Consider the following 57,671-nt stretch of genomic DNA (forward strand, 5'->3'; position numbering starts at 1 on the left):
CGTTTATTTGCTCCCGCGCCACGTGCTCCGACCCTGCTAAACCGGAGGGCTTGACAAAAACGTTCATAGCAACGAATCTGCAACACGCTATTCACCCGTTTGAACGCATTTCGGCGCCCATTCGGACAAATAGCGTGGCTACGGTTCGTTAGATTTGAAGAAGGCCCTAATTCAGCCTAATAGCAATGCAAAGGTTCGTTAGAGTTTGCCGCGCAGGAGGTCTGCAGCCTCCTGCTAGCCCCTAATGGACGGATCCCGCCACAGCTTCCTCGTCCGCCACCATGGTCCGGTTCCGGCCGCAGCTTTTGGCCCGGTAGAGGGCCGCGTCGGCTTTATCCAGCAGGGATTCCCGGTCGGTGGCATTCATGGGATAGTTAGCGATCCCTGCAGACACCGTTACTTTGCCGGGAATAGGCGGGCTGCTCTCCTCCAGAGCATGGCGGACTCTTTCGGCTATGGCATAGGCATCTCCCGGCTCCGTACCGGCTAACAGGATGACAAATTCCTCACCGCCGTAGCGGTGGCAGACATCCCCCGGACGCAGGGAGGACGAAATAACATGGGCCACATGCTTCAGCACCTCATCTCCAGTGCCGTGGCCGTAGGTGTCATTCACCAGCTTGAACTTGTCCACATCCAGGATGATCAAGGAAAATGGCAGGTAGGCCTCAATCCATTGGTTCATGGTATATTCCAGTGATCTGCGGTTCAACAGCCCGGTTAATGCATCCGTCGCCGCCTCCTGGGTCAGCTGCTCCGTTTGTTTCCGGATATTGCGCGCGGCCAGAAAAACCGCCTTCGTCAGCAGATCGGCCTCGCGGCTCAGGTGGTGTTTGACCTCCGGAAGCTTTACCGGCTCCCGGCCCATTTGGCTGACGAGATCTGCCAGTTGGGTGAAGGGCTGCGCCAGCCGCCGGGCAATCAGCACAACACCGGCCAGCAGGATCAGGAAAGGAATCAGCGAATAAGTGATCAATGTCCGGAAATGCCCGTACAACTGATGCCGGATTACCTCCACAGGTGAAACCATAACCACGCCCCATCCATTGGCTGGAATCGCGGAATACCCCGCCAGCATATCAATCCCATAGAGATTGGTGGCCTGCAGCATGCCGCTTTCTTCCCTCTTCAGCTGCTGCACCACCTTGTTGGCGCTAAGATCCACACCAATCCTCGCTTTGTCCGGATGATACAGCACATGCCCCGAGGCATCCACAATATAATAGTAGGAGCCGTAATCATCCGCCTTATTATTCCCGAATACCTCCGAAATCACGTTCTTCTCCTGAAGATACATCGAGCCGCTCAGCATGCCCAGGTACGAGCCGTCCCGGCCCCAGATAGGCTGATTCACCAGCACGATCAGCCGTTTGCTGTTGGGAGTGGTATAAGGCGCCGAAATACTGGGCTTCTGCAAAGAGAGCGCTTCCTGCACCGCTGCGGAGCTTGCCCGCTCCCCGACTTTGGTGACTCCGGCCGGATAGGCGTTCAGGATGATGCCGTTTGCTCCCACGACGATAAGAGAATTGAAGAAATTGCTGCTGTTGTACATATGCCCCAAATCATCATCTATAACCTCAGTCTTCATATTATTCAGATCTGTAAAAGCGGCGGCATTATACCGCAGACTGCTGGAAATGGACAGGAACAGAGAATCCATGGTTTTGGACATCCGTTCGGCACTGGAGAGATTGAGCCTAAGGGTAGTTTCAATAAGGGATTTCTTTTTGGAATCATATGTGCCCATCAGCAGAATCGTTGAGGTAAGGAACACCACTACAATCACCAGCCCTGAAAGAAGGGATGTCAGGCTGGGCTTTTGGCTGAGGCGGGTTCTGGTTTTTTTCCATCTAAGCAAGCTGCCAACCTCCTGGTACAAAGAACTTCTTTCGTATATAATACTACAAAATTCGGGTTAATTCGAGCATAATAGGGCCGGAAGTATCAAGAGATTGGTTGTAACGGAAGCCTCTAGATGAGATTAGGGGAAGTAAATGCTGCCAATAGATTTCTCAATCATAAATTGGACACATAGTAGGAAAGATAAGTTTATGTCATAAAATATAACATAAAGCCGAGTTGAGGGATTTGTTTTGGGAGATTAATCACATATTTCGGCTAATTCAGTAAATAAAAGTTGAATAATCAATCCAATATATGTAATTAAATAACTTTATATCCCTATAAAAGATTTTTTAGATGACAAAAATAATTGACTGATGTAATATTGTGTGAATATACCTTACATACATATAATAAAAGTTCCTTAATTATCCAAGGAATAGGCGAAGGTGATTCTCGATGTCCGAAGTGGCATTGGAAGTTAAGGCTTTAAGGACGGTGTTAAAGGATAAGGACCGGGAGCTGGCCGTTGTGGACGGAATTGATTTTCACATCGGCAAGAATGAAGTGGTTGCTCTTGTCGGAGAATCCGGTTGCGGCAAAAGCATGACCTCCTTATCCATCATGGGGCTTCTTCCTCGTATCGGTGAGGTGGAGAACGGGGAGATCCGTTTCCAGGGAAGGAATCTGCTGGAGCTTAACCGCAAGGAGATGGCCAAGATAAGGGGGCATCATCTGGCGATGATTTTTCAAGAGCCCATGACCTCCCTTAACCCGGTTCTGACCATCGGCAAGCAGCTTACAGAAGGAATCCGTCTTCATCTGAAGACTGACCGTAAGGAAGCGGAGGACAGGGCAAATCTGTGGCTGAAGAGAGTAGGCTTTCCCGAGCCGGAGAGAATCCGCAGGGAATATGCACATCGGCTGTCAGGCGGCATGCGCCAGAGAGTTATGCTGGCTATGGCCATGGCCTGTGAGCCCCAACTGCTGATTGCCGATGAGCCTACCACGGCGCTTGATGTAACGATCCAGGCCCAGGTTCTGGACCTGATGCGCAAGCTCCAGGCCGACACAGACATGTCCATGCTTTTTATTACCCATGACCTGGGGGTGGTAGCCGAGATGGCGAACCGGGTTATGGTGATGTATGCGGGTCAGATCGTAGAGGAAAGTGATGTAAGAACGCTGTTCAAGGCTCCACTTCATCCTTATACAGTCGGCTTGCTTCAATCCACGCCCAAGCTGAAGGGCACGTCCGGGCCTCTCGTTCCCATTCCCGGCACGGTTCCCCCCGCAGGACGGTTTGGGGAGGGCTGCAGGTTTGCTGACCGCTGCCGGATGTCCGCTCCCGAATGCAGTGCTGCTGTGCCTGAGTTAAGGGAAGTGGACAAGGGTCATTTTGTCCGCTGTATCCGTATATGAGAGGGAAGGAGGGCGGAATCAGATGAGCGCACCGCTGCTTCAGGTAGAAGGAGCCAAGAAGGTTTTTAAAACAGGCAGCAGGCTGAACAAAACCTACATACATGCTGTTAATGGAGTCAGCTTTACGGTTCATGCAGGTGAGACATTGGGCATCGTCGGGGAATCCGGCTGCGGCAAGTCGACAGTGGGAAGGCTTATTTTGCGTCTGACAGAATTAACCGAAGGTGAAATTCGTTATGAGGGAATGTCCTTAAGCAAGATGAAACCCAAGGAGCTCCGCAAATTCCGGCGGCAGCTTCAATGCGTATTCCAGGACCCGTATGCTTCCTTGAATCCACGGATGTCCGTGGGGAAGGCGATTGCTGAGCCTATGGTTGTCCACGACAAGATTAGCTGGAAGGAAGCCCTCAAGAAGGCGGAGGAGCTGCTGGTTACCGTCGGTCTGGGGCGGGAGGCCGCAGCATTGTACCCTCATGAATTCTCTGGGGGCCAACGCCAGCGGATTGCCATAGCAAGAGCTCTGGCCTTGAATCCGAAGCTTATTGTAGCGGATGAGGCAGTTTCGGCGCTGGATGTTTCCATTCAGGCCCAAATTGTGAATCTGCTATCGGATTTGCAGCACAGAACCAATGTGTCCTATCTGTTCATCTCCCACAACCTGAGTATCGTCCGCCATATATCAGACCGGGTGGCCGTTATGTATCTGGGCAGGATCGTGGAGCTGGCAGATAAGGATTCCTTGTATGACACGCCGCAGCATCCTTACACCCAGGCGCTTCTATCCTCTGTCCCTGAGCCGGAGGTGGATTCCGCCAGGGAACGCATTCTCTTGACGGGCGAGGTGCCCAACGCGGCCCATCCCCCCTCCGGCTGCGCATTCCACCCCCGTTGTCCCTATGTGCAGGACAGGTGCAGAGCAGAAGAACCCGTTTTGAAAGAAGTGGGCAAGGGGCATTATGCTTCCTGTCATTTCATAGAAAACCATTTATCCAATTGAAAGGGGCAATCCCATGTTTCCATTATCCGCAAGCAAAATATCCAAAGCTGCATTATCCGTCCTGTTGGCGGGGGTACTGGTTTTAAGCGCCTGCTCCTCCGACAGCAAAGAGAACAGCGACCCAAGCACATCTCCGGCAGCAAGTCCTGCCGCATCGGCTGCGGCAACGAAAGCCCCTGCTAAGGAAAAGGTGGACGGGGGAGAAATTGTCACCGCCTATTTGTCCGATCCGCAAGGCTTTATCCGCTTGTGGGCTACAACCACAACCTCCAGCGAAGTAACGGAATTGGTATTCAGCTATCTGTACAAGGTGAATGAGAATCAGGATATCGTGCCGGATCTGGCTACTGGGCTGCCTGTATTCTCAGATGACAAGCTGACTATGACGGTCAAAATCCGCAAGGACGCCAAATTCACCGACGGCACTCCGCTTACGGCGGATGATGTGGTATTCACGTACAATGTAGCCTTGAGCCCGGATTATACCGGTCCCCGGAAGGGCACCTTCTCCGAGCTGAGCAAGGTGGAAAAAACCGATGACGCAACCATTGTGTTTACCTTCAAGACCCCTTTTGCAGGCTATATTGATATTTTCCCGTACAATATTCTGCCTAAGCATCTTCTGAAGGATGTTCCGGTCAAGGAGATGGACAAGTCCGAGTTTTACAAAAAGCCTGTCGGCTCCGGTCCGTATAAGCTGGTGGAATGGAAAACCGGCCAGTACCTGACCTTTACCCGCAATGATTCCTATTATGCCGGCAAACCTGCCATAGAGAAGATTACCTCCAAGATTGTGCCGGACGCCAACGCGATGATGGCCCAGCTGCAAACCGGTGAGATTAATGTCATCGGCGTACCGGCTGACCAATTGTCCGTCATCGAGCAATATGTCAAAACCTCAGGCAAGCTTAAGCTGCAAAAAGGGATTGTGACCACCTCTTATTCCTTTATAGGCTGGAATATGACCAATCCTTTGTTCACCGATAAGAAGGTGCGCCAGGCGCTTACCATGTCCATTGACAGACAGGGCATTATCGACGGCGTAGCGGAAGGACAGGGCAAGATCATGCACGGCCAAACCGTTCCTTCCTATTGGAGCTACTCGGATAACCTGCCTAAATTCGCGTTTGATGTGGAAAAGGCCAAAAAAACCTTCGAGGAAGCCGGCTGGAAGGATACCAACGGCGATGGTGTCCTGGATAAGGACGGCAAGAAATTTGAATTCGAAATGCAGGTAAACCAAGGCAACAAGATCCGTGAAAAGGCGGTTACCGTTATCCAGCAGCAGCTGAAGAAGGTCGGGATTACCGTCAACATCCGGGTGGTAGAGGGCTCTGCTTTCACGAAGAACTTCCAGGAGAAGAAATTCGAATCCATCTACTATGCATGGAATATCACCGGCGACCCGAACCCGAAGGGACTCTGGCACTCAACTGAAATAGAACATGGCTTGAACACCGTTTCCTATAAAAATCCGGAGGTCGACAAGCTCATCGATGAGGATCTGAAGAGCTTCGACAAGAATAAGCGCAAGGAGCTGCTCGGCAAGGTGGATGCTATTCTCGCCGAGGATCAGCCGTATACCTTCCTGTACACCCCGACTACCATTATGGCTTATCCGAGCAATCTGGAAGGCTACAATCCGCTTCGCGACAGCTTGAAGGAAGTGGAGAAATGGTACTTTACCAAATAGGGAAAGAAGTGACCAGCCTTGGCCCTCTATCTATTAAAACGGGTACTTAACGCCATTCCGATCCTGATCGGAATTACGATCATCTCCTTTGTCATTATTCATCTGGCTCCGGGAGGGCCGTTGTCCCAGTATTCGGAGGATCCCACGATTAAAGCGGCCGACATCGAGAATATGACCAAGGCCTACGGCTTGGATAAACCGCTGCATACGCAGTATCTGGACTGGGTGGGAGGGATGCTGAAGGGCGACTTCGGCACCTCCTTCCAGAAATCCGAACCGGTCTCCAAGCTGGTCATGGAGCGTATTCCAACCACCCTTTTGTTTACGGTGACGAGTTTTCTCTTGTCCATTCTGATCGCTGTCCCCTTGGGCATTCTATGTGCCATCAGGGCGAACTCAAGACTGGATCAGATTATCTCCGGTTTTACCTTCGCAGGAATCGCGGTGCCCGGCTTCTGGCTGGCTCTGCTCTTGATGATGCTCTTCGCCGTTAAGCTGGGCTGGCTGCCCTCCGGCGGGCTGAAAACCATCAATGCGGATTTTAGTCTGGCGGACCGGCTGAAGCATATGATCCTGCCGGTCATTACCATGACGCTTGGAGAGGTAGCCTTATGGATTCGCCATATCCGCTCCAGCATGCTGGAGGTGATTCACCAGGATTATATGCGGACGGCCCATGCCAAGGGTCTCCCGGCCTTTATCGTTTTGTTCCGGCACGGGCTCCGCAATGCCCTGATTCCGGTGGCCACCTTGTTTGGTCTGACACTGGCCGGATTCTTTACGGGCTCGCTGATCCTGGAGAACATCTTCAGTATTCCGGGTATGGGGCGTCTGTTTATTGAGTCGGCCTTCCAGCGGGATTACCCGGTGCTGTTTGCGGTCACCACCATGGCCTCCATCCTGACAGTGGCCGGAAGCATTGTTGCGGATGTGCTGATTGCCCTTCTGGATCCAAGAATCAACCTAAGCCGGATGCAGGAAGCGGGGACATAAACGATGAATGCATCAGTAACTGAACCGCTGCCGAAGCTGGCCGCTCCCAACCGTACGGGCAGCAGAGCGTGGGGACGGTTTAAGAAGAACAGGATGGCTGTTATCAGTTTGGTGATCCTGGCGACACTGATTGTACTCGCCCTGCTGGCTCCTGTAATCGCGCCTTATGACCCGGCCGAGCAGGATCTGCTGTACCGCCTCAAGGCGCCAAGCTCGGACCATTGGTTCGGTACGGATGATCTGGGGAGGGATGTATTTACGCGGGTGCTGTACGGGGCGCGGGTATCTCTTTCAGTCGGTATTTTCTCTGTGGTCTTCAATGTGATTATCGGGGTGACAGTAGGAGCAATTGCAGGCTATTACGGGGGCAAGGTGGACAGCATTCTGATGCGGTTTGTGGATATCATGCTGGCCTTCCCGCAATTTTTCCTGCTGATTACTGTGGTTACCCTCTTGAAGCCCAGCTTATTCAATATCATTGCGGTGCTGACGGCCTTTGGCTGGATGGGGAAGGCCCGGCTTCTGCGGGGGCAGATCCTGTCTGTGAAGAACCGGGAGTATATCGATGCGGCCCGTTCCATGGGTCTGCCTGACCGTCGCATCATATTTTTCCATGTTTTTCCAAATTCGATTGCTCCTGTGATTGTTGCCGCGGCGATGAATATGGGCAGTATGATTCTAACCGAGTCCGGTCTAAGCTTCCTTGGACTGGGTATTCAGCCGCCGACGGCCAGTTGGGGGAATCTGCTGCAATCCGCACAAAGTCTGAAGATCATGGTGGAGGCGCCGTGGTACCCGGTCTTTCCCGGGATGATGATCTTCATCACCATTATGTGCTTTAATTTCCTGGGCGACGGCCTGCGCAATGCGTTTGATTCCAAGTAAGTATGATGAGGGGCGTCCGGAAGGTCAGTGAAAACTGGCTTTCTGGACAGCCCCGTTTTTGTAGAATGGTAAAAACTCAGAGGGAATAAACAAAGGGGAAACGGTGCGAAGAAATCATTTTGCGCACAATTGCTCGATTGATTTGGATTAGTTGAATCTGCCGGCAGCCTGGCCTGACAGTACAGATTCCACTTGGTTTGCTGTGTCTTCCTCGGCTAGCACCACCAGGGAGTCGCCCGATGCAATTCGGGTAGCCCCTGTGGGAATCACTTCACTGCTGCCCTTTTGGATGCCTACCACCAGGCAGCGTTCCGGCCAATGGATATCCCGGATGCGTTTGCGGTCCAAAGGGGAACCAGGATGAATGGGAATCTCCAAGAGTACCTTATGCTTTTCTTCAGCCGCGTAAGCGGGAACGCCCTTGTTGGCAAGGTACCGGTGAAGAAGCAGCTCATACACCGGTTTGGAACCCAAAGCGTCAGCCGTCACATAAGCAACCAGACAAACCACACCCATGGATAACAGGTTAGAAAATGAGCCGGTCATTTCGGTCAGCAGGATAATTCCTGTCATGGGGGCTTTCACCACTGCTGAAAAGAAGCCTGCCATAGCCAGAATGATGAAGTTGGCAGCATAGAACGATTCTGCTCCTACCGCAAATCCCCATGCTCTGGAGTAAACAAGACCCATCAAAGCTCCCAGTGCCAGCATGGGCAGGAATATCCCCCCAGGTGCTGAGGAGCCGTAGCTGATCATGGTAAACACATATTTCGCCGCCAGTATAACTGCCAAAATCAAAAGGGGCCGGTTATCCGTGAGCAGGCTGTTGACCATTTGATTGCCGCCTCCCAGTACCTGTGGAAGAACAAGACCGAAACCGCCTGCACAGAGAAACGGCAGGATCATACGTACCTGTAAGGGAAGGTTCAGGCGTTTATAGAGGTCTTGGGTTTTGCACAGGCTGGCATTAAACAGGAGGCCGGCGAGGCCCAGTATGATGCCCAATACGATTAGATGTCCATATTGATGTAAAGGAATAGCCGATATTCCACGAAAATCAAAAATGGGCTGTAAGCCGAAAAATTCCTTGGAGACCATATCCGCTACGATGGATGATGCCAAGGCGGTAATCATAACCACAGGAGAGAAGCTGTTATGCAGTTCCTCCAGCGCGAAGACGGCACCAGCAATCGGAGCATTAAAGGCAGCGGCCAAACCGGCGCTGGCCCCGCAGGTGGTCAGAAATTGTGTGGTCATCTTGGGCTTGCGAAGCAGCTTGCTAAATCCCATACCAATGGCTGAGCCAATCTGGATGGATGGGCCTTCACGTCCCAAGGAGAGACCTGCACCGATGCTTAAGGCTCCGCCTGCAAATTTGGCCAGCACGGTTTTCCACCAATTCATTGCCAGCCTTCGCTGTAATACTCCTTTGACCTGAGGAATACCGCTTCCCGATACAATGGGGTTCTGCTTAACGATCCAGCCTGTCAGCCAGCCACATAATGCCAGGACAGCAAACCAAAGGGGAATGTACAAAGGTCGTTCTCTCAGATATTCATAGACCTCCAGAGAGAACTCCAAGCTTAATTCAATGACGTAGCGGTAAAGCACTACTACAATGCCTGCTGCCAAACCGACAGCGAGTCCAAGACCAATCAGTTGGAACTTCGTTCCGTGCCAGAAGTGCAGGATAGCCTGCGAATTATTTTTTTCACTCATGGCGATCGCTCCTCATCCGGTAAGATATAAACAAAACGTTAACCAGTATACCATAATTATGAGATGAAGGAGCTTATTCCGGGTAAAGTTCGCGGTGTTGTCAAGTTTGGTAACTCTTATTCGGCAGAAGCAGCACAAAAAAAAGACCCGCCCATGGGGGCCGGTCTCCGGTCACTTCAGAATATGGGCGAAATACTGCAAATTCCGGTTAAGCAAATCCCGGTTTCCTGAAACGGAGCTTTGGATGAGGTCCTTCATTCCCTTGGTGAATGCAGCCAAATCCGAGGTATCCGCGCTTTCAAAACGGTTGTCATGCTTGGTGTTTTTCAGACTGGCCGCCAAATCTTTCTCTTCCTTCAGGTAGGTTTCCGTCCAATCCGTATGCTGCGGCACACGCTTGGCAAACCCGATCAGGATGCTGCCCCAATCCCCGCCGCCCGTTATCGCTTCTTGCAGCTTGGTATAGGTGTCCGGCTCAAACCGCTTCAGCAGGTCACCGGCGCTGACATAATCCTCCGGTGCGCCGGCAGGCCTGTCGGCAGGTGTGGTGTAGGAAGCTTGGCCTGTCGCAGGGTCAACAGTTCTGGTTTTGGCAATGGCGGCAATTTGGTTCATGGTGTCCATAAATTGGCTGCTTTCCTCACCGTTCATATAATGGTCGGCAATATATTGCGCCTGGGCCAAACCCGCCTCCAGCAGAGCCGCCCGGTCCTCCTCTTTCGAAACTGTACCATCGGGCATAAAATTGGATTCGATGATGGTATATACGGCCTTGCCCACCTTCGGGTCCTTATCTGCCAACAACCCGGTCAGGCTGCCGTTGATCTCCGCCGTACCGTAATACTTGGCCGGCTCATGGGTTATGGCATCCGCTGCCAATTGCCTGCCCTCGGGGCTGATGCTCACTGTATCATTGGGCAACCCAACCAACTGGCCCTTCGATTGGCCGGCTTCCTGGGATTGCTTGTTGAAATGGTACAGCTTCGGTATGGAAAACGGGGGGCTGTTTGTGATTTCCAAGATGGTTCCTCCTTTCAAATTGACCTTTCCCTTTATTATTATCGGAAATTTTTCCAGATTTTTAAGTCCTTGCACAAACAGGTGGGGAATCGAAAACAAACACAACCGATGCATAAGAAAATACATACCCGCCTCTATGCCGCGGGGGTACAATGGGCATACAGCCAATCCTTTTGGTTCAACTTACAAGTAAAAGGGGAGTCAGTATGAAAAAAGCGCTTCATTTGTCATTGGTTTGCGCCTTGGCGTTGGGCGTTGTCGCAGGTTGCGGGAACACTCAGGAGAGTGCCGCCGGCAGCAGCACCAAGCCTAACGAGAAGCTGAAGTTCAGCATGTCCATGGCGACTAGCGGCAACAAACATGCGGAAAAATCCACCGATATCAACAAGGAAAAGTGGGTTCTGAAGCTGGAGGAGCTGACCAACACCGATATTGATTTCAATATGATTCCGCTGAAGGATTTCGACCAGAAGATGTCCCTGATGTTCGCCTCCAACGAAATTCCCGATGTGGTGCAGAATGTGGGCGGCGCCACTACCAAGGGGATGTCCGGCTCTGTGGAAGCGGGGGTATTTATGCCCCTGGACGATCTCTTGAAGCAATATGCTCCCACCATCATGAAGCAGATTCCCAAGGAAGCCTGGCAGGAAACCAGCTACAACGGCAAAATTTACGGCATTCCGTCCTGGTTGTCCAACCCGTCCCGACGGGCGTTGTTTATCCGCACGGATCTGCTGGAGAAAACCGGTCTTCCGGCTCCCAAAACTGTGGATGAGTTCATGAATGTGATGCGGGCCATGAAGAAAAACGGCGTGGAGCACCCGTACCAAATGCGGGAGAACTTCAAATACGCCGACACCCTGCTGGGTTCCTTCGACGTGCTGCCCTCCCAGTTCGAAATCAAGGACGAGCAGGTGGTGCCCAAGTTTTTTGATGTGGAGAATATGACCAAGGCGCTTCAGACCTTCAAGGCAATGTTCGACGAAGGGCTGATCCCGAAGGACTTCGCCTCCATCAGCTCTACGGATTACGGCAAGAACATCGAATCCGGCAAAGCCGGCATGTGGTCGGGCAACGCCCAGAACCTGGGCACCTACCGCAGCAAGCTGAAAAGCGCCCTGCCCGCATCCAAGGTGGATATTGTTTCTTCGCCGAAGGGGCCTGAGAATACCGGCGGACACCTCCTGTATTCCAGCATCAATACGTCCTACTACATCAACAGCAAGGTATCCAAGGACAAGGCCATTCAAATTATCAAGTTCTTCGAATGGATGACTACTCCGGAAGCGGAAACTTATTTCTCCTTCGGCATTGAAGGCGAAACCTATACCAAGGAAAACGGCCAGATCAAATTCACCGTCCCTACAGACCCGGATGCATTAAACGAAGACACCTTCCGCGGCATGTTCTGGTTCATCCATGACGTGGTGTACAACAAATCCCGGGAAGAGCTGACCCAGGACGGACGGGATATGATTTCCTTTATGGACAAGGTTGTGTCTGCAGAGGGCTTGGGCAGCGTACGCTTCGTGCCGGCGCTGGATTCCTTCTCCAAGTACCCGGACCTGGCTCCGCAAGCGGATGATGTGGGACCGAAGCTGGTTATCGACCATATGGTCAAAATGATTTACGGCAAGGAGCCGATCTCCGACTGGCCGAAGGTTATTGAGGAGTACAAGAACAAAGGCGGCAACGAGATTCTCAAGGAAGCCACCGCCCGCTACAAAAGCGGCAACGGCGCCATTGTAAGCAAAAACAGATAAGGGTTCCCCAGATGAGGTATTTGTCCGCCCAAAGCGGGCAGATACTTCTCCTGTTTTATGACCCTTATGGGGGAGGCGGAACGGTGAAGAATACCATAATCATGAACTATCCGGCGTCCTGGTGGCGGGGCCGCTGGCGGGATGCCCTTCCCGCAGGCAACGGCAGGATTGGGGCTTCCGTATACGGCGGTGTCCATGAGGAAACGGTGCTGCTGAACCACGGGGAGCTGTGGTGGAACGGCCGGACCCCGCCGCTGCCGGATGTTAGTGCCAAGCTTGACGAAACCCGGAGGCTGCTTCTCGCCGGGGAAACCTGCAGAGCGGACCGGGTGCTGGCCGACGCCCTGGCAGAGGAGGGGTACGAGCCGAGAATGTCCGCGCCTCTTCCCGTGGGAGATTTGAAGCTGTTTATGCCCCAATCCGCCGCGTTTCAGGATTACAGCCGCCGGCTCCATATGGACACCGGCGAAATATCCGTTGACTGGACAGACGGGCAGACCCGTTATGCGCGCAGGCTGTTTGTGTCTCGGACAGCGGATGCCATTGTTTACGAGCTTAACCGGGCAGGGCCGGCTTCCATCACCGCACAGATCCGCCTCCAGCTCCATGACCGGCAGGACTTCCGCAAGCCCGTTGCCGCTTGGCCCGTTGCCGAGGAGCTGCAGATAACAGATAACCGGCTGTTCTATGCGGCGCAGAAGCCGGAGGGCGGCGATTTCGGCGCGGTGGCCAAGGTGGTCTGCCGCAGCGGGAGCATCAGGCCGGCAGCGGATGGGTTGGTTATGGAAGAAGCGGATTCCGTGCTGATTCTGGTCAAGCTGTTTGCTTCCGGCGGACGGGAGGAGATGTGGGGGAAGCTTGCGGAGGAGCTGGACCGGCTGCCGGAGTCCTATGAGGAACTGCTTGTCCCCCATAAGAACGAGCACGGGCGGTTGTTTCATGCCATGGAGTTTGATCTGAACGCGGAAGGCAGAGAACTGTCCGCCGAACAGCTGTTGATGCAGGCATACCGGGGGCAGGCGCCTGACGCTCTCATGGAGAAAATGTGGGCCTTCGGCCGTTACCTGCTGGTGTCCGCCACCCGGGCGGAGGGCCAGCCCTGTCATCTGTATGGCCTGTGGTGCGGGGAATATGACGGACTGTGGGCTTTTCATATGGTCAACGAAAATCTGCAGATGATGTATTGGCAGGCCTTGTCCGGGAATATGCCGGAGCTTCTTTTGGCCGTATTCGGCTATATGGAGGAGCTGCTGGAGGATTTCCGGATCAACGCCAGACAGCTGTTTGGCTGCAGGGGAATCTACATTCCCGCCCCCACCGCTCCCGGCTCCGGGCTGCTGAAGCACAAGCATCCCCATATCCTTCACTGGACAGGGGGAGCGGGCTGGATCAGCCAGCATTATTACGACTATTACCTGCATACGGGGGACATGGAATTTCTGCGGAACCGCGCATTGCCCTTTATGCGGGAGGCGGCGCTTTTTTATGAGGATTTTTTCACTTTGGGAGAGGACGGGTATTGGGTCAGCGCACCCTCCAACTCGCCGGAGAACACACCCGGCAACTATTGGCAGGGGCCCGGCCATTCCATGGAAACCACCGTCAATGCCACTATGGATTTTGCCATCGCCCGGGAGCTGTTCACCAACCTGGCGGAGGGGGCTGCCGCAGCCGGATGTTACGGGGAGGAGCTTCCCCGCTGGAGGGCGTTTCTGGAGCGGATTCCCCCTTATCAGCTGAATGAGGACGGAGCGGTCAGGGAGTGGATGCATCCCGGCTTCCTGGATAATTACCACCACCGGCACCAGTCCCACTTGTATCCGGTTTTCCCGGGTACCGAGGTCGCCCGCAGCGGACAGCCGGAGCTATTCGGAGGTTTTGTGAAGGCGGTGGAAAAGCGCCTGGTGCTTGGGCTGAAGGAGCAGTCCGGCTGGTCCTTGGCCCATATGGCCAACAATTACGCACGGATGGGCCAAGGGGACGAAGCGCTGGAATGTCTGGACATTCTGAGCCGCTCCTGTGTGCTGCCCAACCTGTTCACCCTTCATAACGATTGGCGGGGAATGGGCATTGGCGTGGATATGGAATGGGCCCCGGTGCAGCTGGACGCCAATATGGGCTGGTCCTCCGCCGTGCATGAGATGCTGCTGTTCTCCAAACCGGGAGAGCTGCATATTCTTCCGGCGCTGCCATCCCGGTGGCGCAGGGGCAAGGCAGGACCTCTCCTGGCCCGGGGCGGTGTGGAATGTTCGTTATCCTGGGATACGGAGGCAGGACGGATGGAGCTGGAGCTGCGCTCCCGTCAGGGAGGGCAACAAATAGAGCTCCATCTTCCTCCAACAGCTGCGGCTGTGCCCGGATATACTCTGGGTGCGAAGGGTGTGGTCTCCAAGGTGGCGGTAGGAGAGGCTCCGCTGCGTCTGGAGATCCGGTTGGACAGCGAATCAACAGGTCAGGCAGGGAGGCATCAACATGGATAAGCTGGAACGGATGCTGGAGAGAATCGGCCGGGAGGCGGAGGTGACCATCCGGGAAAAGGATTGGGAGGCCCGCACCGGCATCTTCACCCGGCCCCCGGAGCGTATTCCCACACCCAAGTGGACGGATGCTCCATTATTGGGCAATGGCGATATGGGCGTGGCCATTGGCGGCGGGGCGGAGGAGCAGACCTTTTACATCGGGAAAAGCGACTTTTGGGTCCTGCCCTGGCTGGGCGAAACCAAGAAGCAGCGGGAGGAGCGGCTGTTAGCGGACAACGGCAGAAGAACCGGGGCGCGGATCATCACCGTAGGCCAGGTAGCCCTGCTGATGCCGGAGCTGGAGGGGGCGGAGTACCGCCAGGAGCAGGATATTCTGCATGCCGAGGTGCGGGGCAGCTTCTCCTCGGATCGGACTGAAGCCGCATTATGCTCCTGGACGGCGGCGGAGGCCAATCTTCTGGTTACAGAGGTGGAATGTCTCAGGGGCGAGCTGAATCTGACGGTGCGCCTGCATGCCGGGGAAAAGGATACGGATGAGGTGTTCAGCTACGATAACGGAGCAGAACCCGAGTTGATGTGGTTCCGTTATGCCTCCACCCCCGGCAATCTCCCGCAGACACGGCGGGTAGCGGCGGCTGTTGGGCTGGCCGGCGGCGAACCGGTGTACCGGTGGCGCTTCCAGAATGTGGAGGCGGCAGTACGGCTGCACGCGGGGGAGCGGGTGACGGTGGTAACGGCGGTGGTCAGCAGCCGGGGAATACCGGATTATGATGATGAGGCCCGGCGTCTGGTGCTGGCCCATACAACGCAGAAGCGGGCTCTGGCGGAGCTAAAGGAATCCCACCGCCGCTGGTGGAGGGACTACTGGGCGGCATCGGCTGTCCGGATCGGGGACCCCGTACTGGAAAAGTTCTATTACGGCTCCTATTACATTCTCGGCTCCTGCATGAGAGGCGGGAAGAACCAGCCGGGGCTGTTCGGCCACTGGATCACCACGGACCGTCCCGGCTGGACCGGGTCCTACACCATGAATTATAACTACGAAGCCCCGTACTGGGGACTCTACGCCGGCAACCGGATTGCATTGGCTGAGGACTACTGCCAGCCTCTGCTGGATTTTCTCCCTTGGGGAAAAATCTTCGCCCGGGAAAAGCTGGGCTGCCGGGGCATCTATATGCCGGTGGAGCTGGGGCCGGAGGGGCTGATCTGCTCTATGTTCTTCCACGGCCAGAAGTCCAATGCCTCCTTCGCCGCCGTCAATCTGTTGATGCATATCCGGTATACCCGGGACCTGGATTATGCCCGTAAGGTATACCCGTATCTGAGCGAGGCGGCGGCCTTCTGGGAGGACTATTTGGTTCATGAAGACGGCCGTTACGTAATTTATAATGATGATATACACGAACGCTCCATGGACAAAAAGAACCCCATCCTGTCTCTGGGCTTCGTCCGGATGCTCCTGGAGGCGCTGCTGGAGCTTAGCGTAGAACTGGACATGGACAAGGAGAAACGCGGTACATGGAAGCGTATTCTGGAGAATCTGATCCCTTACCCGGTTATGGAATGCAACGGCCGCAGGGTGTTCCGTCTGACGGAGGAGGGTATGGACTGGAACGACCGGAATTCCCTGGCGGTCCAGCATGTGTATCCGGCCGGGATGATCGGGCTGGACAGCGAACCGGAGCTGTTGGCCACCGCTTGGGACACCATTGACGAGATGCAGCGCTGGAGCGATTTCAACGCATTCCCCACCTATTATGCCGCCGCCGCCCGGGTGGGTTATAAGCCGGAGGTGCTGCTGGAGCGGCTGCGGCTGGAATGCGAGGCCAGTGGCTTGCCCAATCTGTCCCTGCATCATGGCGGCGGAGGGATCGAGGATGCATCCGCCGTCCCCGTGGCGCTGCAGGAGATGCTCTTGCAGAGCAGGGGCGGGGTTGTTCGCCTGTTTCCCGCATGGCCCAAGGACCGGCCGGCAAGCTTCTGCCGTCTGCGGGCGGAGGGGGCGTTTATCATCAGCGCCAGCCTGGCTGGCGGCGAAGTGGAATATGCGGTCATTGACAGCGAGCAGGGCGGAACGCTGACGATGGTTAATCCCTGGGGGAATGCGGGGGCAGTGGTGTGTCGCTGCGGACGGATGGCCAGGGATGGGGAAGTCGCCGGGGAACGTATGACCCTGGCTATGGAGAAGGGGGAGCGACTGTTTCTGCTGCCCCCGGGAGACTGGGAGTAACTGGAGGGAGGAAGATGGGAATGGAAACAATGGTTAACAAACGGCTGCGGCTGTGGTACGACAAACCGGCCTCCTCGTGGGAGGAGGCGCTGCCCATCGGCAACGGGCGGCTGGGGGGAATGGTGTTCGGTTCGCCTTTTCAGGATAAAATCCAGCTCAATGAGGATACCCTCTGGTACGGGGGGCCGCTGGAGGCGGACAGTCCCGCTGCGCTGGAGCAGGTAGGGGAAATCCGCCGGCTCCTCATGGAGGGCCGCCAGCGGGAGGCGGAGCATCTGGCCCGGATGGCCATGATGTCCGCACCCAAATATATGAAGCCTTATGTGCCCTTGGGCGAGCTGCTGCTTTGGTTCCTGGAGCCCGGTCCCCAAGCGGACAGGGAATATCAACGGGAGCTGGATCTGGAAACAGCGGTGTCCTCCATCCGTTTCCGCTCAGGCGGACACCTGCACTGCCGGGAGTATTTTGCCAGCGCGGCAGGGCAGGTGATGGTGGTCCGGCTGACGGATGAAAGCCCGCAGGGCATGACCTTCAGCGCCAATCTCATGCGCAGGCCCTACGACGGCGGCTCCGCTGCCGCAGGGGTTGATACCATCCTGATGACCGGGGACGGAGGGAAGGACGGCATCTCCTTCGCCTGTGCCGTGAAGGCAGTGCCGGAAGGCGGCCGGGCAAGGGTTGTAGCTGATTGCATCTCTATAGAGAAGGCCCGGGCGGTTACCCTGTATATTGCCGCAGAGTCTACCTTCTGTTCGGCTGATCCGGCGGAGGTATGTCTGGCGCGGGTTGCGGAGGCGGCGGACAAGGGATATACCCGGGTGCGGGAGGAGCATGTGGCGGAATACCGGGAGAAGTTCGGACGTGTGACCCTGCGGCTGGAGGACAGCAGTTTAGCGGTGAAGGGCGCAGCGCCTCAAGGAGAAACGGAGGAACGGCCCGAGCAGCTGCCTACCGGCCGGAGATTGGCCTTGGCCGCAAGCGGGGTGGAGGATAACGGGCTGGATGAGCTTTTTTTCCAGTACGGGCGTTATCTGCTCATCTCCTGCTCCCGTCCCGGCAGCCAGGCCGCCAACCTGCAGGGCATCTGGAATGACAGCTTCACTCCGCCCTGGGAGTCCAAATATACCATCAACGTGAATACGCAGATGAATTATTGGCCTGCGGAAACCTGCGGGCTGGCAGATTGCCATGAGCCGCTGTTCCGTCTCATCGAGCGGATGCTCCCGGCCGGAAGGAAAACGGCGGAGACCGTTTATGGCTGCCGGGGCTTCGTAGCCCACCACAACACGAATCTGTGGGGCGATACCATGGTGGAGGGCATCCGGGTCACCTGCTCCATCTGGCCCATGGGGGCGGCATGGCTTTGCCTGCATCTGTGGGAGCATTACCGCTTCGGGCTGGACCTGGTCTTCCTCGCGGAGCGGGCTTATCCGATCATGAAGGAAGCGGCAGAGTTCCTGTTGGATTATATGGTGGAGGATCAGGAGGGGCGGCTGGTTACAGGCCCGTCCGTCTCCCCGGAGAATTCATTTCTTCTAGAGGATGGGGTCAAAGGAACCCTGTGTATGGGCCCGTCCATGGATCTGCAGATTGTCCGCACCCTGTACGTCGCCTGTATGGAGGCGGAGAAGGCGCTTCAGATGGAGGTCGGCCTGACGCCCAGGCTGGAGGAGGCCTTGGCACGTATACCGGGTCCGAAGATCGGACGGCGCGGCCAGATTATGGAGTGGCTGGAGGATTATGAGGAGGCGGAGCCGGGCCACCGGCATATCTCCCAGCTGTTCGGCTTGTATCCGGGCGAGCTCCTGGATAAGCGCCAAACCCCGGAGCTGGTGGAGGCCGCACGGAAAACCATCGAAGGGCGGCTTGCGGCAGGGGGAGGCCATACCGGCTGGAGCCGGGCCTGGATTATCGGATTCCAGGCCCGGATGGGAGACGGCGGTGAAGCCTACCGGCACTTCCGCAAGCTGCTGGGCACCTCCACCTATCCCAATCTGCTGGACTGCCATCCCCCGTTCCAGATTGACGGGAACTTCGGCGGCACCGCAGCTGTGGCCGAGATGCTGCTCCAGTCCCACAGCGGTGTCCTGGAGCTGCTTCCGGCACTGCCGACCGCTTGGCAGGGAGGGCGGATTACCGGCCTGCGGGCCCGGGGGGCTTATACGGTAGATATGGAATGGAGGCAAGCTCGTCTCCAGCAGGCCGTGATCCGGGCCGGGTGCGCCGGAGAGTGCCGGGTTGTATCTGTGCAGTCCTTACGGGTACTTGACCAAGGCGGCAGCCCCATCGCCTCAAGGTATGAAGGGGACATGCTCTGTTTTGCGGCGGAGGCCGGCGGAGTGTATACACTTGTAGCGGCGGAGATGGGGGCAGCTCCGCAGACTGCTTTTAACCGGAAGGAGGCAGAAGCATGAAGGGCGCTTTGTTGAACAATCTGTCCGGGCGCCTGCTGCCCGCTCCCCGGAACGGGGGCTTCCATCTGGAGGATTATTGGGTATGGTGCGGATCTGCGGTCCGGGGAGAGGATGGCCGGTTTCATCTGTTTGCCTCCCGCTGGCCCAAGTGGCTGCCCATGCATCCCGGCTGGCTCATCGGCTCGGAGATTGTCCGCGCTTCCGCTGACCGGCCCGAAGGGCCTTATGTGATGGAGGAGGTGGTGCTGCAGTCCCGGGGAGCGGAATACTGGGACGGGCGCTCCACCCATAATCCCCACATCGTCAAACATGGGGACACATATATCCTCTATTATATGGGCACCACCCATCCTCTGGCGGAGCCCCTGCCCGGGGAGGAGCTGACGCTGGAGGACCCCCGTGTCATTGTGGCCAGAGCCAACAAGCGGGTAGGCATCGCCGTATCCAAAAGCGTGTCCGGGCCCTGGGAGCGGATGGACGCGCCGATTCTGCCGGTCCGTCCCGGACGCTTTGACAGCTTCCTCACCTCCAACCCGGCGCCGTGTATCCGCGAAGACGGCTCCGTGCTGCTAATCTACAAGGCTAGGCGTTATGAGGGGGTGGCCCATGGGAAGATGACCATCGGCGTTGCTTGTGCGGACCATTATAATGGGCCGTATCGGGTGCTCTCGGAGGAACCCGTGTTTCCGCCGGAATTCCATATTGAGGACCCGTTTATCCGGTTTACCGGTCAGGGTTATGAGCTTATCGCCAAGGATATGGAGGGCAGCCTGTGCGGTGAAAAACACGGGGGGATCCACGCTGTGTCTCCGGATGGGCTGCAATGGCAGCTGTCCGCATCGCCCAAGTCCTATTCCCGCACCATCCGCTGGGATGACGGCACGGAGCAGACTATGGGAAGTCTGGAGCGCCCCTTCATTCTGTTTCAGGATGGGCGTCCCACCCATCTGTTCGCAGCGGTTGCCGACGGTCCGGGGGGCTTCCGCCAGGCTGCCCGGACCTGGAACCAGGTGATTCCCATTGCTGAGGAATAGCCCATCTCTAACCCGCAGAGGCGAATCATAAAAAAACACAAGCCGCCCCCGGTTTTCCCCATGTAAACGGCTCTAACGCCGGCTTATGATGGAGTAGGGCGGCTTTAAGGCAATTGCCCATTGCGCCTGTACCATGTACACTCGAGAGTAGCACGGAACAACAAGAGTGGAACGAAAGGTGGCGGCTGTGGCATATGAGACTGCTGGTTGTAGATGATGAGCCGGTCATCCGGAACGGATTGAAGAAGATGGCGCTGGATTACCCGCGGCGGCTGGAGTCGGCGGATACGGCCGGCAACGGGCTGGAGGCCCTGGCGAAGATTGAGGAGTCCGAGCCGGATATTCTCCTGACGGATATCCGCATGCCCCGTATGGACGGGCTGGAGCTGTGCAGACAGGTTCATGAGCGTTATCCCCATATTATGAAAATTGTCATTTCGGGCTACAGCGATTTCGATTATGCCCAGAAATGTATGGATTACGGAGTCAAGCATTATCTCCTGAAACCGGTTACGCCCCCCGATCTCCATGAGGTGCTGGACAAGCTGGTCCATTCTGGCGCCCCCGGTTTTATTCCGGCTTCCCGTTATCTGGGCTGGATCGGACGGCTGGAGGAGGCGGTCTGGTCCCTGCAGGAGGAGGAGATCGGCAGGCTGGCGGAGGAGTGGAGGGAGCACGGCGCCGGGCTGTCTGTCCAGCAGTTGAAGGAGCTGCTGGAGGACGTGCTTGCCCAGTTGGAGCGCAACTTCCGGGAGAAGAGCCGGCCTGTGCCCTCCGGGTTGGCTGCCCCTCTGGGCGGCCATTCCCGGCAGGAGTTTTTTACGGAGCTGGAGGACCGCTTGAAGGCTTGCATGACGGGGCTTCTGGCCCAAAGACGGGGCAATTTCAAGGACCCCATGGAGGAGGCCAAGGCTTACATCGACAGCCACTTGTCCCTGGAGATCTCCCTGAAGGAGGTAGCGGATATGGTAGGGATTACACCCACCTATTTCAGCGCTCTTTTCAAAAAAATCACCAACGAAACCTTCATCAGCTACCGTATCCACCGGAGAATGGAAAAGGCGCGGGAGCTATTGGCGGTGCCCCATATGAGGACGGTGGATATCGCCGCGGAGGTGGGATATGACGATTATCCCCATTTCACCAAAACCTTCAAGAAAATATACGGCCAATCCCCATCCGAATACAGGGCCTCCCTGGGGATCAAATGAGAAATCTAAGCCTGTACCAGAAGCTGTTCCTCTCGTATCTGGTGGTGATTCTGCTTTCCCTGGGCGGTGTGGGCATCTTCACGTACCGGGCCTCCTCCGGGCAGCTGTCCCAATTGGTGGAAAGACAGCTCTCCCAGATTGTGGGCAATGCGGTGCATCACACGGATTTATATATCCGCTCCTATGAGCGGTCCATGGTTTCTTTTTTGAACAGCAATAACGTGAAGCGTTTCATCGATCTGCCGGCCGGGGAGAACGGTTATCCCTTCTACGAGCTGCGCAAGAATATCCGGGAGCTCAGCATTGACCCCGCCTTTGTCCGCAATCCCGAAATCTCCGCCATAACGCTCCTCAGCTTCAGCGGCAATGCCCTGTATTTTTTTAACGGGAATAACGGGGAGTCCTTCAACGGTGAGCAGGTTGCCAAACAGCTGGAATTCTATAAAAACGCCACGGATAAGGGCGGCAATCTGAACGTGCTGAACCATAGTATTCTGGAGGACCAGCAAAACCAGATGCTGACTCTGGTCCGCCGGATCCGAGGGTTGGCCTCCTCCGAGCCCCAGGGCATTCTGGCTATTGAGCTGCGGGCCGCCGAGCTGTCCAGTCTGTGGAAGGGCATTGACCTGGGCCGCAACGGTTATTTTTTCATTACGGATGAAGGCGGAAACTATGTGTATCATCCGGATGCGGGGCTGATCGGCCAAAGCCTGCCGGAGCCGGTGCGCCATCAGGTGCTGGAGGCCGGGGAAAAGGTGTTTATGTCCGGGAAGGGCAAGGACGCCCGGATGTATATGAGCCGGCATTCCGCTTACGGCAATTGGCGCCTTGTGGTCTCCACGTCTCTGGAGGAGGCCCGCAGTCCAGTGGACGTCATCCGTTGGACGGCCATTGTGGTGGGCTGCTTCACACTGATTCTGGCTTTGTGGCTGGCCTACAGCTATACCAAAGCCATTACCGGTCCTATCCGGATGCTCAAAAAGGCGATGCAGCAGACGGAAAAGGGCAATTGGGCCACTATTCCCCTGCCGGACTACCGGGATGAAATTGTAGAGCTGATGAGCCGCTACAACCTAATGGTTAACCGGCTGTCGGAGCTGGTCCGGGAGGTATATGAAGCGGAGCTTCGCGATCAGGAAAGCCGCATGGAGCGGCAGAAGGCGGAGCTGCAATCCTTGCAGCTGCAGATCAATCCCCATTTTTTGTATAACACGCTGGAGACGATTGTCTGTTATGCCGCCATCCGCAATTCCAAGGAAATTTTCGAGATCGTTAAGGCCATGTCCTATATGCTGCGGTATTCCGTCCAGGTGAATGTGGAGGAAATTACGGTAGCCAATGAGCTGAAGCATGTGCTGCATTATCTGGTGGTGCTCCAGCACCGGATCGGGCGGGAGTTCGAGGCGGATGTGGCAATTCATCCGGATTATCTCCTGCGGAGTATGGTCCGCCTGACCATGCAGCCGCTGGTGGAAAATGCCTTCCATCATGCCTTCCCCGACGGGGTGGAGGATTACCATACTATCCGGATTGATGCAGGGGAGGAAAACGGCATATTCTGGGTCAGCGTGGAGGATAACGGCGTAGGTATCGGGGAGGAGAAGCTCCGGGAGCTCCGGGAGCAGCTGGGGGCCAACCGGCTGGCGGACCGTGATGATGCGGGCAAGGAGGGCGTCGGCGGCATCGGCATACTGAATGTGCACCGGCGGATCCAGATGGTCTTCGGTGAGGCATACGGACTGCGGATTGAAAGCGAGCTGGACATAGGAACCAAGATGATTATGATCATGCCCGCCACGGGTATGCCCCAAAACGGGGATAAAGACGGGAGGAAGGATCTTGGAGCACAAAGAGGATTTGATGGACAATGAAGGACATTCGGAGGCCGCCGGGGGTACGGCGGTTTCCGGAGCCGGGCATGATGCCAGAATGGCCTGGTGGCGGGAGGCGCGGGTAGGTTTGTTTATCCATTGGGGCCTCTATTCCATTCCGGGAGGCATCTGGAAGGGGGAGGAGATCAAAGCTACCTACGCGGAGCATCTGATGCTGCGGGCCCGCATTCCGGTTGGTGAATACGGGAAGCTGGCGGAGGAGCTGACGGCGGAGCGGTTTGACGCGGCAGAATGGGCCGCCCTGGCCAAACGGGCCGGGCTGAAGTACCTGATTTTCACCGCTAAGCATCATGAGGGCTTCTCCATGTACGACACGGCGCTGTCCGATTACAAGATTACCCGCCGCACCCCTTTCGGAAGAGACCCGCTGGCGGAGCTGGCGGAGGCCTGCCGGGAGGAGGACGTGAAGCTATGCGTCTATTACTCCCATGCCATGGACTGGTATCACCCGGATTCCCAAGGGAATACCTGGGATTACCCAGGCAATATCGGGGCTTATGACGAGGTAGAGGATTGGATCGGAGATGAGGACAAACGCAGCCGGTATGAGCATTATCTGCAGTCCTTTGCTCTGCCTCAGGTCAAGGAGATTTTGGAAAAATATGGAGATATCGGCCTGATGTGGTTTGACTGCGGCCACAAGCTGACGGAGGAGCAGGGTGCGGCTTTCGTGCGGCAGGTCCGGGAGGTCCAGCCGGATTGTCTGGTGAACCGCAGAGTGTGGCGGGAGCCCTTCGGCGACTACGGCAACACCTCGGATAACCAGCCGTATGTCCGTGTGCCCCGGGAGGATTGGGAATCCATCAATACCCTGAATGATTCCTGGGGCTACAAGGTGATGGATACCAATTGGAAAACGGCTGATGAGGTGCTCCGGCAAATGGCGGATGTGCTTAGCCAAAACGGCAATTTTGTGATTAATGTGGGACCCATGGGCAACGGCGCTTTCGATCCTATGTCCATTAAGCTCCTGGAGGAAATCGGCGGGTGGATGGAGCAAAATGGCGAGGCGGTGTACGGAACCGTGGCAAGTCCCATCGGTAAACCTGCTTGGGGGCGCTGTACCCGAAAAGGGAGCACCCTGTATCTGTATATGTTCGACTGGCCGGAGGACGGCAGGCTGATTGTGCCCGGGCTCCGCAACCGGGTCTGCCATGCTTATGTTTTGTCCGATCCCGGACGGGCGGAGCTGACGGTAACCCGCCTTGGTTCGGATGATATCTCCATCCTGCTGCCTTCCCGTCCTGCGGAGGCCCTGCTGCCGGTGGTGGCGGTGGAGCTGATTGGTGAGCCGGACGCCAATCCGGTGCGTCTGCTCCAGCCCGGGGCACATCCGGCGGTGTTCGGCGCCTTCGATGCGGAGATTATCGGGCCGTTTCTCCGTTATGACACGGGGAAAAAGGACCATGACAATCTGATCAACTGGCGGCATCCGGAGGATGAAGCCGGATGGGTTTTCCGCACGCTGGAGGGGGGGACCTACACCGTGTCGGTTGTGTACAGCGCAGACATGGCGTTTTCCGGCGGTTTTGCCTTGTCTATTGAGGAGCGGGGCTCCGGCAGGCCGTTTGCCGCCTTGACGGGTGGCCCGGTGCGGTCAACGGGGGGCTGGGCCCGGTTTGAAGCCCTTCTTTTGGGGCAGGTGACGCTTCCCGCCGGCGGCGAGTTTCTGATGCGGCTGCATGCTGTTGAGGCAGAAGCGGAGCAGCCTGTCGTATGTGTGAAGCAGATGGTTTTGGAGCGGCGGCAGTAAATTGCCGCTTCCCGGAAGGCAGCGCAGAGGCGCTGCCTTTTTTGCATCATAAAAAAACACATCTGCCCCGGAAGGAATCACATGGATGCCTGAAACCTCCGGCCTTATGATAAAGAGGACAATCATTATGAGATTTTGAGAGGAGAGAAAGGCATGGCTTCCAAAACAGAGACAGCCGGACAACCGGTATACCGGTTCGCCAGTTCACGCGCCAAATGGGGGTTTATCAAGAAACATATGGCGTTGTATCTGATATCCATTCCGGGTTTGGTGTACTTTCTGATTTTCAAGTACATCCCCATGGGTGGCTCCATGATCGCCTTCCAGAACTACAATATTTTTAAGGGGATTACCAACAGCCCCTGGGTAGGTCTGGAGCATTTCCAGCGGATGTTCGCGTATCCGGAGTTTATGAATATTTTGAAGAACACGCTGCTGCTGGGTTTCTATGATCTGGTAATCGCGTTTCCCGTCCCCATCGTGCTGGCGCTGCTGCTGTCGGAGATCCGCTCCACCGGCTTCAAGCGGGTGGTGCAGACGGTGGTGTATATGCCCCACTTCCTGTCCTGGGTTATCGTCGGCGGCATTCTGATCGGGCTGCTGTCGCCGTCCACCGGCGTGGTGAACCACATTCTGGGCTGGTTCAATATGGAGCCGATTTATTTCCTGGGAGAAAACAGCTACATCCGCACCATTCTCATCAGCTCGGGCATCTGGAAGGACAGCGGCTGGGGAACGATTATTTATTTGGCTGCCATTGCCGGGATTAACCCGGACCTGTACGAAGCGGCAGAGATTGACGGCGCAGGGCGGTTCCGCCAGGTGATGTCCATTACGATTCCCGCCATTGTCCCCACCATCGTGATTCTGTTCCTGCTGCATATCGGCCGGTTTATGGATTTTGGCTTCGAGCGTGTGTTTGTATTCCTGAATCCGCTGAACAGCCAAAACGGCGAAATTCTGGACACCTACGTATACCGGGCAGGTTTGATTGACCGCCAGTACAGCTATACCACGGCCATCGGCTTGTTCAAATCCCTTGTCGGTCTTCTCTTGATCGGAACCGGCAACGCTCTGAGCAAACGGACCACCGGGGAAAGCCTGTACTAAGAGAGGAGAGAAAACAACATGATTACGACCAAAGGCCAACGTATTTTTCAAATCTGCAATGCGGTATTTCTCACCATCATCGGCTTGACCATGGTGCTTCCCATTCTGCACGTTATTGCCCAATCCTTCAGCGATGCGGCGGCCATCAACAGCGGCAGCGTCGGCATCTGGCCCAGCGGCTTCACCTGGGAAAACTATCACATGGTCCTGAAGGACAAAACCATGTGGGTGTCCTTTCGCAACAGTGTGGTGATTACTCTGTTCGGCACGCTGATCAATCTGGCGGCCACAGCAAGTTTAGCATATCCCTTGTCCCGGCCGGAGTATCTGTACCGCAAGCCTGCACTGGTGCTGGTGCTGTTGACGATGATTTTCCATGCACCGCTGATTCCCAACTATCTGCTGCTGAAAAATCTCCATATGCTGAACACCCTGTGGGTGCTGATGATTCCGGGGGCGATCAGCGCCTATAACCTGTTCGTAATGCGCTCCTTCTTCGTGAATCTGCCTGGCGAGCTGCTGGATTCCGCCCGGATTGACGGCTGCGGGGAAACCCGGATGATCTGGAGCATTGTGCTGCCGCTGTCCAAGCCGGTTATGGCCACTATGGGCATCATGTATGCGGTGGGCAACTGGAATATGTACTCGCAAGCCATTTATTACATCAACAAACGCTCTCTGATTCCGCTTCAGGTGCGGCTGCGGGAAATTGTCATTACGGACAATATGGGCTCGGCGGATATTGCCTCCGAGCTGCTTCAAACCATTTCCCCCGAGGGGCTGAAAATGGCGGTTATCGTCATTGCGACCCTTCCCATTATGCTGGTGTACCCGTTCCTGCAGAAGCATTTCATTAAAGGGATGATGGTGGGTTCGATTAAATCCTGATGGATGGCGGATGGCATGACGGATGGAGCTCGGATGGTTAGCGATCATACGATGACTTTCACAACGGATGGCATAGCGGGAGGGACTGGATATGGCGCTAATGGGGAGTTTGCTGGAGAGATTGGCTGCCCGCCTGGAGCCTATGGAGGTGCTGGACACCCACACCCATCTGGTGGGAGACCGGCTTGGCGCTGCGGACTTTTGGGAGTTGGCCCATTATTTCTGGCTGTTCCGGGAGCTGCAGGCGGCCGGTTATCCCGCCCATGCGGAGGAATTGCCGGTGGAGGCGCGGGCAGAAGCCTTTATTGAAGCTCATCGGGCTTCCCGGCACACGATGATGAACAAGGCCCTCACCGTTATGCTCCGGGATTTGTACGGCATCGCACTGACAGATGATGCGGCCTCGGTGCTGGAGGCCGATGCGGTGGTGCGGGAATGCTCCCTCAAGCCGGGCTGGGCCCAGCAGGTAGCAGACCGTACCGGTGTCCGCCGGTACGTGGTAAACCACCCGGAGCATGCCCGGTTCGAGGGGATGCGGGAGGACGCCCTGCTGCTCCCGAGAATCGACGGCCGGCTGTCCTGTTGGGTGAATGAGCTGCTGCGCAGCGCGAACCGGAGCGCGACATACGAGCGGATAGCCGGTGAGCTGGAGTCACTGCTCAGCGGCTACCGGAAGATGGGCTGCCCGGGCATTATGACCACATTGCCGGGATTTGAAGCCGCCACCGGCAAGGAGTACCCGCTGGAAGGGGCAAACCGGGATGAATTGGTGGCGGTGATGCTCCATGCCATTTGCGGTACAGCATACCGGCATGAGCTGCTGGTCCAGCTGTTTGCAGGGGTGGAGCGGAGCTGGTGCAGCCAGCCCCTGCCTGTGAATGATCCCCGGCGGATTCTGAAGCTGGCGGGATTGTTCGACCGCTACGATAGCCCCTTCGAGCTGGTGGTGGCTTCGGAGCTGAACAATCTGGATGTGGTGCAGGCAGCCTGGACCTATCCCCATGTCCATACGGGTGGCATGTGGTGGTTCAACTTCCGGACCTCCACATATAAGCAGGTGATGCAGTATCGGCTGGAGGCGCTGCCAACCTTGAAGTCCTCGCTGGTGGCCTCCGATTCCCGCTGCATCGAGTGGACTTACGGCAAAATCTGGCTTGTCAAACGGGCGTTGACGGAATTTTTGGCGGAGCGTGTTGCAGCTGGCTGGCTGGAAGAGGCGGAAGCGGCGGCTGTAGCCCATGATTGGCTTTATGCCAGCGCAGCCCGCCGGTACGGTGTGGAGGAGAAGCGCTTCTAAGCGTCATCCGGGCGGGCTTGAAGTGCCGCCTGATGTTCCGCTGCCGGTTCCCGCCGCACCTTCTGTCAGAGAGGCTCCTCAAACCGGCTTTGCCGATTACGAGGCTTCCCTAACACATCCAGCCTGCGGCTCGGACCATGTTATTTGAGGGTAGCAGAAGGGAACTTTCCCTTATTCGGGGGTCAGGCGGGGAAAAGCTGCGATAAGGGAAGGGGAATTTCCGCTATTGCTGCTTTTTGCCGCCTTTCCCTCCGGTTTATCTGGAAATAGAGGAGGGCTGGCTTCCGTTATCTGCCCCCGCTAGGCCTTCTCAGACTAATAGGGGAAAGGAAGCTTCCCTTATCAAGCCACCGGGAATGCCAATTCAGCAGCCTAACAGCAACCTATGCTGCGTTATCGCCACACCGAGAGCCGGTGAAATTCACCGAAGGCCCTCAGGGGCAATACGATTTCTGGATAACGGAAGCTTACTTTCCGTTATTGTACCTGCAGGATGGCGGGCAGGCGGAATAGCGGAAGCACTTTTCCGCTATTGGGGTTTAGCGCCCGGGTAATGAGGACCGGACAGGGCTATAGCGGAAGATTGCTTCCGTTATAGCCCTTGCTCGTCCGGTCAGGCAACATATAGCGGAAATTCGTTTCCGCTATTGCCATTACCCTTCGGCTACGCAGCGGCCCTATCCGACATGCAGTGTCCATACCGGTACGCAGCCCCTATCGGACATGCAGTGTCGATATCGGAAGTCCTCTTCCGTTATGGATGCCGCCTCAACCAGTCTCTTCATCACCAGAGTACCTATCCATTCCGAAAGTTGGCTTGAAAAAGGAAGGAGTGAGCACTATGCAGCATAGAGAGGGAAAAGAGGAGCAGCCGGAGAGCAGCCCCATACAGCTGCCCGCACCGCCGGAACTGGCCGGTGTGGAGGCGATTTACCTGACGGACGGGCAGGGCCGGGAATTACCGGCCAATGCCTCCATGGAGATGACATTGGGAGATGCCGGATTTTTGCAAATGAGAGGCAGGTTAACCGGGGGAGAGGAGGTCACGCTGGACCCGGGAGGGGTTGTGTTTGTCATCTGCTCGGATGCGGTGTGCATAAGCAAGGACGGGCAGGTGCTGGCCCTCCGCGCCGGTGCGGCCCGGCTCTATGCCGAGGCGGAGAAGCCGGAGGGCGGCAAGCTCCGCACCCCCGATTTATGGATCATAGTCCAAGACCCCGGGGAGTTCCGCAAGCCATGGTTGATCTGCCATACCTCGCTGGAGCATCCGGTAATGGACATGGACATCGGCCAGCCTGCTGTGTTGGCTCCCGGTGATTCCCTGCCAAACATCGTTATTGAACCATTGGTCAATATCATGGCTTCCGTCACGCTGCTGTGGGAAGGCACCCCTGCAGGCATAAACACCATCCCCTGCTCCGTTCCTTCCATGGAGCGGCGCAAGCTCCAGCTTCCGGGGCATACCCGTGCAGGGGAGAAGGGGGCATACGAGCTTCGCCTGACTCTAACCACAGAGGCAGGACAAACTTATAATGATTCCTATTATTTCACAGTAATGGACGAAGAAGATATGCCACCCGGTCAAAGCCGGATTGCCTTTATGAACCAACAAGGGAAGCTGCGCTGCGTTCCGGATTACCGGGGCAACCGGATCCTGGATTTCTCCGGCGCCGGTTACCGGGGAGGCGGCGTCCAGCTGCCTGATGTGCAGACTATGGCTGTGGTGGAGCCGGCTCCGGGAGACGCTACGGCCCGCATCCAGGCGGCTATTGACGCGGTATCGCAGCTGCCGGCTGATGCCATGGGGCTCCGGGGCGCCGTGCTGCTTCGGAAGGGCTTCTATGACATTGCCGGTACACTGCTGGTGCATACCGGAGGTGTGGTGCTCCGCGGCGAGGGAAGCCATGCCGAAGGCACGGTGCTGCGGGCAACCGGAGCGGTCCGCCGGAATGTGCTGGAGATCGGTTCGGGAGCGGGACCGGCCATTCTTCCCGGTACAGAGCAGGACATTACGGACCTGTACGTTCCCTGCGGAGCCCGGACCTTCCGGGTGGCCGACGCTTCCCAATATAAGGCGGGGGATACGGTGCTGGTGCGGCGGGTGGGCAATGAACGCTGGCTTCACGAAATCGGCATGGATGCCATCTACATGCGGCCCGGAACCGACGGCTCCTCCACCAGGCAGTGGGAGCCCTTTGATCTGGATTTTGACCGGGTGATTACGGCTGTTAACGGCTGCATCATTACCGTGGATGTGCCCATTGCCAATGCTATTGAGCGCAAATGGGGCGGCGGACGGCTGTACAAATATACAGACGGGGAACGGATAGAGCAGGCAGGTGTGGAGAATATGCGGGTGGTTTCGGATTATGACCCTGCAGTTCTCAGCACGGTGATGGATAACGGGCGGACCTACCCGTATTATGCGGATGAGGAGCATGCCGAACGGTTTGTGGTGTTCAACAGTGTCAAGAATGGCTGGGCCCGGGATTTGGCAGGTTTCCACCTGTCGTATGCGCTGGTGCAGCTGGGGCGGTTCAGCAAGTGGATTACGGTTCAGGACTGCTTTGTATCCGACATGGTCAGCATTGTGACCGGCGGGCGGCGGTACAGCATCTATGTGCAGGGCCAGCAGCACCTAATCCAGCGGATTTATGCGGAGACCGCCCGGCATGCCTTCATTTACGACAGCGCTGTGGCGGGTCCTAACGTGGTGTTGGAAAGTGAGTCCTTCCGGGATTACAACACCAGCGAGCCCCATCACCGGTGGTCTGTGGGAGGGTTATTCGATCATGTGAAGGCGCCCGTTTCCATCCGGGACCGGGGTTGGCTGGGGAGCGGGCATGGCTGGTCCGGGGCCAATTATGTAAACTGGAACACGGAAGGCAAGCTGACCAGCCAGCAGCCGCCTACCGCCCAGAATTATGTGATCGGCCATGTCGGACCCAAGGTGCCTCCGCTGCTGCCGAATGCGTATGATCCCCGCCCCCGCCGGGACGCCTATTGGGAAAATCACGGCCAACATGTGGCAGCGCCTGCCAGTCTGTACAAGCAGCAGTTGGAGGAACGGCTGGGTCCCGAGGCAGTAGCTAACCTGGCTAAATGTCCGTATGGGGAAGCGGCAGCGGCTGGGGCCAGTATTGTATCTGGGGACTGCCATCACCCCTGTTAGCAAGCATAAATGGAAAGGACTGTATGGGAAGAAAAGGGAGTGCAGATCGGCCCTAATATATTGGAATCGTTCTTCCGATATATTTCAGGCACCGTAATTGTATGTGGAGGCCTGATGACCATGACAAAATTGCTTTCCATTAGAGTCCGACTGATTCTGCTTCTTCTGATTCCCTCGCTTATGTACGTGCTCACCAGCGTTTACCTGCTGAATCAGAACAAAAACGATACCGGCAGCCTGTCCACCTCGCTTTATGAGGTAACCAATAAAAGCACCTCGCTGGTGCTGAATGCCGACCGGGATATGTATCAGGCCCTAACCGCCTATCAGCTTCTGGTCTCCGGCGCATTAAGCGCCGACGAACGCACCCGGGAGCTGGATGCGCTGCAGGAGAATATTGACCAGACCAATGACCGGATCAAGCAGGCAACCGAAATTATGACCAGTCATAACCTTCTGGGTGAGAGCCACAGCAGCACCAACCAGTCCGTGGAGCAAAATTTGGCCGGTTTTCATACCCAATTTGATCAATGGGCACAAACGGCAAGGAGCGTGGCTCAATCCGCCCGGCTCCAAAGCGGGGCTATCAATGACGCCAAACATATGGCGGTCTTCGAGGAAGGCCGGGGACGGCTGAATGAAATAGGTGAAATTCTCGACGATTATGCCCACACCAGTATAAACACCATCCGTACAAGTAATGAAGAGATGGCCCGTATGGTCTATATCTGCGTCGGGATTATCGTGGTTATTCTGCTGGTGGCGGGCCTGGGTGTAATCCGGCACATCATGACCACCATCCGCAGAATTGCCGCCGTCACCCGGAATGTAGCGGCAGGGGATCTCCGCCATGAAGCGAGAAGCCGGTATGCCCGCGACGAGCTGGGACAGATCAACCAATCGGTCGACGTGATGGCGGTCAAGATGAAGGAGCTTATCGGCGTTATTGCTACCAACACCCAGTTTGTGCAGGACGCGTCCACTGAATTGTCCAGCTCCTCTAAGGAATCCGCCGCCGCTGCGGAGCATGTCGCTGCCAACATCCAGGAAATGACAGAGGATGTGGAGACACAAACCAGAAGCAGTGTGGAAACCAGCAAGGTTGTGGAGGAAATGTCCGTAGGCATCCAGCGGGTGGCCGAAAATGCCAGCGTCATGGCCGAGCAATCCTCCCTGACCTCGCATCATGCCCAAACCGGTACCCAGCTCTTGGAGCAGCTTCAGCTGCAGATCGGCAATATCCTGGGGGCAGTAAACCAACTGTCGGACAGCGTGCTGGCCTTGTCCCGCAAGTCCGATCAGATCGGCGAGATTGCCGACAGCATCACCACCTTCGCCAACCAGACCAATCTGCTATCCCTGAATGCTTCCATTGAAGCTGCACGGGCCGGGGAGCACGGAAGAGGGTTCAGCGTCGTCGCCAACGAAATCCGCAAGCTGGCCAGCCAGTCCATTGAATCTGCCGACGGCATCAACGGGCTGATTCAGGAAACCCGCCAGGAGATCGGACGTGTCTCCCACGCCATGGGCACCACCAAGGATGAAGCGGGAGCAGGCTCCCGGATGATGCAGGAGGTTAGCGCCAGCTTCCAGACCATTCTGCAGTCCGTCCAGGAAATGGTGGAGCAAATCCACGAAACCTCCGCCATTGCCCAAGAGATGTCGGCCAGCTCCGAGGAAATATCCGCTACCATGGAAACCGCTGTTACCGGCTCCGGCCATATCCTGATGAAGTCCCAGGGTGTGGCGGCTGCAACTGAGGAGCAGCTGGCCATGATGGAGAACATCGCGGCCTCCTCCGAGGAACTGATGGCCGTGGTGAAGGTCCTGAACGATTCCGTTGCTTATTTCAAAACCGCCTAACCCGAACACCCGCATCGAAGCCTTGGCTTCCGGCGCGGGTTTTTTATTTGCCCTTTTGCCCCTTTTGCCCAAAAGGGCATGCCCTTCCGGACGTTATCCCATCTGAAGCCGCAGGTTATGATGGATAGCAGATAAGCAGATTTACACATACGGAGGGATAGGACAGATGGCTAACCCAATATCCGCTGCCTGTTCCGGTTGCGGGTCTCATTATGATCCCCGTGTTTGCCAGCTTCATCTTCGATGAGGATACCATCGTCAAGTCCATGGGACTGGCGCTGGCCTTCGGAGTGCTGTTCGTTGCCCTGATCGTACATCTGACCCTTGTCCCCGCCCTGCAATCAAAAGTCAATGATTGGGGTAGGTTAAGAGTGGAAGGTCTGGGAAAGGGAGCTTACGATTTTCGGACAAATCGGAGGGATCAAGGATGAAATTGGAGCATAAAACAGCGGTGGTTACAGGGGCCGCTTCAGGTATGGGCAGGGCCATTGCGGAATTGTTTGCGGCGCAGGGCGCCAAGGTGGTGGTGGCGGATCTGAATATGGAGAAGATCTCCGCTGTAGTGGACGGTATCCGGAATGCCGGAGGGAAGGCGGAGGGCGTGGTAGCGGATGTGACCAAGGAAGAGGATATCGCCCGGATGATCGATACAGCGGTCCAAACCTTCGGGAGTGTAGATATTCTCGTCAATAATGCGGGCATCATGGACGGCTTCCGGATGATTGAGTCGGTGGAGGATGAGCTGTGGGAAAAGGTCCTGGCCGTAAACCTGACCGGTCCCATGCGCGCCATCCGCAAGGCCATCCCTCTTATGCTGGCCCAAAAAAGCGGCGTCATTATTAATGTGGGCTCATCGGCAAGCATCACCGGCGGCAAGGGCGGAGTGGCATACACCTCCTCCAAACACGGACTGGCGGGTTTGACCAAAAACGTCGGCTTCATGTACGCCAAATCCGGCATCCGCTGCAATGCCATTGCTCCCGGGGCGGTCAAAACCAACATCGCCATTACCGATCCGGATATGGCGGGGCTGCAGATCTTCCAGGAAAGCTACGGCACCCAGCGGTCGGAGCCGACGGACCCCATGAACATTGCAGCGGTGGCCCTGTTTTTGGCCTCGGAGGATTCCAAGTTTGTCAACGGTGCGATTCTTGCAGCAGACGGCGGTTGGACGGCTTATTAAGCAGGATGGTAAGAACCGCTGCAGATATTGTGGGACAGCCGCTCTATAGGGAGCGGCTGTTTTCGTGGGGGGCCGGCCCCTTCCGAAGGGAATTCCGGCAAGCTCTTTTCCCGAGAGGAGGAAGGGCCTTATAATGGGAGAAGGAGGGACGATCCTTTGAATAAAAAAACTCCGGGCCTGGACACCATCCACGACCTGTTCGCCACCAGACTTCCGATATTGATTTGGGTATCCATGGTTTATGTGGGGACGGTGATCCTGCAATTTCTGAATGAACCCCTGATCTTGCAGGCTTGTGTGTTTACCGGCTTGTTTACGGTTCATGTTTTGCTGCATTGGAATGTATACCGGGTCACCGCAAAACAATACTGGTTTTATTTTTCTATCCAGGCTGTGCTGATCTATCTGTGCGCCATTCTGATGCCGGGAGGCTACCAGGTGGTGCTCATCGGGCTCCTTCCGGTGATGATTGCCCAGAGTCTGGGCTTTTCCTTCCGGCTCAAGCGTATTCTGTTTGTTTCCGTCATCAGCCTTTTCCTGTTTTTTGATGCGGCCTTGACCATCCATGATACAGGTGAGCTGATCGTGTTTTTACCGCTTTTTGCGTTGATGCTGATTATCGTCATTGCGTACGGGATCTTATTCTTCCGCCAGGTCCAGGAGCGGCTGCGCATCCAGAGCTTCCTGCATGAGCTCGAGGAGGCCCATTCCAAGGTGGAGGAGCTGACCTTGTCCAATGAGCGGCAGCGGATGGCCCGGGATCTCCACGACACGCTGGCGCAGGGAGTGGCGGGGATGATCATGCAGCTGGAGGCTGCGGATGCCCACATGACCCAGGGGAACGGGGAGCGGGCCCAGGGGATTGTCAGACAAGCCCAGCAGCAGGCGCGGCGGACCTTGGCCGAAGCGCGGAGAGCGATTGATGACCTGCGGCGCAAATCCGGCCCCGATCTGGATTTTCGGGAAGCGGTGGCGGAGGAAGTGCGCCATTTCCGTGAGGCTACCGGAATTCCGGTCGAAGCGGAGGTGAAGCTCACACGGCCAATATCCGGACTTGTGATGGAGCACAGCCTGCATATGGTGAGGGAGGGCTTCACCAATATCGCCCGGCATGCCAGGGCCAGTGAGGTCCGGCTTGGGCTGTCCGACCGGAACGGTGTGCTGCAGATAGAAATTACGGACAACGGCAAAGGCTTTCAGGCGGCGGATATCGGCAAGGACGCAGGCCACTACGGTCTTCTGGGCATACGGGAGCGGGCCAGGCTGATGGGCGGGGACATGACGGTGTCCAGCACAGGAAAAGGAACGGCGATGCAGGTCACCATACCATTGGATGAAAGTGAGAAACCATGAGCCAGTACAATATAATGATTGTGGATGACCATTTGGTGGTCAGGGAAGGCTTGAAGCTGATTTTGGAAACGGGGGAGCAGTTCCGGATTGCCGGTGAGGCGGAGAATGGCCAGCAGGCCCTGGACCTGGTGGAAGCTGTTAACCCGGATGTGATCCTGATGGATCTGAACATGCCGGTGATGTCCGGCCTGCAGGCGATGGAGGAGCTGAAACGGAGGAATAACCCCACCCCGGTCATTATCCTCACCACCTACAACGAGGATGAGCTGATGATCAAGGGTTTGGCGCTGGGGGCCAAAGGGTACCTGCTGAAGGATACCGGCCGTGAAAATCTGTTCCGGAATATCGAATCGGCAGTACGCGGCGAAACGCTGCTGTCGGCGGATATTATGGAGCGTGTCATGAATGCCCGGATGCAGCAGCAGGAGGCGGCCAAACCCGCCGCGTCCGGCGCGGGACCCCTCAGCGAGCGGGAAACTTACATTCTTCAATGTGTGGCCCGGGGGTTTAAAAGCAAGGAAATCGCCTATGAGCTGGGGATTGCCGAACGGACGGTCAAGGCCCATCTGACCAGCATTTACAACAAGCTGGGGGTGGATTCCCGGCCGCAGGCGGTAGCCCTGGCCCTCGAGCGGGGAATCTTACAGAATTAGACTGGAAGCAGCCTGCCGCGGGCTGCTTTTTTTCATGGCTTCATTTTCCTCTTGCACACGAATGTGCGTTCGTGTATATAATAAGAACATATATTCTCTATCCGAAGCAGAAGCCGCATTGCGGAAATTGGGGAGGCGAACATCATTGTGCAGCAAGCAGCAGAAGACCGCACCATATTCCTCATTGACGCCCAATCCTTCTATGCCAGCGTGGAAAAGACGGGAAGGCCCGAGCTGGCCGGCTGCCCGGTAGCCATCGGCGATCCCGAGCGCCCGTCAGGGATTATTCTGGCCGCATGTCCTGTCGCCAAGAAGAAGGGGGTGACCACGGCGGAGCGGATCAACCAGGCCCGGAGCAAATGCCCGGAGCTGGTGGTGATCCGTCCCCGGATGCACCGGTACATCCAGGTATCCCTATTGCTCACCGGGATTTTCGAATGCTACACGGATCAGGTGGAGCCGTATTCCATCGACGAGCAGTTTCTCGACGTAACGGGCTCCTTGGCCCTGTTCGGCTCCGCCGAGTCCTTGGCCCGGGAGATTCAAACCCGCATCCTGCTGTCTACAGGCGTGTGGTGCCGGGTGGGCATCGGCCCGACGAAGATCCTGGCCAAGATGGCCACGGACAACTTCGCCAAGCGCAACCCCGAAGGGCTGTTCCGGCTGGATGCCGCCAATCTGGAGGAGGCGCTGTGGCCCCTGCCGGTCCACCATATGTTTATGACCGCCTCCCGGATGACACGGCATTTTATGAGGATGGGCCTTCCTTTGATCGGGGATATCGCCCGGTTGGAGCTGGCGGACTTCAAACGCCGGCTGCGCAGCGAAATGGGCAAACAAAGCGACATCCAGGCGGAGTATTATTGGCAGACGGCCCGGGGCATCGATCCGAGCCCTGTGGTGCCCAGCATCCGCAAGCCGCTGAAGGGCATCAGCCACGGCAAGGCACTGCGGGCCAGCCTGTATAAGAACCGCGAGGATATCGAGGTGGTGCTGCTGGAGCTGGTTGTGGAGGTGTGCCGCAGAGCCCGGCAGCATGGGCAGATGGGGCGGGTCATTGCGGTTGGCGCGGTGGAAACGGACGGGGAGCGCAGCGGCGGCTTCCAACGGCAGATGACACTGCCCCAGCCCACCTCGCTGACCCATGAGACGGCGGAGGCGGTGCTGGCGCTGTTCCGGCGGCATTGGGGCGGTTTGCCGGTGACCAGGCTCATGGTGATGCTCATGGACCTGTCGCCGGATGATACGGATCAATTGACGCTGTTCGCCGACCGCACCCGCCTGTACCGTCTGGAGCGGACGCTGGACACCATTAAGGACCAATACGGCAGCGCCGCCATTGTGCGGGCCTCCTCCTTCCTGGACAGTGGAGTAGCCAAGGAGCGGGCGGAGCAGATCGGGGGTCATTACCGATGAGCCGGCTGGACGGAAATGAAAGGTGGAATTCGAAAATGCTGTTGACCGAGCATCAGGAGCAGTATGACCGGCGCCATGAGCCGGCGGGGACCCGGCCTACCGCTGAGGAGTTCACCCTTGTGCGGGATTCGGTGGTGCTGAAGAACATGCAGATTATGGTGGAGCGCAGCCTGGAGGAGATCGGCCTGTCCTCCCACCTCTTCAAGAAGCTGTACACCGCCGTCACCCAGCTGGTGCTGAACCGGATCAGCCGGGAGCTGTATGCGCTGCAGCGGGAGATGAAGAAGCGGAACCTGAGGATGACCACCGACGAGCAGGCGGATAACGTGCTGTATTACCGCTTCATCTGCAGAGGCTACGAGGACCGCTTCGGAATCATGCGGGAGGCCCTGCGGGCGGAGATCAGCGTCCGGCTGGGCGCTATGGTAACGGAGCTTTTGTCGGAGCTTAAACAGAAGGCGGATTGAAGGACAGTTATTCGCCAAAATCATAGCCGGCCCTTAATGGATCGCTCCAATCGACAGTGGTTCTTCCGCTGCCGCTCCCCTTACACTGAAGGTGTTAACATGCAACCTGAAGGGAGATAAGGGAGGATGGACAAGAAGCATGATTTGCTCCGCTTTAAGCCGGCGGTCCTTCTGCACGGTGCCGACTATAATCCTGAGCAGTGGCTGGATGAACCGGAGGTGCTGCAGGAGGATATCCGGCTCATGTGCCAGGCGTCCTGCAATGTGATGGCCGTGGGCATCTTCGCCTGGGCGGCACTGGAGCGGGAGGAGGGTGTTTTCACCTTCGGCTGGCTGGATGAGACCCTGGACCGGCTGGCGGCAGGCGGTCTGAAGGTTTGGCTGGCCACCCCCAGCGGGGCCAGACCCCCCTGGCTCGCGGCCCACTATCCCGAGGTGATGCGGGTGGGCCCGGACCGGGTGCGCCGTTTATTCGGCATACGCCACAACCATTGCTACACCTCACCGGTATACCGGCAAAAGGTTACGGAGATCAACGGACGGCTGGCGGAGCGTTATGCCCGGCATCCGGCGGTCTTGGGCTGGCATGTTTCCAACGAATACGGCGGGGAATGCCACTGCACTCTGTGTCAGGATGAGTTCCGCCTTTGGCTGCAGAACCGCTACGGCTCTTTGGATGCTCTCAACAAAGCATGGTGGACTGCCTTCTGGTCCCGCACCTACACGGATTGGCATCAGATCGAATCTCCGGCTCCCCACGGCGAGCACATCCTGCACGGGATGAATCTGGATTGGCGGCGGTTTGTTACCGACCGTACCGTGGATTTCTGCCTCCACGAAATGGCACCGCTGCGCAGGGCCAATCCGGAGCTGCCTGTCACCACCAATATGATGGGGCTGTATGACGGTCTGGATTACCGCCGGTTTGTACCGCATTTGGACGTTCTCTCCTGGGACTCCTATCCCGCCTGGCACGAAAAAATGGATGACAGTGAAGCGGCGCTGGCTGTTTCCTTCCAGCATGACCTGTTCCGTTCCATGAAGGGCAGGCCTTTTGTGCTCATGGAAAGCACCCCCAGCACCACCAACTGGCAGCCCGCAAGCAAGCTCAAGCGGCCGGGCTTGCACCGTTTGTCTTCCCTTCAAGCAGTCGCCCACGGCGCTGATGCGGTGCAATATTTCCAGTGGCGGAAAAGCCGGGGCGCCAGCGAGAAATTCCACGGCGCTGTTGTGGACCATGCCGGCCGCGAGGACACCCGTGTGTTTCGCGAGGTGGCGGAGCTGGGTGCGGCGCTGAAGCGTCTGGCGGCAGTGACAGGGTCCGGTACGGAGGCGAAAGCTGCCATTCTGTTCGATTGGGACAATAAGTGGGCGGTGGAGAATGCCCAGGGGCCCCGCAATGGCGGCTTGCATTACGAGGAGACCCTGTATGCCCACTACCGTCCGTTCTGGCAGCATGGAGTTGCCGTGGATGTGGCGGGAGCCGGCTCCGATTTCTCCGCTTACCGGCTGGTTGTGGCCCCTATGATCTATCTGTGCCGGGAAGAAACAGCCGCGAAGCTGGAGCGCTTCGTGGAATCGGGGGGCATCCTGGTAGTCACCTATTGGTCCGGCATCGTTGGGGAATCCGACCTGTGCCACACGGGAGGGTTTCCCGGTCCTCTGCGGAGGCTCCTCGGTATATGGGCGGAGGAGATCGACGGGCTGCAGGATGGGGAGACCAATAGGATTTCACTGCTGGACGGCAACGGACTTGGACTTTCCGGGGAATACGCCTGCTCCGAGCTGTGCGAGCGGATCCACCCGGAAGGGGCGGAGACGCTGGCCGTCTATAAGGAGGATTTCTATGCGGGCATGCCGGCGCTGACGGTGAACCTGCGGGGACAAGGCAAGGCGTATTATCTGGCGGCCCGTATGGAGGCGGCTTTCCATGAAGCATTTTATGCCTCGCTGATCAATAACGCAGGACTGCGCCGCGCCACAGGCACCCGTCTGCCGGATGGCGTCACCGCCCAGATACGCGTCAACGGGCCCGAGGAATATGTATTCCTGCTGAACTTCAACAAGGAGCAGCTGCAGGTGATGCTGGCAGGCCCTGCCTGCCGCGACGCCGAGACGGGTATGGCGGTGGAGGAGGGAACGCTCTGGCTGGACGGCTATGGGGCCCGGGTCCTCAGCCGGGCCAGATGCCTCTAAGGGAACTGAGAGACCCCTACCGGGGAAAAAACGGCTGGCTCCCGCGGTAACGGAAGCCAAAACACCCCCAACCATATCCAGGTTGGGGGTTCGTTTGCAACGGTCAAAGGCGGCGTGGGTTTGGTTCTATAAGGCACATCACTTCAAGCTTTGCGCCTTCAGCCAGGTATCCAGCTGCTTCTGCTGCTCGGCAATGAACTTATCGATGCCCGCGTTTTTCTGGGCTTCGATATACTTGGGCAAATAGACGTTGGGGTCGACGGAGCCGGACTGCAGTGCCTTGGCAAATTCCTGGGTTACTGCGGTCAGGTTGGCCATTTCGGTTTTGACGGGCTCGTTATTGAATTTATAGCCGAAAACCGGCGGGCGTTTGGCGGACATGTTCAGCTCCTGTGTTTTGGTCCAGGTGTCGGGAGCCTGCCCTTCCTTCAGGTAGCTGATCAGGGAATTGCCCATAACCCACGCTTCCGCACTATAGCCGCTTTTCTCGATTTTTTTGATCGTATTCTGACCGACCACTTGATAATGCTTTCCTTCGATTCCGTAGGAGAGCATGTTCATCAGCGCCGGATCGGTATTGACCAGCTCCAGTAATTGAAGCGCTTTCTCAGGATGCTTGGATTTGCGGTTGATGGCCGTCATGGTGTCCAATACACCGGTAAATTCCGGTTCGGATATGCGGACATAGACCACTTCGTTGTTGCCGAATTTGGCGAACTCCTCCACTTCCCCGCCGGGTTTCATCACCGTATCCCAGCCTACGGCTACCTTTCCGGTCTTACGCAAATCCGGCAGGGTGGTCAATGTGGCATCATCGGTATAAATATACCCCTTCTCGTACCAGCGGCGCTGGCGTTCGATGAACGATTTGTATTCCGGTGATTCCACGGTATTGACGATCTTGTAATTGGGGTCATTGACGCGGAAGCCTTCCCGTGCAAACCCCCACAGCTTGCCGTAATCGAACATGTTGGTGGAACCGGCAATGGGGATAATGCCCGGCTCATTGGCCTTGATGATTTCCAGCACCGGCTCAATGTCGGCCTGCGTTTTAATTTTGGAGACATCGATCTTGTATTTGTCAATAAACCGTTTCTGTATGATAAAACCCTCCGCTTTGGCGGCAACCTGATAGTTGGGAACGGCCCATATCTTGCCTGCCAACATGGTATCCGTCCAGGCCAGCTCAGGCATGGCCGCTTTAAGCTTAGGTGTTTTCTCCAGAAGCGTATCCAGATCCAGATAAGCCCCTTTCAGCACACGGTTGGTATAATCACCGCCGCCCCATCTTGCCGTCCACGCCAGGTCGAAGCTTTCGCCTGCAGCCAGCATGGTGTTCATTTTCTGGCCATAGGCCGACTCGATAATGGGCATCAGCTTGACCGTGGCGTTGATCTTCGGCTGGATATAGGCATTGACGGCGTTCTGTACGGCCGGAAGATCGGTAGGCATTTCATAAACGATGTAGTACCAGGTAAGCTCTACCGGCTTTTCCTCCACTTTGGTTGATGAGGCGGGAGAGGGGCTGCTGCTGTTTTCCTGGGTACAAGCGGTGGCAGCCAGCATCACAGCCAGGCAGAGCATGATGGTGCGGATCATTGCAAAACTCCATTTTTTCATCTGATGACCTCCCTTAGGGAATCGGTGCTTTGTTTGGTCAGCCCTTCAAGGAGCCGACGGTTAACCCTTGCACGAAATAACGCTGGAACATCGGGAAGATAAACATCATCGGTCCGACAGCGAGAATGGCCATGGCCATGCGGGCAGACAAGGTCGGGAAATTGCTGGTGTCCACATCGACGAAACGGACAAAGTCGCTGTTGGAGGTCAAGTAATTGATATTCTCCATCATACGTACCAGCAGAAGCTGAATGGGGACGAGCTTTTCATTATTGATGTAGAGGAGCGCCGGAAACCAGGAATTCCAATACCCGAAGGATATGAACAGCCCGAGTGTGGCCAACGCCGGTGTGGACAGCGGCAGGATGATCCTGAAGAATATCCGCAGCTCTCGCGCTCCGTCTACCTTGGCCGACTCAATGATCTCCGGAGGCAGCTTGACCAGGAAGCCGCGCATAATGAGAATATTGAAGGGACTGACGAGAGTAGGGACAATCAGCACCCAGATGGTGTCGCTGAGATGCAGGTATTGCGTAATCAGAATATACGAGGGTACCAGACCGCCATTAAACAGCATGGTAAAAAAGATAAAGAAGGTGGCGTACGGGCCATATGCAAAATTGCGGCGGGAGATCACGTAGCCCAGCATAGCTGTAATCAAAAGAGCCAGGACGGTACCGCAAACGGTAACAAAGGCTGTAACTCCATAAGCCCGCAGCAAAACCAGCGGAGACTCGAAAATATAGCTGTAAGCCTTGGTTGTAAACACCTTGGGAATAAAGCTGTACCCAAACTCTGTAATGGCGGTTTCCTCTGTGAAGGAAACGGCAATAACAAGCAGCAGCGGAGCAATCATGCAGATAGCCAGTGCGATGAACAGCGCGTGAATCAGGAATTCTACCGGTTTGAAGGATTTTTTGGGATGACCGGCGGATGTGTTCACAGGTATCCTCCTTTCTGGAAGTTTACCAAAGCGAATTTTCATCATTGATTTTGCGGACGACGGAGTTGGCTGCCACTACCAGCACCAGTCCTACAAAGGATTGGAACAGTCCTACTGCGGAGGACATGCCGATATCGCCCAGATCAATTAACGCCCGGTAAACATACGTATCGATGATATCGGTGGTGGAGAAGGTAAGCCCGGAATTCTGCGGGATGAAATAATGAAGCCCGAAATCACCTCGGAAGATATTGCCGATGGACAAAATAATCAGCACCGCGATTAAGGAGGAAATCATCGGAATCGTAATGCGCGTCGCCATTTGCCACCTGCTGGCCCCGTCCATGCGGGCGGCCTCATAATACTCCTGATTAATCCCGACAATTCCGGCGAAATACACCAGAGTGGAAAACCCGATGTTTTTCCATAGCTGCACCACATTCAGAATATAGGGCCATACCTTGGCCTCCAGATACCACTTATGCTGGGCAATTCCGAACACATCCAGAGCGCGGTTTAAGAATCCCAGCTGGTGGTCCAAAAAGGCATAGGTCAAATAGCTGACGACGACCCATGACAGAAAATAAGGGATGAAGAGAGGCGTCTGGTAAACCTTCAGCCATTTCTTTCCGATCTCATTGAGCAGAATGGCCAACGCCAGTGCAGAGAAGGTCGTCAGGATCAAATAGCCGGATTCATACAGCAGGGTATTTCTCGTAATCCGCCAGGCATGGTTGGACACGAAGAAAAACTCGAAGTTTTTGAGGCCGACCCATTGGCTTCCCCAAATTCCCAGATCGTAGCGGAAATCCTTAAAGGCAATAACAACCCCGAACATGGGCAGATACGCAAAGATAAAAAGCAGGAGCCCGCCCGGCAGAAACAAGAGCAGCAGCTCGGCGTTTTGCTTGATCCGGGTCCAATGGGATTTCTTCTTAACCAGAGCCTTTTTCCTGATCAGGGATTTCTTCTTGAATATCAATTCGGGCATGATAAAGTAATCACCTCCTGTCCGTTGCATGTTCCGCTTTACACACCGATCATGTCATAGGGCTGCCGCCCGAAGCTACTGTGATTACCGCCAATCGGTTGTTATGCGACTATGTAATTTGCGACTCGCTGCACTTCCGAAAAAAATCGCCCTGGTCTCTCCTTCACGGGGAGGATCAAAGCGATGGTTCATTCATTTGATGTTGTTTTTGAGGCGGTACTCCTTGGGAGTGACACCAAATTTTTTCTTGAAGAGCTTGAAGAAGGTGCTTTCGTTGGAATAGCCCACCAGCTCCATAATTTCCTTAATGCTGTAGCTTTTGGTTTCCAGATAATGAAGGGCGCTGTTCAATCTCACTTCATTGATATATTCGCCGACGGACATCATCTCGTTTTGCCTGAACATACGGCCGATGTAGGCCGGTGTCATTCTGAGCATGGAAGCGACGCTTTGCAGGCTGTAGCCCATGTCCGTGTAATTCAGCTCTATAGCTTCCTTGATGGCATCGATGAGGACATCGTTTTTGTCCTGCTCCGAATGCTTCAGCTGGTCATGAAGATCCCGGCAGGTCTGCAGCAGCAGCTCCAAAATCTCGGTCATGGTTTCCTGCTCCAGGACCCGCTGGCTTAAGGTGCTCAGGTCGATCCGGAGGGTGGTTACGCGGTTTTTGTTCAGCTCGCGCACGGTGGCTTTGATGACATCCACCACATGCAGCAGCCCATGCACAATATGGTCGTAATGGTAGGCGGATATATAATGCAGCAATTGACCAACGGCGTTTTCCATAAGGGGAAGATCGTTGGTTTTGATGCCCTCCGCAAGCTTCTTATCCAGCTCTGCGGAACCGATATATTCGACTTGCTCCATGTTGGATGCCACCCGTTCCGGAGTGATCAAGGCTTTCCTGCCAAAAAGCAGCTTATAGGTGGAAATCTGCAATGTTTTGTTGTAGTGGAGAGCAATATTTCCGTATCCCTGAAACGTTCCGCTAACGGCAATGGATAAGCTTAGCTTGTAATAGCGCCAGACAATCTCCTGGATGGTTTCCATCAGCCCGGGCAGTTCCTCACCTTGGGCATTCTCTGCAGAAATGCCACTGACCAGCAGAACCAAATGATCGTTCCGGGTGTCAACCGTCTCGCAGAGGAAGGAACGGGCGGTTACCGATTCCTCGGCAATATTGGAGATGGCAAAGCTGTACATGGCTTTTTCACGTGGTGATGTATTTTCGGCAAATTTGCGGTAATCGTCGATTTTGACAATAGCCACAAGAAAGCCTCCCTGAAGATCAAGGCGCAGCCCGTTCTGCCGGATGCATTCCGTCCATTCCTCAGCGGAAAGCAGGGAGCTGTCCAGCAGCAATCTTCTCATGTGGTAGTTTTTGGCTATGGTCCGCTGTCTGTTCTGTTCATATAAGGCTCCCCCCAGCCTTTTGGCCATAGAGCTGTACACACTGCTTACATAGGTGAGTTCATCCTGCTCCGGCTGTGGGGGTGAATCATCATGCTCCAGATGGCTGCGGATCTGCTTCAGCATAATGTCCACCGGCCTGTATAGCTTATGGGAAATGTAGATGGAAGCGCCAATAGACAGAATGAAGAAGCACAGAATGACCATGACGGAGGTCACCCTCATCTCATAGATGCCGCCCAGGACGGCATTGTAGGGCTGGATGCTCACCACTTTCCAATGGTTGATGCCCATATCCATAAAACTGACCACATACTTTTTTCCGCCGATCTCACGGGAGAAGAAGCTGAAGCTTTCCTGCCCGCCGCCGCTTTTGTCGGCAATGGTCTGGCGCAGCAGATTCACTTCCGGGATATTCTCTTGATTGCCCGAAATAATAATCTGTCCGGCTTCATCGATAATGAACACGCTGGATTGCTGGGGGGCGGCGAAATCATTGACAATTTTCAGATTGTCAAAGATCCACTGCGGCTTAATATTCAAAACGAGAACGCTTTCATTTTCGTTGTCATCGTAATAAGACTCGTACATGATATAGGAGAAAAAATCAACCCGATGAGCCTCACCGCTGAAATTCATCGGAATCAATTCCATGCGCGGCTGCTTCTCTTTGGATTTCAAAAGCTGGACCAGCCGGTCCAGAGGCGGATTGCTTCCGGAGCTGTACGAAAGCTGCCCTGCCGTATAGGCCTTGCCGTTATGGCCGTTATAAATCAGGATGGAATGCAGAAAGGAGGAAGAGATATAGCTTTTTTGCAGCCGCTGTGTGGAGCGGATGACATCCATATCACCCGGGTTGAGCATCAGCGGCGCAATTTCCATATCCGAATAAAGCGTCACCGCCAGGTTATTGATAATCTCATTCATGTAGGACAAATTGCGGTTAATCTGGTTCATGACCTTGCGGTTGGCCTCTTCCTGCATGTGCAGCACCCGGGTCTCCGAGCTGTAGTGAAGCACAGTGGATGAGAAAAGCAGAATGATGACGATGATGCATGAGATGGACAGCAGAATGCGCAGCAAGTATTTTTTGGATTTGTACGTTTCGATTACCTTCACATCCACCCCTCCTCCACCTTAAAGAATGCCATAGAATGGGATGCCGCTCTACTGTTTTTTTTGCGGAAAGCTTTGATTTGCGGAAGGAACCCCTGACGGAATGCAGCTATTCATAAAACGGACAGCGGCTGAAACAGGATTTTACATAAAATACAGTCTTGTCCTCACACCGCTTCTGTTACGATGTTAAGGGACGGAGCCAGCCGGTCTGTCGGAAAGGAGGATACGGGTTTTTCGCGGAGGGATGGGATGCCGCAATTTTAAAACAGGGGAGATGAGGCAATAATGCGAAAGGACAAAAAAGGAAGGCCAGGCTTATCCGGGATTTTGCTGTTCATGATGCTATTCGCAACTGTGTTTCCGGCAACGGGAGTTTTTGCTGCAACGCTAAATGTAACCGCTTACGGGGCAAATGGCAGTGATGGTAACGACGATGCCGCAGCCATTAACAGCACCATCCTTGCGGCCGCTGCCGGGGATACCGTATATTTGCCCACCGGCACTTATTATGTTTCCACTTCCATTATTCTCAAGTCCGGAGTCAAGCTGGAAGGCCAAAGCAGGGACACCACGGTTATCAAGTTTAACGGTACCTCGGATGCGCCCATTATCAATTTAACCGGCAAAAGCGATGTGGAGATTACCGGGCTGACCCTGGACGGGAACGGCAGCCCCTATGTGACCAGAGGAATTGTGGGAGAACCGGCCGCGGGTGCCAATATCCACCATAACCGGATCCGGGGATTGGCCCAGACAACCGGCTTCGGCCCCTTCGGTATTTTGTTCTCGGGCTCCGACGATGTGGAAATCACCGACAATGATTTTCAGAACATCGGCGTAAACTCGGTATGGGGCGGCGCCATTCGCGTAGGCTGGGGCTCGGACCATCCGCAGATCCTGCGCAATACCATTGCCAATACCGGCCGCGGCGGCATCTTCCTGAACGACGGCCTGACCGGGGCGGTGATTCGGGAAAATACCATTACGGGCTCCGGAGTACACAGCCACGGGTTATCCATCGAGCTTCATACCGGCGTCAATGAATCCGTTATTGAGGACAATGTGGTGGATCATTGGATCAGTGTGGTCATTTCGGATTACAATGCCATCCGCCGCAATACGGTACGGGCCACGGACGGCACCTACAAGTCGTACGGTCTTGAAATCTCCTCAGGCAATTCCGTGGTGACGGACAACTGGGTGGACGGCGGGCAGCATCTGGGGATCTCCTCCTCGCCCGCCCGGGACTATACCTATTACGGCTACAACCGGTTTGAGGATATGATTCAATGGGGGATGCAGTTCCAGGGTGTCAGCTCCACTGTGCTGAACAATCATCAATATTTCTATAAGAATCAATTCCTGAACACGGATAAGGATAACACACTGGCCGTGTACGGCGGTCACGCCGGATATGGGGTCAGACTGCATGGTTACTCCACCAATATCACCTTCGACAGCAACGTCATCAGCGGTAATGAACGGTACGGCATCAATATTACGGACACCCTGCCCGGTATCGACAAAATCAGCTTCATTAATAATACGATTACCAATAACGGTCTGGAGACCATCGATTATTATCCGCCCAGCGCCGGGCATTTGGAATGGAGCGGCAACACCGTCTCCGGCAACGGTACGGACATTCAGCTCACCTCCCGCGGCTTCGGCAATCAGAAGCCAACGGCAAACTTTGCGGGACCCGTCTCCATCCAATTGGGGCAGACCGCCTCCTTCACCAATACCTCTACGGACGCAGACGGTACTGTCTCCCATTATTTATGGGATTTCGGCGAAGGCATCCCGGCAACGGCGGTGAATCCCACACACCTCTACCAAAAACCCGGGACCTACCGGGTGACGCTGATGGCTACGGATAATGAAGGAAGATCCAGCATCAAGGAGCAGCTGATCCAGGTATATGAAGGAGCTCCGGACACACAAGCGCCGTCGGCGCCTTCCGGACTGGCCTCCCCCTGGAAGACGGATACGGCTGTTGGACTGGTTTGGAATCCGTCCACAGATAATTTCGCCGTGGCGGGGTACGACATTTATGCCAACGGCAGCCAGATCGGCTTCACCGGAGGAGCTGTTACCTCCTATACGGCGGCAGGCCTGCTGCCGGAAACGGTTTATAACTTTAGTGTGAAGGCAAGGGACGCGGCCCATAATGTTTCCGCCGCCAGCAACACGCTCACCGTAACAACCAACGAACCTCCGGGTGGCGGAACGGGAAGCATTATCCGCGAATATTGGAGCAATGTTTCCGGCACCGTCATGTCCTCCATACCGGTCCATACTGCACCTACCGGCACCCAAACCCTGACGAGCCTGGAGGGGCCCTCCAACTGGGGGGATAACTACGGGGCGCGGATCCGCGGGTACATTACACCGGATATTACAGGAGCCTATACCTTCCGCATCGCCAGCGATGACAAAAGCGAGCTGTGGCTCAGCAGCAGCAACAATCCGGCAGGCAAGGTGCTGATCGCCAGTGTAGGGGACTGGACCAATCCCCGGGAATGGAATAAGTACCCTTCCCAGCAGTCCTCTCCTGTTACGTTGACAGGCGGGCAAGCCTATTATGTGGAGGTGCTGCACAAGGAGGGCCATAGCGGGGATCATGTGGCTGTTGGCTGGACAGGACCGGGTATCGAATCCATTGCGGTTGTTTCGGGCGGTTACTTGACGCCCTATGGCGGCGGGAGCGGCAATCCCGATCCGGCGGATACGCAGCCGCCTACAGCACCCGCGAATCTGACGGCACCGTCCAAAACCAGTGTGAGCGTGAGTCTAAGCTGGACGGCCTCGACGGACAATGTGGGGGTAACGGGCTACAACATCTATAAGGGCGGGGTATTGGAAGGAAGCACGGCAGGCACCGCCTACACGGCAACAGGGCTTAGCGCCAATACGGCCTACAGCTTTACGGTGAAGGCCAAGGATGCGGCCAACAATGAATCGGCGGCCAGCAATACACTGAGTGTGACTACGGCAGTGTATGGCGGCCCCGGCGGAGGAGGAACAGGCACGATCGTCCGGGAATATTGGACGGGAGTGGGAGGCGAAACCATCGCGGAAGTCCCCCTGGGCACCCCGCCTACCGGAACCTCCATCCTCACCAGCCTGGAGGGACCGTCCAACTTTGGCAACAGCTATGCCACCCGGATCCGGGGGTATATCACGCCCGCTGTGAGCGGCGACTACACCTTCTACATTGCCAGCGACAATGCAGGCGAGCTGTGGCTGAGCCCGGACAGCAATCCGGCGAATAAATCGCGGATCGCTTACGTCTCCACCTGGTCGGGGTACCGGGACTGGACAGGGAACGCCACGCAGAAGTCGGTAACCCTCTCTTTGACGGCAGGGCAGGCGTATTACGTGGAAGTGCTGCACAAGGAAAAATCAAGCAGCGACCATTTGTCGGTGGGCTGGACGGGACCGGGCATCTCCGCAATTACGGTCATTGACGGCAGTTATTTGTCTCCCTATCCAACTGAAGGAGGTGGAAATGAATGAGCAATGCAATCCGTAAGATTTGCTCACTGCCTGTGCTGCTTGCGCTGGTTCTGGCGATTCCGATGTTTCCGGCAGCCTCAGTCCAGGCGGCATCTACCCATGATGTCACTCTGTACGGCGCCAACGGAGGGGATGCAACAGATGACCGGGCTTCCATTCAAAGCGCCATCAATGCGGCTTCTACCGGCGATACGGTATATTTTCCAGCGGGTACCTATTATATTTCCAATAAGCTGATGGGCAAGTCGGGGGTCAGACTCCAGGGGGAGGCACAGAACACAGCCATCATCAAGGCGGCAACGGGAAGCGGATCGCAGTTCGCCGGCTTGAAGGTGGAGGCCACCATGCTGAATCTGAACAATATCAGCAATATGGACATTTCCGAGCTGACGTTTGATGCCAACAGCAACAATGCCGTCACCTCCGCCATTTGGGGGGAGCCGGGCATCGGGCACAAAATCCACCGCATTAAGGTGAAGGATATTACCCAATCTACCGGTTTCGGTCCCTTCGGCATCCTGTTCTCCGGTACGCCGGATGTGGAAATTACCGACAGCGAATTTACCAATATCGGCACCCAATCCATGTGGGGAGGGGCTATCCGCGTAGGCTGGGGCTCCCACAACGCCAAAATTTTAAACAATACGATCCATAATATGGGCCGTGGCGGCATCTTCGTCAACGACGGCTCAACCGGGGCCGTGATCAAGCATAATGTCATTTCGGGGTCCTCCGATTTTATATCGGGCTATGGCTTCGGCATCGAGGTTCATACAGATTGCAATTATACGATTATCGAAGACAACGTCATGGATCACTGGTTGAGTGTGGTCAGATCCCAATATACCTCCATCCGCCGCAACTACGTGGGCACCTCTAACGGCACCTACAAATCCTACGGCCTGGAGGTATCGGCAGCCCCGACCATTGTAACGGATAATGTGGTGGACGGCGGCCAGCATAACGGTATTTCCATGTCGCCGGGCAACGGGCAGCATATTTTTGCCTACAATACCATCCAGAATATGATTCAATGGGGCATGCAGCTTCATGGTGACGGTACTCCGGCGCCCAACCAGTACCTGTATTTCTACAAGAATGTATGGAAAAATACGGACAAGGACAACCCTATCGCCGTCTATCCTGGTACGGCGGGCAATGCCATCCGGATCAACGGCAAAACCACGGATACCACCTTTGACAGCAATCAGATCATCAATAATGACCGCTTGGGCATTCAGATTACCGGCGCAGCGGGTGTAGACCGGCTGAGCTTCGTGAACAACACCATTACAGGCAACGGGGGGTTATCGGTGGACCCCTATCCGGCTGCTGCTCTGGATCTGGAATGGAGCGGAAACACGGTGAGCGGAAACGGCTCCAATGTGCAGCTGACCTCCCGTGGCTTCAGCAATGCCAAGCCTACAGCCAGCTTTACTGCCAGCAGACTGATTGTGCCCCTGGGGCAAGCGGTCACCTTCACCAATACCTCCACCGATCCGGGCGGCTCCATTGTCCATAATCTGTGGGATTTCGGAGAGGGGGTTCCCAATACCACGGCCAGCCCCACCTATACCTATGAAAAGGCAGGCACCTATAAGGTCAAGCTGCTGGTAACCGACAACGGCGGCAGAATGCATCTGTCGGAGCAGACCATTGTGGTGGATGCCGGTCCTGCGGATACCCAGGCTCCCACCTCCCCCACCGGACTGGTGCTGCTGGCCAAAACGGACACCACTGCGCGGTTATCCTGGAACCCCTCTACAGATAATGTAGGAGTGGCCGGCTACAATATATATAAGAATGGTGTGCTGGAAGGCGCCACTGGCGGAGCCGGAGCAACAGAATACCTGGCTGCCGGACTTACACCCAATACTGCTTACAGTTTCACCGTTAAAGCCAAGGATGGAACGGGCAACCTGTCGGCTGCAAGCAATGCGCTGAATGTCACCACCAACGCTCCTGACACGGAGCCTCCGTCAGTGCCGGTCAATCTGTCGTTGTCCTATAAGACAGACACCTCGGCCAAATTGACCTGGGCCGCATCAACGGACAACGTGGGTGTGACGGGTTATGATGTGTTCCGCAATGGAACATTGGCTGGCTCCACGCTGGGTGCCGGGGCTACGGAATTTATGGCAACCGGGCTTACTGCAGGGAGTACGTACAGCTTTACGGTCAAGGCCAAGGACGTGAAGAACAATTTCTCTGCGGCCAGCAACGGGCTAAGCGTCACCACTTACGGAGCCCAGGAAATTAAGTATGCCAGCGATTTGAGCTGGGTGTCCGCCACTGCGGGTTTTGGGGCGGTTCGCCAGGACAAAAGCTCCAGCGGGAATGCCCTCCGGCTGGATGGCGTGACATACAGCAAGGGAATCGGCACCCACGCCAACTCTGACATTGTGTACCAGTTAAACGGCAATTACGGCAGGTTTGTCTCTGATGTAGGGGTGGATGACCAGGTTACCCATGCGAATGCGTCTATCGTCTTTCAGGTATGGGCGGACGGCGCTCTCCTTTTTGACAGCGGGGTGATGAATGCCTTATCTGCCACTAAGACGGTGGATGTGCCGGTAGCCGGGGTCAATCAAATTAAACTCACGGTTACGGACAGCGGCAACGGCAACAGCTATGACCATGGGGATTGGGCGGCAGCCAGATTCACCCCCTCGGGAAGCGGCAACCCCAATCCGGCGGATACGCAGTCGCCTACATCGCCCGCGAATCTGACGGCACCTTCCAAAACCAGTGTAAGCGTGAGCCTGAGCTGGACGGCATCCACGGACAATGTGGGGGTAACCGGCTACAACGTGTACAAGGGCGGAGTGCTGGAAGGAAGCACGGCGGGCACCACTTACACGGCAACAGGGCTTAGCGCCAATACGGCCTACAGCTTTACGGTGAAGGCCAAGGATGCGGCCAGTAATGAATCGGCGGCAAGCAATACGCTGAACGTGACCACGGATGCTCCCCCGGCGGATACGCAGCCGCCTACAGCGCCCGCGAATCTGACGGCACCGTCCAAAACCAGTGTGAGCGTGAGCCTCAGCTGGACGGCTTCTACAGACAATGTGGGGGTAACGGGCTACAACATCTATAAGGGTGGGGTCCTGGAAGGAAGCACGGCGGGCACCACTTACACGGCAACAGGGCTTAGCGCTAATACAGCCTACAGCTTTACGGTGAAGGCCAAGGATGCGGCCAACAATGAATCAGCAGCCAGCAATACCCTGAACGTGACCACGGATGCCGCTGGAAGCCCGGGAGGTGGAACAGGCACGATCGTCCGGGAATATTGGACGGGAGTGGGAGGCGAAACCATAGCGGACATTCCCCTGGGCACCCCGCCAACCGGAACCTCCATTCTCACCAGCCTGGAGGGGCCGTCCAACTTCGGCAACAGCTATGCCACCCGCATCCGGGGGTATATCACGCCCACTGTGAGCGGCGACTACACCTTCTACATTGCCAGCGACAATGCAGGCGAGCTGTGGCTCAGCCCGGACAGCAATCCGGCGAATAAATCCCGGATCGCTTACGTCTCGACCTGGTCGGGGTACCGGGACTGGACAGGGAACGCCACGCAGAAGTCAGTGACCATTCAACTGACGGCTGGGCAGGCGTATTACGTAGAGGTGCTGCACAAGGAGAAGTCAAGCAGCGACCACCTGTCGGTAGGCTGGACCGGACCGGGCATCTCCGCAATAACGGTCATTGACGGCAGTTATTTGTCTCCCTATTAAATCTTGTGAGGGTCTGCACGGCGGCTGGTTGACGGCTGCGGTGCAGGCCCTTTTTTGCGGGCCATGATACGCGGAATATACAGCTTTTCGTGAAAAATACAGTCGCAAATATATCCATTTGCCGAATGTACAGTATGCACAAAGCGTGACCAATGGCATGCTTAACTCGGGAGCGGATGAATTGGCGGGAGAGAAAGGAGGCGGATGAACATGCCACAGTGGAGAGCGGATTATCCACGCCCGCAGTTTGTGCGGAACGATTGGTTGAATTTGAACGGGGCATGGGAATTTGAATTTGATGACGGGGACGTGGGGGAGCGGGAGCGGTGGTATGATGCGCCGAAGGCCTTATCCCGGAGCATTCAGGTGCCCTTCTGCTTCCAGAGCCCGCTTAGCGGCATTGGAATCCACGATTTTCATGACATTGTCTGGTACCGCAAGCGAGTGGAGCTGCCGCCTGAATTTAGCGGCAAACGGGTGCTGCTTCATTTTGGAGCGGTGGATTATTTCGCCAAGGTTTGGGTGAACGGTCAGCTGGCTGCCCTTCATGAAGGGGGACATACGCCTTTTTGGGCGGACGTAACCGAACTGCTGAGACCAGGGGGCCTTCCCAATGATATTGTGGTCCGGGCACAGGATTACAGCAGGGATGTCGGGCTGCCGCGAGGCAAGCAGTATTGGCTGGAGAAGCCGGTATCCGTATTTTATTCCCGCACGACAGGGATCTGGCAAACAGTCTGGATGGAGCCGGTGGCAGATACACGGATTGATAACGTCCGGTTTACACCGGATATCGATGCCAATGAAATCCGCATTCAAACCGCGGTTCATGGTCATATGGCGGCTATGGGCAAGCTCCAGCTGAAGCTGTCGGTTAGCCTGGAGGGCCAAGCCGTGGCCGAGGATATCCTTGAAATCCGGGAGGCCCTTACAGCCAGGCGGATTTGGCTTACCGACTATAACGATATGGGAAAAGGGAGATGGTGGTCTCCGGAAAATCCGGTCTTATACGATATAGAGCTGACCTTGTGGGCGGATGATGTGCTGCTGGACCGGGTAAACAGCTATTTTGGCATGCGGAAGATTTCGGTGGAGGATGGCCGGGTCTGTCTCAACAACCGCCCCTATTATATGAAGCTGGTTTTGGACCAGGGCTACTATCCTGATGGTATTCTTACGCCGCCCAACGGCGAGGCGGTCCGGCGGGATGCGGAGCTGGCCAAAGCCATGGGCTTCAATGGCGTGCGCAAGCATCAGAAGATTGAGGACCCCAGGTATGCTTACTGGTGTGACCGGACCGGTCTTTTGCTGTGGGGAGAGATGCCCAATGCTTACGCGTATTTGGAGGAATATGTCCGCCGTATGACAAGGGAATGGCAGGAATTCCTGGAGCGGGATTACAACCATCCCTGCATCGTAGTGTGGGTGCCGCTGAACGAAAGCTGGGGTGTGCCGGGGATTATGGCGGATCAGGCCCAGCAGCATCATGCCTTGGCCATGTACCATTTAACCAAGTCTCTGGATCCCACCCGCCTGGTCATCTCCAATGACGGCTGGGAGCATGTAAAATCGGATATTTGCACCATCCATGATTATGATTCAAGCGGGGAAACCCTCAGGGAGCGGTACGGCAGCCAGGATTGTGTCAAGGCCAGGCCGTGCAACCGGCCCGTGTATGTGCCGGGGTATGCTTATGGCGGGGAGCCGGTCCAGGTATCCGAGTTCGGCGGAATACGGTACAGCCCTGACAGCGCCGGGGGCTGGGGCTATTCGGAAGCGCACAGTGAGGAGCAGTTCCTCAAGCGCTATATGGACCTGACCCATGCGCTGCTGCGGGCTCCTGCCCTGCAGGGCTACTGCTACACGCAGCTGACGGATGTGCAGCAGGAGAAGAACGGGCTATTGACGGAGAAACGCCAGCCCAAAGCGCCTGTGGCGTCTATCCGGAGCATCAATCAAGGATTAATGCCATAAGCAAAATGGGCTGAACATAAGGAGGATACCATGAAAATCGGCATTGCGGATTACGGGATGAACGTTTGGGACGGCGGCACGTGCTTTGATCTGGTGGAACGCCTGCGGCAATTGAAGGCTATCGGTTACGAAGGCATTGAACGGCTGACGGCGTTCAGCGGGGAGCATGCGCTGCAATCGGCGGCGATGATGAGAAAGCTTGGTTTGGATTTTGGCACGGTGAGGGCCCCCAGCCCGGAGCTGTCCATTCAATGGACGGCTGCTCTTGGCAAGGATTATGTCTGGACCCACGTGGACGGCCGGGATTTCTCTGCATTCTGCAGGCAGGTGCGGATTCAATCGGCTGCCTGCCGCCGTTGGGGCCTGCATGTGGCCCTTCATAATCATATGGGAACACCTGTGGAGACGCAGGAGCAGCTGGAAGAATTTCTGCGGGAATGTCCGGACAGCAAGCTGGTGCTGGATACCGCCCACCTGGCGGCAATGGGCGGAGACGCGGTGGAGATTGCCGGGAAATATGCAAGCAGGCTTGCCGTCCTACATCTGAAGGATTGGCTGGAGACCAATCCCGAATCTCCCGATTGGACCAAACGCGGGCGGTTCTGCGGCCTAAACCGGGGCAATATCGGATTGGACAATGCAGCAGTCCTGAAGGAGGCGGCCAAATACGGCTTTGACGGATGGGTGTTTGTGGAGCATGATACCCATTTGCAGGAGCCTCTTGTGGATCTGGAATGGAGCAGGCAGGTTGTCCGGGAGGCCGGGTATTAAGGATAAGCAAACGGGAATGGGGGGATGGCACGATGACGGAGCCAATCAGAATCGGCCTGGCCGGAGCAGGCAGAGCCGGATGGGGTATGCATTGCCAGGAGCTGGAGGATAAGAAGCATCTGTTTACCATTGTGGCGGCCTGCGATCTGATCGAATCACGGCGGGACGCAATGGCGGAACGCTACGGCTGCAAAACCTATGAGCGCCTGGAGGAGCTTATGGCTGACCCGGATGTGGAGCTTGTGGATGTGGCCACCCGCTCTTCGGATCACTCCGCCCACGGGCTCTTGGCGCTGGCCGGAGGCAAGCATGTGTTCATGGAAAAACCGCTGGCCTGCACGTATGAGGAGGCCCAGTTGTTGCTGGAGGCGGAACGGAAGAGTACAGGCAAGCTGTACGTGCGCCACAACCGCCGATTTGATCCCGACTTTCTCCATGTCCGGGAGGTGATGGAAAGCGGAATATTAGGGGACATTTATGCCATCCGGCTCTGCCGCCACGGCTATCAGCGCCGGGACGACTGGCAGACCATCATGGCTTACGGAGGCGGACAGCTGCTGAATTGGGGTCCGCATATTATCGACCATGGCCTTAGGCTTTTGGAAAGTCCGGTTGCAGAGCTGTGGACGGACCTG

At 56.1% G+C, this 57,671-nt stretch carries 37 protein-coding genes (1 of these 37 running past the window's edge); 30 read left to right on the forward strand and 7 right to left on the reverse strand.

Annotated features, from left to right (window positions below; genetic code table 11):
* Positions 1–241: 241 nt before the first annotated feature.
* A complete protein-coding gene (locus ACI1P1_RS25090; protein ID WP_416219227.1) occupies positions 242–1,858 on the reverse strand; it encodes a sensor domain-containing diguanylate cyclase in 1,617 nt (538 codons plus the stop codon).
* A 443-nt stretch (positions 1,859–2,301) separates the two neighbouring features.
* Between ACI1P1_RS25090 and ACI1P1_RS25095 the strand changes: the two genes are divergently transcribed.
* The 5 genes from ACI1P1_RS25095 to opp4C are packed head-to-tail and all read left to right on the forward strand — an operon-like array spanning position 2,302 to position 7,832.
* Complete coding sequence (locus tag ACI1P1_RS25095; protein WP_416219228.1) at positions 2,302–3,264, forward strand: ABC transporter ATP-binding protein; 963 nt, start codon at positions 2,302–2,304, stop codon at positions 3,262–3,264.
* A gap of 22 nt (positions 3,265–3,286) precedes the next feature.
* A complete protein-coding gene (locus tag ACI1P1_RS25100) occupies positions 3,287–4,261 on the forward strand; it encodes an ABC transporter ATP-binding protein (protein ID WP_416219229.1) in 975 nt (324 codons plus the stop codon).
* A 13-nt stretch (positions 4,262–4,274) separates the two neighbouring features.
* On the forward strand, positions 4,275–5,954 hold the full coding sequence (locus ACI1P1_RS25105) for a peptide-binding protein (protein ID WP_416219230.1): 1,680 nt from the start codon (positions 4,275–4,277) through the stop codon (positions 5,952–5,954).
* A gap of 18 nt (positions 5,955–5,972) precedes the next feature.
* Complete coding sequence (locus ACI1P1_RS25110) at positions 5,973–6,947, forward strand: ABC transporter permease (RefSeq protein WP_416219231.1); 975 nt, start codon at positions 5,973–5,975, stop codon at positions 6,945–6,947.
* A gap of 3 nt (positions 6,948–6,950) precedes the next feature.
* On the forward strand, positions 6,951–7,832 hold the full coding sequence (opp4C, locus tag ACI1P1_RS25115; RefSeq protein ID WP_416219233.1) for an oligopeptide ABC transporter permease: 882 nt from the start codon (positions 6,951–6,953) through the stop codon (positions 7,830–7,832).
* A 147-nt stretch (positions 7,833–7,979) separates the two neighbouring features.
* Here the strand turns inward: opp4C and ACI1P1_RS25120 are convergent, their stop codons facing one another.
* Entirely contained in the window at positions 7,980–9,551 is a 1,572-nt protein-coding gene (locus ACI1P1_RS25120; RefSeq protein ID WP_416219234.1) for a ClC family H(+)/Cl(-) exchange transporter, read from the reverse strand.
* Positions 9,552–9,722: 171 nt separating this feature from the next.
* Positions 9,723–10,571 carry a hypothetical protein gene (locus ACI1P1_RS25125; RefSeq protein ID WP_416219235.1) on the reverse strand — a complete coding sequence of 283 codons (849 nt, stop codon included), beginning with the start codon at positions 10,569–10,571 and terminating at the stop codon, positions 9,723–9,725.
* A 206-nt stretch (positions 10,572–10,777) separates the two neighbouring features.
* On the opposite strand from ACI1P1_RS25125, the gene ACI1P1_RS25130 reads away from it, so the two are divergent.
* The 20 genes from ACI1P1_RS25130 to ACI1P1_RS25225 all read left to right on the forward strand — a co-directional run bounded on the left by ACI1P1_RS25130 (position 10,778) and on the right by ACI1P1_RS25225 (position 40,946).
* Positions 10,778–12,334 (forward strand): extracellular solute-binding protein, encoded by a 1,557-nt coding sequence (locus ACI1P1_RS25130; protein ID WP_416219236.1) that lies wholly within the window; start codon positions 10,778–10,780, stop codon positions 12,332–12,334.
* Between the two features lie 83 nt (positions 12,335–12,417).
* Positions 12,418–14,814 (forward strand): glycosyl hydrolase family 95 catalytic domain-containing protein, encoded by a 2,397-nt coding sequence (locus tag ACI1P1_RS25135; RefSeq protein ID WP_416219237.1) that lies wholly within the window; start codon positions 12,418–12,420, stop codon positions 14,812–14,814.
* Positions 14,807–17,044 carry a glycosyl hydrolase family 95 catalytic domain-containing protein gene (locus ACI1P1_RS25140; protein ID WP_416219239.1) on the forward strand — a complete coding sequence of 746 codons (2,238 nt, stop codon included), beginning with the start codon at positions 14,807–14,809 and terminating at the stop codon, positions 17,042–17,044. The genes ACI1P1_RS25135 and ACI1P1_RS25140 overlap by 8 nt, the downstream gene beginning before the upstream one ends.
* A 20-nt stretch (positions 17,045–17,064) precedes the next feature.
* Positions 17,065–19,458, forward strand: a complete 2,394-nt coding sequence (locus ACI1P1_RS25145; protein ID WP_416219240.1) for a glycoside hydrolase family 95 protein — start codon at positions 17,065–17,067, stop codon at positions 19,456–19,458.
* Positions 19,455–20,492: a glycoside hydrolase family protein gene (locus tag ACI1P1_RS25150; RefSeq protein WP_416219242.1), complete on the forward strand. Its 1,038-nt coding sequence runs from the start codon at positions 19,455–19,457 to the stop codon at positions 20,490–20,492. The genes ACI1P1_RS25145 and ACI1P1_RS25150 overlap by 4 nt, the downstream gene beginning before the upstream one ends.
* Before the next feature lie 194 nt (positions 20,493–20,686).
* Positions 20,687–21,703, forward strand: coding sequence for a response regulator (locus ACI1P1_RS25155; protein ID WP_416219243.1), 1,017 nt, complete (start codon positions 20,687–20,689; stop codon positions 21,701–21,703).
* Positions 21,700–23,574 carry a cache domain-containing sensor histidine kinase gene (locus ACI1P1_RS25160; RefSeq protein WP_416219244.1) on the forward strand — a complete coding sequence of 625 codons (1,875 nt, stop codon included), beginning with the start codon at positions 21,700–21,702 and terminating at the stop codon, positions 23,572–23,574. The genes ACI1P1_RS25155 and ACI1P1_RS25160 overlap by 4 nt, the downstream gene beginning before the upstream one ends.
* The gene (locus tag ACI1P1_RS25165; RefSeq protein ID WP_416219246.1) at positions 23,543–25,348 is read left to right on the forward strand and encodes an alpha-L-fucosidase; all 1,806 of its coding nucleotides are present in this window, start codon (positions 23,543–23,545) and stop codon (positions 25,346–25,348) included. Before ACI1P1_RS25160 ends, ACI1P1_RS25165 begins: the two co-directional genes overlap by 32 nt.
* Before the next feature lie 153 nt (positions 25,349–25,501).
* Positions 25,502–26,458 carry an ABC transporter permease gene (locus ACI1P1_RS25170; RefSeq protein ID WP_416219247.1) on the forward strand — a complete coding sequence of 319 codons (957 nt, stop codon included), beginning with the start codon at positions 25,502–25,504 and terminating at the stop codon, positions 26,456–26,458.
* An 18-nt stretch (positions 26,459–26,476) separates the two neighbouring features.
* Positions 26,477–27,346: a carbohydrate ABC transporter permease gene (locus ACI1P1_RS25175; RefSeq protein ID WP_416219248.1), complete on the forward strand. Its 870-nt coding sequence runs from the start codon at positions 26,477–26,479 to the stop codon at positions 27,344–27,346.
* Positions 27,347–27,437: 91 nt separating this feature from the next.
* Positions 27,438–28,643, forward strand: a complete 1,206-nt coding sequence (locus tag ACI1P1_RS25180; RefSeq protein WP_416219249.1) for a glucuronate isomerase — start codon at positions 27,438–27,440, stop codon at positions 28,641–28,643.
* A gap of 841 nt (positions 28,644–29,484) precedes the next feature.
* Positions 29,485–31,815 (forward strand): hypothetical protein, encoded by a 2,331-nt coding sequence (locus ACI1P1_RS25185; protein WP_416219250.1) that lies wholly within the window; start codon positions 29,485–29,487, stop codon positions 31,813–31,815.
* Between the two features lie 120 nt (positions 31,816–31,935).
* Positions 31,936–33,678: a methyl-accepting chemotaxis protein gene (locus ACI1P1_RS25190; protein WP_416219251.1), complete on the forward strand. Its 1,743-nt coding sequence runs from the start codon at positions 31,936–31,938 to the stop codon at positions 33,676–33,678.
* A 209-nt stretch (positions 33,679–33,887) separates the two neighbouring features.
* A complete protein-coding gene (locus ACI1P1_RS25195; protein ID WP_416219323.1) occupies positions 33,888–34,109 on the forward strand; it encodes an MMPL family transporter in 222 nt (73 codons plus the stop codon).
* On the forward strand, positions 34,106–34,861 hold the full coding sequence (locus tag ACI1P1_RS25200) for an SDR family oxidoreductase (RefSeq protein ID WP_416219252.1): 756 nt from the start codon (positions 34,106–34,108) through the stop codon (positions 34,859–34,861). Before ACI1P1_RS25195 ends, ACI1P1_RS25200 begins: the two co-directional genes overlap by 4 nt.
* A gap of 156 nt (positions 34,862–35,017) precedes the next feature.
* Complete coding sequence (locus tag ACI1P1_RS25205; RefSeq protein ID WP_416219253.1) at positions 35,018–36,214, forward strand: sensor histidine kinase; 1,197 nt, start codon at positions 35,018–35,020, stop codon at positions 36,212–36,214.
* Positions 36,211–36,867, forward strand: coding sequence for a response regulator (locus ACI1P1_RS25210; protein WP_416219254.1), 657 nt, complete (start codon positions 36,211–36,213; stop codon positions 36,865–36,867). The genes ACI1P1_RS25205 and ACI1P1_RS25210 overlap by 4 nt, the downstream gene beginning before the upstream one ends.
* A 147-nt stretch (positions 36,868–37,014) precedes the next feature.
* Positions 37,015–38,283, forward strand: coding sequence for a DNA polymerase IV (locus ACI1P1_RS25215; protein WP_416219255.1), 1,269 nt, complete (start codon positions 37,015–37,017; stop codon positions 38,281–38,283).
* A gap of 35 nt (positions 38,284–38,318) precedes the next feature.
* Positions 38,319–38,750: a hypothetical protein gene (locus tag ACI1P1_RS25220; RefSeq protein ID WP_416219256.1), complete on the forward strand. Its 432-nt coding sequence runs from the start codon at positions 38,319–38,321 to the stop codon at positions 38,748–38,750.
* A gap of 126 nt (positions 38,751–38,876) precedes the next feature.
* Positions 38,877–40,946: a beta-galactosidase gene (locus tag ACI1P1_RS25225; protein WP_416219257.1), complete on the forward strand. Its 2,070-nt coding sequence runs from the start codon at positions 38,877–38,879 to the stop codon at positions 40,944–40,946.
* A 138-nt stretch (positions 40,947–41,084) separates the two neighbouring features.
* On the opposite strand, the gene ACI1P1_RS25230 is transcribed toward ACI1P1_RS25225, so the two are convergent.
* From ACI1P1_RS25230 to ACI1P1_RS25245, 4 genes are all read right to left on the reverse strand, one after another.
* Complete coding sequence (locus ACI1P1_RS25230; protein WP_416219258.1) at positions 41,085–42,566, reverse strand: ABC transporter substrate-binding protein; 1,482 nt, start codon at positions 42,564–42,566, stop codon at positions 41,085–41,087.
* Between the two features lie 37 nt (positions 42,567–42,603).
* Positions 42,604–43,509, reverse strand: a complete 906-nt coding sequence (locus ACI1P1_RS25235) for a carbohydrate ABC transporter permease (protein WP_416219259.1) — start codon at positions 43,507–43,509, stop codon at positions 42,604–42,606.
* Positions 43,510–43,531: 22 nt separating this feature from the next.
* Positions 43,532–44,500 carry an ABC transporter permease gene (locus ACI1P1_RS25240; protein WP_416219260.1) on the reverse strand — a complete coding sequence of 323 codons (969 nt, stop codon included), beginning with the start codon at positions 44,498–44,500 and terminating at the stop codon, positions 43,532–43,534.
* Positions 44,501–44,692: 192 nt separating this feature from the next.
* A complete protein-coding gene (locus tag ACI1P1_RS25245) occupies positions 44,693–47,029 on the reverse strand; it encodes an AraC family transcriptional regulator (RefSeq protein WP_416219262.1) in 2,337 nt (778 codons plus the stop codon).
* A 285-nt stretch (positions 47,030–47,314) separates the two neighbouring features.
* Here ACI1P1_RS25245 and ACI1P1_RS25250 point away from each other — a divergent pair, with 285 nt between their 5' ends.
* From ACI1P1_RS25250 to ACI1P1_RS25270, 5 genes are all read left to right on the forward strand, one after another.
* Positions 47,315–50,548, forward strand: a complete 3,234-nt coding sequence (locus tag ACI1P1_RS25250; protein WP_416219263.1) for a PA14 domain-containing protein — start codon at positions 47,315–47,317, stop codon at positions 50,546–50,548.
* Positions 50,545–54,291, forward strand: coding sequence for an NPCBM/NEW2 domain-containing protein (locus tag ACI1P1_RS25255; protein WP_416219264.1), 3,747 nt, complete (start codon positions 50,545–50,547; stop codon positions 54,289–54,291). The genes ACI1P1_RS25250 and ACI1P1_RS25255 overlap by 4 nt, the downstream gene beginning before the upstream one ends.
* A 210-nt stretch (positions 54,292–54,501) precedes the next feature.
* Positions 54,502–56,265 carry a glycoside hydrolase family 2 protein gene (locus ACI1P1_RS25260; protein ID WP_416219265.1) on the forward strand — a complete coding sequence of 588 codons (1,764 nt, stop codon included), beginning with the start codon at positions 54,502–54,504 and terminating at the stop codon, positions 56,263–56,265.
* A 30-nt stretch (positions 56,266–56,295) separates the two neighbouring features.
* The gene (locus ACI1P1_RS25265; RefSeq protein ID WP_416219266.1) at positions 56,296–57,036 is read left to right on the forward strand and encodes a sugar phosphate isomerase/epimerase family protein; all 741 of its coding nucleotides are present in this window, start codon (positions 56,296–56,298) and stop codon (positions 57,034–57,036) included.
* A 32-nt stretch (positions 57,037–57,068) separates the two neighbouring features.
* On the forward strand, positions 57,069–57,671 hold the 5' portion of the coding sequence (locus tag ACI1P1_RS25270; RefSeq protein WP_416219267.1) for a Gfo/Idh/MocA family protein. The gene runs 432 nt beyond the window's last position; only the first 603 of its 1,035 coding nucleotides appear in the window; the start codon lies at positions 57,069–57,071; its stop codon lies beyond the right edge, outside the window.

Source organism: Paenibacillus mesotrionivorans, assembly GCF_046098205.1.
GTDB classification, from domain to species: Bacteria; Bacillota; Bacilli; order Paenibacillales; family NBRC-103111; genus Paenibacillus_AR; species Paenibacillus_AR mesotrionivorans.

Bases quoted from the DNA above. Each gene is read 5' to 3' on its own strand.
- ACI1P1_RS25170 (WP_416219247.1), top strand. From the start codon at position 25,502: ATGGCTTCCAAAACAGAGACAGCCGGACAACCGGTATACCGGTTCGCC.
- ACI1P1_RS25260 (WP_416219265.1), top strand. From the start codon at position 54,502: ATGCCACAGTGGAGAGCGGATTATCCACGCCCGCAGTTTGTGCGGAAC.
- ACI1P1_RS25240 (WP_416219260.1), bottom strand. From the start codon at position 44,500: ATGCCCGAATTGATATTCAAGAAGAAATCCCTGATCAGGAAAAAGGCT.
- ACI1P1_RS25105 (WP_416219230.1), top strand. From the start codon at position 4,275: ATGTTTCCATTATCCGCAAGCAAAATATCCAAAGCTGCATTATCCGTC.
- ACI1P1_RS25190 (WP_416219251.1), top strand. From the start codon at position 31,936: ATGACAAAATTGCTTTCCATTAGAGTCCGACTGATTCTGCTTCTTCTG.
- ACI1P1_RS25145 (WP_416219240.1), top strand. From the start codon at position 17,065: ATGGAAACAATGGTTAACAAACGGCTGCGGCTGTGGTACGACAAACCG.
- ACI1P1_RS25225 (WP_416219257.1), top strand. From the start codon at position 38,877: ATGGACAAGAAGCATGATTTGCTCCGCTTTAAGCCGGCGGTCCTTCTG.
- ACI1P1_RS25200 (WP_416219252.1), top strand. From the start codon at position 34,106: ATGAAATTGGAGCATAAAACAGCGGTGGTTACAGGGGCCGCTTCAGGT.
- ACI1P1_RS25255 (WP_416219264.1), top strand. From the start codon at position 50,545: ATGAGCAATGCAATCCGTAAGATTTGCTCACTGCCTGTGCTGCTTGCG.
- ACI1P1_RS25230 (WP_416219258.1), bottom strand. From the start codon at position 42,566: ATGAAAAAATGGAGTTTTGCAATGATCCGCACCATCATGCTCTGCCTG.
- ACI1P1_RS25210 (WP_416219254.1), top strand. From the start codon at position 36,211: ATGAGCCAGTACAATATAATGATTGTGGATGACCATTTGGTGGTCAGG.
- ACI1P1_RS25160 (WP_416219244.1), top strand. From the start codon at position 21,700: ATGAGAAATCTAAGCCTGTACCAGAAGCTGTTCCTCTCGTATCTGGTG.
- ACI1P1_RS25180 (WP_416219249.1), top strand. From the start codon at position 27,438: ATGGCGCTAATGGGGAGTTTGCTGGAGAGATTGGCTGCCCGCCTGGAG.
- opp4C (WP_416219233.1), top strand. From the start codon at position 6,951: ATGAATGCATCAGTAACTGAACCGCTGCCGAAGCTGGCCGCTCCCAAC.
- ACI1P1_RS25185 (WP_416219250.1), top strand. From the start codon at position 29,485: ATGCAGCATAGAGAGGGAAAAGAGGAGCAGCCGGAGAGCAGCCCCATA.
- ACI1P1_RS25175 (WP_416219248.1), top strand. From the start codon at position 26,477: ATGATTACGACCAAAGGCCAACGTATTTTTCAAATCTGCAATGCGGTA.
- ACI1P1_RS25100 (WP_416219229.1), top strand. From the start codon at position 3,287: ATGAGCGCACCGCTGCTTCAGGTAGAAGGAGCCAAGAAGGTTTTTAAA.
- ACI1P1_RS25250 (WP_416219263.1), top strand. From the start codon at position 47,315: ATGCGAAAGGACAAAAAAGGAAGGCCAGGCTTATCCGGGATTTTGCTG.
- ACI1P1_RS25120 (WP_416219234.1), bottom strand. From the start codon at position 9,551: ATGAGTGAAAAAAATAATTCGCAGGCTATCCTGCACTTCTGGCACGGA.
- ACI1P1_RS25130 (WP_416219236.1), top strand. From the start codon at position 10,778: ATGAAAAAAGCGCTTCATTTGTCATTGGTTTGCGCCTTGGCGTTGGGC.
- ACI1P1_RS25220 (WP_416219256.1), top strand. From the start codon at position 38,319: ATGCTGTTGACCGAGCATCAGGAGCAGTATGACCGGCGCCATGAGCCG.
- ACI1P1_RS25140 (WP_416219239.1), top strand. From the start codon at position 14,807: ATGGATAAGCTGGAACGGATGCTGGAGAGAATCGGCCGGGAGGCGGAG.
- ACI1P1_RS25265 (WP_416219266.1), top strand. From the start codon at position 56,296: ATGAAAATCGGCATTGCGGATTACGGGATGAACGTTTGGGACGGCGGC.
- ACI1P1_RS25150 (WP_416219242.1), top strand. From the start codon at position 19,455: ATGAAGGGCGCTTTGTTGAACAATCTGTCCGGGCGCCTGCTGCCCGCT.
- ACI1P1_RS25155 (WP_416219243.1), top strand. From the start codon at position 20,687: ATGAGACTGCTGGTTGTAGATGATGAGCCGGTCATCCGGAACGGATTG.
- ACI1P1_RS25095 (WP_416219228.1), top strand. From the start codon at position 2,302: ATGTCCGAAGTGGCATTGGAAGTTAAGGCTTTAAGGACGGTGTTAAAG.